We start from the raw sequence: 54,781 nt of genomic DNA on the forward strand, positions 1-54,781 counted from the left end.
TCGACGACTGCGCCGGCGACGGCTTCATCCAGTGGCACGCGTCGGTCTGCGTACCGGACGATCCCCGCGCGGTCGCCGAGCGCCTCGTCCAGTGCAGTGCCGAGCACGATCGCGACGTCTTCGACGCTGTGGTGATCGTCGATCTCGAGATCGCCGTTACAGGCAACCTCGAGGTCGAATAGGCCGTGTTTAGCGAGCGCCGTCAGCATGTGATCGAAGAAGCCGATTCCGGTCTCGACGTCGGCGTCGCCGCTGCCGTCTACCGCGAACGTACACTCAATCGTCGTCTCGCCCGTCTCGCGTGTGACGGTCGCCGCTCGGTCGGTCATATCCACTCGGTCGCACCAGCGACACAAGGAGATTGCGCTCGTCGCTCGGCCATCGCGCCCTGCCAGTTCGGAACAACACCGAGATGACCGACTTCGACGAAGCGCCCTTAGATGGAGTTATAAAAGGTCTAATTGGGTCTAAAAGAGTCGCAAAACATTCTGATTTTGAAGAGAGTCAAGTAAAACGGACCGAAACAGCGCCAATGTTCGAGCCATTATATGATGTACTGGCTGAATGTACTGCACAAGAAGAGGTGAACCGACCCATGTCGAACCACTCCCCGCTCTCCAACGACTCGATCGCCCCATCCAGTCGCGAGTCAGGCCAAGCGTCCGACCGCCATCCGCTCGTTCGCTCGCTCAAAGGCCCGGCACAGTTTCTCTCCTTCTGGATCGCAATTGCCCTCCCGTTCGTCCACCTGCCGCTGCTCGCACAGGGACTCGGCGACCCCACCGTCACGGCAACGTTTCTCGCACTGCTCGGGATCAACGTCCTCGCGCTGTATGCCGGCCACGGACACAACCAGGGGTGAGGCGTTGTCTCCGCTGGCCTCGCAGTTTCCAATTTGTCTTCGTGAGCGCTCGTTCCCTTCCACCGCCCACCCCGTCCGTACTGCGAGACAGCGAACAGTATATTTTGGTCCCGCCCACAGCTAGGGGCACTCGTGACGATTCGCGTCGACTGGCGCTCGAGCTGTAGTCTGACTGGCACGGTTCTGAAGTGGTTGGCCGTGCCGCTTGCAGTACCACTCGTCCTCGCGCTCTACGATAGCACTGATCCGACGCCGTTTCTGGCGGCGATCGTCGTCACGGCGGCGGTCGGGCTCGTCTTAGAGCAACTGCACGACGATCCCGAACTCGGTCAGCGCGAGTCGTTTCTGATGGTCGCGCTGACCTGGCTCGCGGTTGCAGTCGTCGGCGCGATACCGTTTTTCCTCGTTGGACTTACAAGCGGTGGCAACTCCGCGTTCGCCGGCCTGATCAACGGTCCGATCAACGCCCTCTTCGAGAGCACGAGCGGGTTGACGACGACCGGTGCGACCGTGATGAACGGCTGGGACTTCGACACCCAGCCCCGCTCGATCCTGCTGTGGCGACAGCTCATCCAGTGGCTCGGCGGGCTGGGAATCCTGATCGTCGCGATCGGGTTGCTCTCGCACCTGATGGTCGGTGGCGCCCAGTTGATGGAGACCGAGACCCAGACCCAGAACGTGCGCAAACTCAAACCACACATTGGCGACACGGCACGGCTCCTCTGGAGCCTGTACGTCGGTATCACCGTACTCGCGGCCGTGATCTTCTACGTGCTCCATCTACTGGGTGTCGCCCCCAACATGTCGCTGTTCAACGCCGTCTCCCACGCGCTGACGAGCGTCGCCACGGCCGGCTTCTCACCGGAAGCCGACAGCGTCGCCGCCTTCTCGCCGATCGTCCAGTGGGCGATCGTTCCCTTCATGATCGTCGGCTCGACCAACTTCGTGTTGTTGTACTACCTCACCCAGGGCGAGTTCGAACGCCCCCTCGAGTCGGAGGAACTGCGGTTTTACCTCGGAACGCTCGTCTTCTTTAGTGCCGTCGTCGTCGCCATCCTCGTGCTCGACCCCGACATCGAAAAAGGCCTCGAGCCGACGATCCGTCACGGCATCTTCAACGTCGCCTCGATCGTGACGACGACGGGCTATGCCTCGACCGATTTCAGCCTCTGGACGCCCGGTGCCCAACACACCCTCTTCCTGTGTATGTTCCTCGGTGGCATGGCCGGGAGCACCACCTGTTCGATCAAGTCCCTGCGCTGGCTGGTCGTCCTCAAAGCTTTCCGCCGAAATCTGTTCATTTCGGTCCATCCTCAGGCCGTCCGGCCGATCCGACTCGGCAACAGCGTCGTCGACGAAGACACCGTCAACGACATCTTCGCCTACGTCATGCTCGCCATCGTCATCTTCTTCGGACTCACCGTCTTCCTTGTCGTCGACGCCGCTCGAGCGGGCACGTTCGTAACCGAGTTCGAAGCTCTTGGCGCGGCCGCCTCGATCTTCCTGAATATCGGGCCCGCCTTCGGCATGGCCGGCCCGATGGACAACTACGCCGGCTTCCCCGCCAGTTCGCGAGCCGTCATGATTGTCATGATGTGGGTCGGTCGCATCGAAATCATTCCCGTACTCGTGTTGTTGACGCCGGCGTTCTGGCGCTCGTGACACCGGAGCGACCAGGAACCGCCCTGGGAGTGCTCCGGTACCGACGGACAGCAATCCGTCTCATACGGTTTACTGTACGTCATTCCCGGCGCACCCGCGACCCGGACGGCGGGTGCGCCGGAAAATCGTTACAGTAATCGGTATCAGTCTCGGAGTCGCGCCTCGAAGAACGGGCGTCCCTCGAGTCGTCCGCGATCGACGGTGCCCGCGTACTCGCGTGTCTGCAGTGTCACGGTTGCGCCGATCTCGAGGTCGTCGTACTCGCTCGCAAACTGGGCGAGCAGCCGGGGTCCGTCCTCGAGTTCGACGATGCCGAGGACGTTCGGCGAGGGGACCCCCGGAGCGGTTCGATGCTGGCGGGTGAACGCGTAGAGCGTGCCGACCCCTTCGCTCTCGAGCCACTCGATGTCGGTCGCGTGACAGTGCGGGCAGGCGCGACTCGGCGGGAAGAACGCCTCTCCGCAGTCCTCGCAGGACGGCAGCAGGAATCGGTCGTCCTCGAGCGCGTCCCAGAACGGATCGGAGGCGGCCTCCATCAGGCATCCCCTCCGAAGACGGTGGCGGTGACGCCGTCGATGTGACCGTGCTCGCTGGTCGTCAGGACAGTCCCAACGTCGTCGACGACGGGCGACTCGCCCCGAATCTGGCGAACCGCGGCGGCGTAGTTCAAAAGCGGCGTGACCATCGGTGGGTGGCCACGGCCGATACAACCGCCGGAGGGGCTGACCGGAATCGCCCCATCTGTGGCCGTCTGCCCGCGCGCACAGGCCGCTGCGCCCTCGCCGTGCTCGAACAGTCCGAGTTCCTCGGTGAGCATCGCTTCCGTGTGCGGGAAGGGGGTGTAGGGCTCGAGGACATCCAGCTCCGCGACCCCGAGGTCGGCATCGCCGAGCGCCCGCTCGGCAGCTCCCGCGATGGCCGGAAACGCGGCCAGCGAGCGGCCCCGAACTCCAAGCAGGTGACTCGAGGGATGGTGTGCACCGGTGCCGCCGACGCGAACGCCGTCGCCGGTCCCATCGTGATCGTCCGCGACATCGCCGCGCGTAATGACGATCGCGGCCGCACCGTCACAGGGCGCCGGACACTCATAGAGGCGTAACGGATCGGCGACCACTCGCGACTCGAGGACGTCGGTTTCGGTCACGGGGTCGTCGAACAGCGCGTCGGGATTGGCGGCGGCGTTTTCCCGGTTTTTGACGACGACGCTCGCGATGTCCTCGCGGTCGACGTCGTACTCGTAGCGGTAGCGCTGGAGGCTCATCGCGTAGACGCCCGGAATCGTCGGCCCGGCGGGCGACTGGAACTCCCGGTCGAAGATCGAGAGGATGTACTCGAGGTAGTCGTCGGTCTCGATAGTGGAGTTCCGTTCGACCGCGAGGACGACCGCGCGCTCGACCGAGCCGTCGCGGACGTCGCCGACGGCGTGCTGGAACGCGTGCCCGCCGGAGGTCCCGCCGGTGTAGGTCTCGACGCTCTCGGCGAGCTCGAGTCCGAACTGGTGCTCGAGCAGCGTCGTAAAAAATCCCTGATCGGTCCACGGGCGCGGCTTCGGCATGTAGAGTCCGTCGACGTCCGACAGCGTGCAGCCGGCGTCGTCGATCGCCTCGAGAAGGACCTCGCCGGCGAGATCTCGTTCCGGGACGTCGTAGGTCCCGTTAGGCAGCGTTGCGAGGCCTGTAACACGTGCGTCGGTCACGCTACCACCCCTCGTCGGGAATCGCCAGATCGGTCAGCCGGCTGGCGTCGGGAGAGTCGCAGTCGAATCCGGTTCATGGTATCTATCAGCATGGATCGAGCAGCAAAAGAGGCGAGCAAAACGGCTGTCGTTGCCGGGGCTGTCTCGGTCGTCGATGGCTCTTTCGGCCCGGCCGCTACTCGTGGTTTTCGGTGGCTCTTTCGGCCCAGCCGCTACTCGTGGTCGTCGGTGGCTCGTTACCCGCTGGCGGCCAGCTCGGCGTCGTCGCCACCCGTCTCGAGTTGCCGGACGGTCAGCACCGGAACCGGCGAGGTTCGAACGACGCGTTCGGCGACGCTTCCGAGCAGGAGGCGGTTCTCGCCGTGGCGACCGCGGGTGCCGGTCGCGATCAGGTCGCCGTCGACCTCGCGGACGTACTCACAGATTTCGACGGCGGGCCGACCGTCACGGACGGCGGTCGTAATCTCGGTGTCGGTTCGCTCTTCGACGGTCGCGAGCGCGGCGTCGGCTGTCGTCTCGAGGGCCGTCTCGAGCTCCGAGCGAAGCTGCTCCGGGGAGGCGTCGACCTCGCTCGCGTCGACGACCGAGAGCGCGTGTACCTCGGCATCGAAGCGCGCGGCGAGATCGAGTGCGACGTCGACGGCCCGTGAGACGCTGTCGGAGCCGTCGGTGGCAACGACGACGGTATCGAACATACGCGTCCGTTGCTGCCGTAGGCGCTTAAATACCCGCGATGCTATCGTTGTCGCTGTCGCTGTGGGGTGATCCAGCCGAGCTGTACAGAGGCTGGGTCGGTGGGTGGCTTTTTTATAGTGGGCGACAGAGTCCCGGGTATGGACGATAGCGAGCCGTTTGCTGTCGACACCGTGCTCGCGCCGGTCGACGGTAGCGACGAATCCGCGACCGCACTCGAGTACGCCGTCGCCGTCGCCGATCGGTACGACGCTTCGGTACACGCGTTGTTCGTGCTCGGTCGGGGCGTCGTACACGGCATGAATTCGGGTACGGTCGACGAGGACGCCGTCGCAACGAACACTCAGGAGTTCTTCACCGACGTCAGACGCATCGCCGCCGCGGAGGGCGTCGCGATGTCGACCTCGGTCGACGACGGCTTTTCCGAGATGCGAAAGACGCGCCATCCCGGCAACGTCGTGCTCGACACGGCAGACCTCATCGACGCCGACTTCATCGTCTTGCCGCGAGAACCGGTCACCGACAGCTCCACAGACGTCCTCGAGGCGGCGGCCGAATACGTCCTCGCGTACGCGAGTCAACCGGTCCTATCCGTGTAAGCGCGGTCCTCTCGTATAGACGCTCGTCGTGATCACTCGCCGAGGAAGATCGCCATCTCCTGCTCGAAGCTCTCGGTACCGGTCGCTTCGAAGCCGACCCGTTCGTAGAGGGCGATCGCCGGATTGTTCCAGCGCTCGACGGTTAGCCAGACGCGCTCGATGCCGACATCGATCGCGTGGCCCAGCAGTCCCTCGAGCAGTTCCGTGCCGATCCCGGCGCGTTGGTAGGCCTGGAGGACGAAGATCGCCAGTTCCCACTCGATGTCGCCCGGGTCGTCGATCGCGGCCGGATCGCCTGTGTCGGGGACGAGCATCGCGTGGCCGACCACGTCGCCGTCGTGGCGCGCGACCACGTTGACGGTATTTTCCGCGATAGCCTCGAGCCAGTCGCGAATGCGCTGTTCACCCGTCGGCGGAATCCCCTGGGCGCGGTCTTCCGGATCGAACTGGACGTACATCTCGACGACGTCCTCGAGCGACTCGTCGGCGAAGGAGTCGAGTGCGACGATGTCGATCTGTCGGCCGTCACGGTCCTCGAGGGTCGTCGTCGGCGACGGAAACGGTCCCGACGGCTCGTCGGGATACGGTCGCGTTCCGGACATCGTTATCGCACCAACTTGACGGTCGTCGGCGCGTTCAACAGGACGAACTCGGTGATCGGGCCGAGCTGAATCTTGCCCATCGGACTCAGGGTACCACCGCCGATAACCAGCTGATCGAACTCGCCTTGCTCGGCGTAGTTGACCAGCGAGCTGCCCGGATCGCCCTCGAGTGTGATAACGTCGGCGTCGACGTCGGCCGCTGTGAGCAACTCGGCGGCTTCCTCCTGCATCTCTTCTTGTGACCGCTTGGACTCGGGCTTCTCGAGGACGGCGACTGTCAGGTCGTCGCCGACGGCCTCGGTCCGATCGATGGTCTGGCGGAGCGTTTTGATCGATTCGTCGCTCCCGCCTAGGCCAACTAAGACGTTCATACGAATCCGTGTGTGCCGGTGGACGAAAATCGTTGCGCCGGATGACGGTGCTTGCCACCGGGGTTCGGCCCTGCTTTGGGCTCGAGAGTGTGTACCATACCCTGTGCGTGACGACGGCGTTAAGAACGTGTAGTGAGTACGATGACCGAATGAGTGATGCGGCGCTCGATGTCGTCGAGTTTTTGCTCACGACGAGGGTGTACTCCGACGACAGGACGTTAGACGAGAACGATCTGCCGCCGGCGGTCCGTCAGGTCTTCTGGACCAGCGGCTCCGACGGCGGTGAGAGCGATAGCGGCGGGGAGACGGGCCGACACGCCGGTATTAGTCGACCGCTTTCGGCGACAACTCGAACCGCGCGGGAGGCGACTGATGTCAGCCAGCCCTGGGAGGCCGTCGCCGAACTGATGTTCACCGAGCGCGACGAGTTCTCGGGGACGATCACGCTGGCCCAGGAAGACATGGCCTTCGAGTGGTACGCCGAACGCGCCGACGACGATCGCCTCTGCGAGAATCCGACGCTCGCGAAGTACTACGAGGATCACCCGGATGTCGACGTCACCCACGAGGCCGCCCGCGAACAGAACCGTCCCGTTCAGGCCGACCGCGTCTGGATCGACGGCCTCTTAGAGGAGTACTTCGACGAAGAGGAAGACGAGGAAATGCTCGACCTCGTCGAGGTCCGGGCACCCGAAGAAGTCGACATGTCGCTCGACGACCTCGTTCTGACCGACGACCAGGAGAACGAACTCGACAAGATCGCCAAGGCGATCGAACACCGGGACTACCTCGCGGATATCGGCCTGCGCGAGATCGGCAAACTGCTGTTCGTCGGGCCGCCGGGGACGGGCAAGACTTCGACGGCACAGGCGCTGGCCCAGGACATGGACCTGCCGTTCGTCGAGGTCAAGCTCTCGATGATCACGAGCCAGTACCTCGGCGAGACGGCCAAAAACGTCGACAAGACCTTCGAGGTCGCCAAGCGGCTCTCGCCGTGTATCCTCTTTATCGACGAGTTCGACTTCGTCGCGAAGACCCGCCGTAGCGACGAGCACGCCGCCCTGAAACGCGCGGTCAACACCCTGCTCAAGAGCATCGACAACATCTCGCTCATCGAGGACGACGTGCTCCTGATCGGCGCGACGAACCACCCGGATCAGCTCGACGACGCCGCCTGGCGGCGTTTCGACGAGATCATCAACTTCCCGAAACCCGACCGCGGGATGCGTGCAGACATCCTCGACGTCATCACCCGCACGATGGACATCGAGGAGTTCGACCCACAGCTCATCGCCGAGGTCACCGAGGGACTGACCGGCAGTGACCTCCGGATGGTGCTTCGCGAAGCCGTCCTCGAGGCCCTGACCGAGGACCGTACCACGCTGAATCAGGAGGACCTGTTAAACGCCGTCGAGGAGTTCGAAGAACGCGACACGCTGAAGAACATGGATATGATGGGCGGCGATCACGACGCGCTGGTCGCCGGCGGCGACCTCGATGCGGCCAGCGACGGTGGGCACGACCACGATCACGATCACGATCACGACCACGATCACTGACGGCTCTGGACCCACCGGCGGCCTGGATTCGCCCGCCGACGCAGGGGCCACAATCTTCTTTCGTCGATACTGCCAACGTCGATGTAGCGGCCGTCCGACAGCGAGTCGGTGGGGCCGCTGGGACGGATTTGGGAATGAATCGACGCAACGTACTCCGTGGGATGGCAAGCGTGGCCGGCGCGGTGTCGGTCGCCGGCTGTATGGACCAGGTCGACCTCGTCGAGGAGACCAGCGAGCAACTCGAGGAAGACGCCGAGGACGCGGTCGAAGATGTCACCGGTGACCTCGAGCGTCCACCGGGTGCCGACCTCGAGATAGACGACGGAACGATCACGGTCATGTCGCTGAATTCGAACACGGAGGGGATCAAGTGCGGACCGATCGAGGGCGACGATCCGCTCGCGGAGATCGAGGATCACGAGCTCGCGGCGACGGCGGCCGGCGAGACGATCGAGGACTGTGACGAAAGTACCATCGTCGCGGTCACGGAAAACGGGAATACGGAAGTTATCGAACAGTTGTAGCCGTCTCTCCTGGCTTTCGAGTGTGGCGCGATCACTCGAGGCTTCGAGCGTGTTGGTGGTTGGTCACTCGAGGACGCCACGAACGTAGACGTGTGCGAACACGAGCGTGGTGACGGCCGACGAGAGGAAGAACGTAGCGTTGCTCAGCCCGAAGGCGATGTCGCGCACCGTTTCGTTACCGATGATCGGGTAGGGTGCGGTCGCGATGCTGAGTTGTGAGACGACGACTCCGAACAGCAGACCGACCACGAGACCGATCAGCACGATCGTCGTCCGGCGACGGAAAGAGATGATCCCCCAGCTCACCCGGAGCGACGCAATGGGGCCGTAACCCCCGATAACGGCCGCCTCAGCCGCGAGAACGAATTTGACGAGCACGACGATCATGAGCACGAAAGTCGCCAGCAGTGCACTGATACCGAGGACGACGTACCACCCCGTGTCGACGATGAGAACGAACAGGGCGAGGGCGACGATCCCCATCATCAGTCCGATCGTCACGAGACCGCTCAGGGCGAAGATCGCGAACACGGCTGGCAGTCGCCTGAGCGTGTATTTCGCGACGGCTCCTCGAGTGTGGGTCTCGTTCGAGAGCGAGTCGGCCGCGAGCATCGCCGTATATCCGCGGGCGAACATGCCGCCGACGAAGATGACGGGTAACATAGCGAGTTCGACGGCCATCGGGGCGAGATGACCGACGAACTGGGCCCCAGCCAACAGCAAAAAGACGGCAACGACCGACGGATGCGTACGCAAAAAACCGACCGCCCACAGGAGGATATCGCCGAGACGACGCCTGGTTGTGCCCGTCGCGACGTTGCGACACTCCAGACAGGCACAGCCCTCCGTCTCTTCGCGGCGTTTGAACTGGTAGACCATTCACTTGAGATGCACGCACCGACGCACATAAGTGTAGCTATGACTATATGTTGGTCCGAGAATCAGGCGTCGGGAGCCATCCTCGAGAGTCGGTGACACTACGCGCTGCCGACATCCGAACCGACGTAGCGGACCACGGTCTCCCAGAGCGCGATCAGCACCGAGACCGGGCCGACCGCGACCGCGAGGTTCTTGAACGCCACTCTAAGCCCCGGCTGGTCGTCTTCGGTGCCCAGAAAGAGCACGGTCGGTTCCTCGGCGACCGTATACACGTCCATCTCGCGGCCCTTCTCCGAGTAACAGGTGTCCGCGACTTCGATGAGTCCGGTTTCGGTAAGGTTCTCGAGGTGGTAGCTGACGCTCTGGATCGACATCTCGAGGCGGTCGGCGAGTGCCGCTGCCGTCGAGGGTCGCTCGTTCAACTCTCGAAACACCGTCCGAGCGGTCTCCGAGGACAGCGTCGCGAGGACGTCGTCCGTTCGGTCGTCGTCGATACACAGCAGCGAGGGCTGGCCCGTCTGTTCGGTCGAGGCGTTCGTCGTCGTGGGAAGGAGTCGTGACATGGCTCGAGTGCGGAAGGATCTCGTTGTGGGCGGTTCACCGTCGTGATACGTAACTACTGTCGTGGCTCAAAATTGGTTTTGGGTTATCGACCGGTCGATCGACTGGCCGTCGATCGGTGGTGACCCGACGTTCACGAATCTCGTCAAAAATTTAATGGGTGTGGCGGTCCACGCTGACGCTAGACGCAGCGAAACGCCTCGCCGGCAACGCGAAACGACCACCGTGAACGCGGTGGCGAACTACCGACACGAACCGAGACCGATGCCCTCCACGCCACACGCAGCCGACTCCGGGACGCGAGACTGTTCCAGCTGCGGTACCGCCGTGGCCGTCGATGCCAACTTCTGTTCCCACTGCGGCACGCCGTTAGACGAGCCGTCGCTGCCCGCCTACTGTTCGACCTGCGGTGAGCCGTTCGACCACGACGACGAGTTCTGTACGCACTGTGGAACCGCTCGGACCGAGCCCGCCACGCGGTCGTCCCAGCCGTCTCGGTCCCCCTCCGACCGGCGCTCGAGCTCGTCGTCTCCCGGACCGTCGCCCCGCCCCGACCACACCGAGTCGTCGTCTCGAGGCGATTCCACCGAGTCGGCCAGGGCGGCGAACGGCGATGACGACTCGGCAGATCCTACGGGTGCAGCGTCCGACAGCGACGCGTACGAGGCCTTTCGTCGTCGCGTACAACGGCACCTCCACGACGGCTGGGAGATCGAACACGATTACGGCGATCGGGTGACCCTCGTCGATCGGGATATCGGATCGATCCCGGTTCACGTCCTCCTGTTGCTCTTTACGGGCGGACTCGGGAACCTCCTCTATGGCTGGTATCACTACTCGGAGTGTGCACGAACGCGTCACCTCTCGGTCGACGACCCTGCTCCCGAGCCGACCGCAGACACTGCAGCCGATCGCAGGCCCCCAACCGAGACGACACAAACCGACGACGGTGAGTTAGTGACGGCCTCGTCGTACGTGCTTGGGATCTTCATGGCGCTGATCGGTCTCATGCTTCTGGTCGCGGGCCTCAGTGCGGGGACGATTGTCCTCTCGTTGATCGGCCTCGCGCTCACGGCCAGCGGACTCTACATCGTGCCGGCGGTCCACCGTCGACTCGAGCGCAGACACGGCCTGACCGCGTTCGGCCGCCGTCGAACCGTCGATCATCGGGTCGTCCAGCCCCACGAGCAGTGTGCGGAGTCGTGTGTCGTCTGTGGCGGTCCCGTCGAGAGCGGGCTCGTCAGACGCCGGCGTGACGAGACCGTCCTCGCCGGCGTCCCCGTCAAAACGCACGCGATGGAGTACAACCACTACTGTCTCTCGTGTGCCCGGGCGGAACTCGTCGACTCCACCGACGACCTCGAGGCGGTCGCTACCGACGGTCCGACCGTCGGGGGTGAGGAGCATCTCGAGGCGGAACTCGACTCGCTGCTCGAGGACGATGACTCTACAAGCGAGCCTTCAGTAACCGAGACACCCGCGACTGAGCCGCCGGCGGACGACGCCCCGAACACCTCGGACGCCGCGACGGAGACGCGGTAGCGGCTGCCGAGTCCCGGTGGTGCCCTCGGTTCCGACCTCCGATCCCGACGGGAAACACCCTTTATGTAACGGGTCCCAATGAGGGGACGATGAGCGATGGATCGCAACGAACGACCGCCCCCGACGCGTTCGCGACGCAGGCTCAGGCGAGCCACGGTGAGTCGATCCGTCATCTCGTCGTCGCCGGCGACGCGGTCGGTGACGACCACTTCCGGACCGAGATGGACGTTTTGCTGGTGCTCGAGACGGACGACCCCGACTGCGAGCGCGAACTCGAACACCTCGCTCGGCAGGTCGGTCTCGATCACGGCGTCGTCGTCACCGTCAACGTACTGCCAGCCGATCGGTTCGACGCCGTCGACGACCATCCGTTCGTCGAGCAGGCGTTCGCGGACGGGACGGTGTATGTGTAGCGATTCGCTGCCGTTCGGTCGTGGGGCCAAACCGACCGCCGTCGGGGTGTGGCGCGAGCGATGACGATGCGTGTAACGCTGCTCGGCACTGGTGATACGACCGGGACGCCGACGGTCGGCTGTGACTGTGACACCTGCGAGGCGGCCCGCGAGCGCGATGTCGAGCGAACCCGATTTTCGATCCACGTCGCGAACGAACGCACTGACGAGTCGCTGTTGATAGATTTTAGTCCGGATTTTCGGTATCAGTTTCTCCGAGAAGGCGTCTCGTTGCCCGACGCAGCCATCGTCACGCACGTCCACTTCGACCACCTCGATGGCCTTGGCAACCTCTTTCGACTCACCGACTCGGTGTCGGTCTACGCGGCCGACGAAACCGATCCCGAGACCGGCCAGAGCGTCGCCGAGACGGTCGCGTCGGACTACCACTATCTCGATGCGATCGACGTGCAGCCGACGCCGCCGCTGGAGCCGGTTCGAATCTGTGGGTTCGACGTGACGCTGGTTCCGGTCGACCATCCGCCGCTGGTCTGTTACGGTGTCGTCGTCGAAGACCCCGAGACGGGGTCGAAGCTGTCGATCACCGGCGATACGAACTTCAGCGTTCCCGACCGCTCCCGGGAACTGCTGGCCGATCCCGACCTCTTGCTCGCCGACGGCATCGTCCCGGCACATCTGTGTGAGTACCATCCCATCGGCGGCCGTCACGAGGACGCCGACGGTACTCCTCGAACGTTCGGGACGAAACACATGACCCGCGAAGGAGCACTGTCGCTCGCGTCGGAACTGAACGCCGAGCGAACGCGGCTGGTCCACGTTGCCCACTACTATCCTGCAGACGAAGCCTTCGAGGACCCACTCGCGGTCGACGGCGAAGAGTACGTCATGTAACAGCAGAGACCACCCCGCTGTCGCGATATGGGTGTCACACAGACACCGCCACAGCCTCACCCGAACTGATCGAGCCCCGACTGCCGGCGGCGCTTGCCGCGTGGCTCGGCCACCCACGGCGTGTTTCGGTCGCGTTCGGCCTCGAGCGCCGCCTCGGGTGCCGAGGCCGACTCGTAGCCCGGACAGTCGGGACCGCACTCGCCGCTCTCGTCGACCAGCCGGTTCGCCCAGACGCAGTACGGCAGCGTCGCCGTGTCGCCTTTCGACTCGATAGCGTCGGGCTGACACGCCCCACAGGCCGGGAGCCCGTAGGTACGCCATCCCTTGCCGTAGGCGCGCTCGGCGAGTCGGCGTCGGGCTCGAGCCTTCGCGTCGGCACCGACGATCGCGACGTCGGTTCGCCCGGGTTCGTACGCGAGCGGCTCGACGCCCGGCTCGTCGACCGGTAGGGGCGTCGGCTCTCGAATTACCTCGACCTCGAGCGACGACGGATCGCCGTCGTTCAAGGCCGCATCCTCGCGGTGGACGCGCCAGACGCCGACCGCTTCGGGGATGCGATTCAGATGTGCGCGCGTGACGTAGCTCTCCGTCGCGAGCACGACCGCATCGACCACCCCGAGACTGACGTCCGTTCGCAACTGCGCCTCGAGGTCGCCCGGTCGACCGAGATCGGGTTTGTTCTCGATGGCGACGATGCGGTCGTACCAGTCGGGGTAGCGAGCGACCTGCCGGACGTACTCTCGACCGTTTCGCAGTTCGCGCTCGAAAAACCCGATCTCGAGGGCGCGCTCCGTCGCCCGGCGGGCCTGGTCGGGATGGCAGTCGAAGGTATCTTTCCAGTAGCGCGTTCGACCGGGACCCACGGCGGATTCGATCGCCACGTCCGGGATTGTCTCGCTCGTGATCGCGGTCCGATCGTCGAACTCGGGGCCGGGCTCGACACAGACGATATCGAGAATCCGGCCGCCCGGCTCGGCGACGCTCGCACCGAGTTGTCGGGCCAGAATATCGGCCCGCTCGGGATCGCTACTGGTCGCGTCGTCGCCGATCCGGGAGACACCTCTCTGGGCCTCGAGGTGGGCACACAGCTCGAGTTCGAACGCGAACTCGCTCACGACCGTCCAGTGGTTCGGGACGGGCAAAAGCGCCCGGATCGCTCCGACGAGGGCTCCCCGGGGGCGCCCCCGATTCCGTCGGCCGATCGCTACCAGAACAGTAGGTTTTTAAAGCGCACAGCGGAACCTATAGCCAAGATTACTCCCGTCTTATGGTAGATAAACAACAACCGGAGGTGAACATCGGGCTCGTCGGTCACGTCGACCACGGCAAGACGACGCTGGTGCAAGCGTTGAGCGGATCGTGGACGGACCAGCACTCAGAGGAGATGAAACGCGGTATCTCCATTCGGCTGGGCTATGCCGACGCGACGTTCCGTCACTGTCCCGACGTGGACGAACCCGAGTGTTATACGGTCGAGGAGGAGTGTCCGGACGGCTCGCGCAGTGAGCCGTTACGGACCGTCTCGTTCGTCGACGCGCCGGGTCACGAGACCCTGATGGCGACGATGCTGTCTGGTGCATCGCTGATGGACGGCGCTGTGTTGGTGATTAGCGCCAACGAGCCCGTCCCGCAGCCCCAGACCGAAGAGCACCTGATGGCACTCGATATCATCGGTATCGACAACATCGTCATCGCTCAGAACAAGGTCGACCTGGTCGATTCCGAACAGGCTCGAGAGAACTACGACGAGATCCAGGCGTTCGTCGAGGGGACCGTCGCCGAAGGCGCGCCCGTCGTCCCGATCTCGGCCGGTCAGGAGGTCAACATCGACCTGCTGATGAACGCGATCGAAGACGAGATCCCCACGCCGGATCGGGATCCCGACGCCGACGCCAGACTCCACGTCGCCCGCAGTTTCGACATCAACAAACCCGGAACGACCGCTGCGAACCTGACCGGCGGCGTCCTCGGTGGCAGTCTGATCCAGGGCGAACTCGCGGTCGACGATGATATCGAGATCCGGCCCGGGCGGGAGGTCGAGAAAGGCGGTCAGACGGAGTACGTCCCGATCCAGACGACCATTCGATCGCTGCAAGCCGGCGGTCAGGACGCCGACACGGTCACGCCGGGTGGACTGCTCGGCGTCGGGACCGGTCTCGATCCATCGTTGACGAAAGGCGACGCGCTGGCTGGCCGTATCGCCGGTCCGCCAGGCTCGCTGCCACCGACCTGGGAAGCGTTTACGATGGATGTCGATCTCTTAGAGCGCGTCGTCGGCACCGACGCCGGCGAAGTCGAGGAGATCAGTACGGGCGAGCCGCTGATGATGACCGTCGGCACGGCCACGACCGTCGGCGCGGTGACCAGCGCGCGAGAAGGCGAGTGCGAAGTCAACCTCAAGCGCCCGGTCGCAGCCGAACCCGGGGCGACGATCGCCATCAACCGCCGTATCGGCGCTCGCTGGCGACTGATCGGTCTCGGCACGCTCCAGGGATAGTTCGCGACGACAATGGCTACGCGAGTCGCCCTCGATACGAGTGCGTTGATGATGCCCGTCGAACTCGACGTGCGGCTGTTCGACGAACTCGAGCGGCTACTGGACGCGTTCAAGCCGATCACACCACAGTCGGTCCTCGAAGAGCTCAGACGGCTCGCGGAGAAAGGTGGCACGGAAGGAACGGCCGCGAACGTCGGCCACGATCTGGCAACCGAGCGGTGTCTCGTCGTCGATACCGAGGCATCCTACGCCGACGACGCGCTGGTCGAACTCGCTCGCGAAGGAACGGTCGAGTACGTCGTCACCAACGATCGACCGCTCGGCGAGCGGGTGCGCGAGGCGAACAGACCGGTAATTGCATTACGCGGGAGAAACAAGTTAGCGATCACTCAACCATAGATGTACAAACGGGTTAGATTGAAAGATACAGTGGAGGTACCGCCGGAGGAACTCGGCGACGTCTCGCCGACGCTCGTCAAGCGACTGCTTCAGGACAAACTCGAGGGGCGCATGGACGAGGAGGTCGGGAGCGTCGTCTCGGTCACCAACGTACGGGATATTGGCGAGGGGACGGTGTTGCCGAACCGGCCCGGCGTCTACTACGAAGCCGATTTCGACGCCGTCACGTTCGACCCACAGATGCAGGAGGTCGTCGACGGCACCGTCGTCGAGGTCGTCGAGTTCGGTGCGTTCGTCGGCATCGGTCCCGTCGACGGCTTGCTACACGTCTCCCAGATCTCCGACGAGTATCTGGCCTTCGACGCCGAGAACCAGCAACTCGCCTCGAACGAGTCCGATCGAACGCTCGGCGTCGACGATGCCGTCCGCGCACGAATCGTCACCAAGAGCATCGACGAGCGCAACCCCCGCGACTCGAAGATCGGGCTCACGGCCAAACAGCCGGGACTTGGCAAACACGGCTGGCTCACGGAAGAACACGAAAAACGCGAAGCCACGACAGGTGAATAACAATGGCATCCGACCGTCTCGTCTGCCGGGAGTGTCACCGCGTCAACGATCCGGACAACGAAACCTGCGACGCCTGTAATTCCTCGTCGCTGACCGAAGACTGGGCGGGATACGTCGTCATCGCCCACCCCGAGGATAGCCAGATCGCAACCGAGATGCAGGTCACCGAGCCCGGCGCGTACGCGCTGAAAGTCCGGTAACCGTGACCCGCGATCGTCCCACGCTACGTCCAGATGGCGGACAGCCGCGGAACTCGGAATCGGACACGACGACCGACTCCGACGACGAATCGGCGGCTACCGATCAGTTGCTCGTTTTACCGAAATCCCTCCGGAGCGAACTCAAAGAGCCGATGGGACCGATCGAAACCGACGCCGATCGGCTGCTCGAGACCGTCGACGGCTCGCTGATCGCCGTCGGCGATGTCGTCACCTACCACATTCTCGAGGCGGGCCGCGCGCCCGACGTTGCACTCGTCGACGAACGGACGAAACGGTCGGCCATCGAGGACGAGATTCGCGAAACCGTCGCCGCCGAGACCCATCTCGAGGCCGTCAACCCGCCCGCGGAGATCTCTGCAGACGTTATCAGGGCGCTGGTCGAAGCCATAGCGCGCGACGAGCCGACGACGATTCTCGTCGAGGGCGAGGAGGACCTCGTCGCCTTGCCGGCGATCGTCGCCGCACCCGAGGGTGCAAGCGTCGTCTACGGCCAGCCCGACGAGGGGATGGTCCACGTCCAGGTGACCGACGACCACCGCACCGAGATGCGTGCCCTCCTCGAGCGCTTCGAGGGCGACACCGAGCGCTTCTGGTCGCTGCTCGAGGGCGAGTAACGCTCGTTTCGGTACGCCGATTGATGGACGCTATTCCGGTCGAGACGGTCGTCGACGTCACGACGACGATTTTCGTCCTCTCGACGATGCTGGCGATGGGGCTCGAACTCTCCCTCGAGCAGCTGCTGGCGCCACTGAAGAGGCGACGGTTGCTGGCGAAATCGTTGCTGGTGAATCTGTTGGTCGTCCCGATGGTCGCGTACCTACTCGTCCGCGCCGTGACCGTCGAACCGGGGTACGCGGTCGGCATCCTCTTGCTCGCCGTCGCGCCTGGCGCCCCGTTCGGTCCGAAACTCGCCGAAATTTCCGACAGCGACATCGCCTTCGCGAGCGGGCTGATGGCCATCCTCGGTATCGTCTCCGTCGCGACGATACCACTTTCTCTCGCCGTGTTCCTGCCCGGCGAGGTCGCCGTCGATCCGGTCGCGATCGGACAGCTGGTCTTCGTGATTCAGCTCGTTCCGCTGGTCGCCGGTCTTGCGCTCGTTTCCCGGCTGCCGGGCGTCGCGGACCGACTGTTTCCGCCGGCCCAGCGACTCTCCGACGCCACGTTCGTCTTCCTGCTCGCGCTCCTGTCGATCGTCTATCTCGAGGACATGATCGCGCTCGTCGGCACGGGGACGCTGTTCGTCGCCAGCGTCGTCGTCGCCGTCTCGCTGCTCTGTGGGTACGTTCTGGGCGGACCGACTCGAACCACCAGGGAAGTGCTCGCGACGACGACTGCCGCTCGAAACGCCGCGATCGCACTGTTCATCGCGACGACGAGTTTTACTGACCCGAACGTGCTCACGGTGGTCCTCGCGTTTTCGTTCATCGGCGTGGTCGCGTCGGTCCTCCTCGCTGCAGTGTGGCGCCGACGTACTCTCTGCTGAACGAGGTCCTCGTAGCCACTGGGCGAACCGACGCGATTCGACGAAAACGGCTGCACGTCGCCGCCCCGCCCTGGTAGTTCACTGCGGGTGGTACCGCCCTGTGACGACGAGCCAGTCCCGCAGGAAATTTGCCAGGAACGGCAGGAGGACGATCGTCGCGAGCAGTCGGGTGGTGGACGGCCCAGCAACGGGAAGCAGTGCGATCCAGACAACACACAACACGAGCGCACCGAGCACACCGCGAACCCGATTCTCGTCGAGTTCGAGGACGGTGCGACCCCGAGCGTGCCACACGGCGACGGCGGCGACGAACGCGTACCGCGCCAGTCCGGCGACGAGAAAGAAACGCGGCGCAAGTCCGTTCGCGACGACGAGGACGGTCCCAACGAGGACAGTCAGCCCGTCGATTTCCGTGTCGAGTCGGCCGCCGAGTCGCGTCACCGAGTCGGTCCCTCGCGCAACCGGGCCGTCGACGGCGTCGAGAACGGCCACGAGCGCGAACAGTATTCCCGGTAGCCAGCCATCCAGCTGCCGGACGGAGCCAGCCGTTGGAACGCCACCGACGAGAAAGCCCCCCAGTATCGCCACTCCGCTCGCTCGAGCGATCGTGATCCAGGTGGCGCCGGATACCGACCGCTTGAGCGCCCCGGCTGGCGACTGGCTGCACACCCAGACGACGACCAGTAACGTGAGTGCGAACGTGATCGCCACCCCGACGAGAAACGCCGTTGACGGACCGCCGCTCCAGACGACCGCGAGCGCGACGACTCCGACCCCGACGAGGAGCGTGCTGCCGACGGCGAGGTGGGACAGGTACCGCCAGCGCGGCCGATTCTCGAAACCGGTGGTGTCGTCGGTCACTGGTGATCTGTGTCCGGTGCTCGGCGGCTCACTCGTCGTAGGTCAACAATACCTGCAGGGCCGACTCCGGCCCCGAATCGAGCAGTTCGTAGGCGTCTTCAGCATCTCGAAACGGGATGCGATGTGTAACGAGCGCCGCCGTCTCGAGGCGAGCGACCCACTCGAGTGCCGTCTCGAGTCGGCGATCGGTATCCCAGCGGCCACGCAGCGACGGATCGACGGTGCTGACCTGGCTGGAGACGAGTTCGATGCGGTCCCGGTGGAAGCGGCCGCCGAAATCGATCGGGGCTCGCTTGGTGCCGTACCAGGAGCCGACGACGATGCGGGCGTCGTAGCCAACGGCACCGATCGCGTCGTCGAGCGCCGATGGGTCGCCGGCGAGTTCGATCGCGAGGTCGGCGTCGCCGATGGCGTCGTCGGTCACGTCCGCATGCCCGTCGTTGGTTTCGGCGGCGAGTGCCGCTGGCGAGACAGCTCGATCCGCTCCGAATTCGCGAGCGATCTCCCGGCGGTGCTCGAGCGGTTCCACGACGACGAGCGACTCGAGCGGAAACGAGGCGAGCAATCGAAGCGTACAGAGACCAACGACGCCGGCGCCGAAGACGACGACGCGTTCACCGAGTCGCGGTTGGGCGTCGAGGACGAGATTCGTCGCGGTCTCGAGCGTCGGGAGCAACGCGGCATCGACGTCGGTGAGTGCCGGGGGCACTCGGACCAGCGACTCCGGTCGGGCACAGAATCGCGTTCGATGTGGGACGAACCCGAAGACGGTCTCGCCCCACCAGTGCTCGTCGACGTCGCTGCCGACCGCGCGGATCTCGCCGACAGCCGCATATCCGTACTCGACCGGAAACGAGAAGTCGCCCTCGATCGCCTCGAGCGTTTCGTCGGCCGCGAGATCCGACGGCAGCTGGTCGCGGTAGACGAGCAGTTCGGTACCGGCGCTGATCGCCGAGACGCGCGTCTCGACGAGCACCTCGTCGGCTGCAGGTTCCGACACGGTGATCGGCCGTCGCTCGACCGTCCGTGGCGCCGTAAACGCGAGGGCGGCGTCGTTCATACTCGCGGCTCGAGTCGCTGTACGACCGGCGCCATTACTAATTCGACGGCGATTCTCGCACGCAGAAACAGACGAGTCAAGAACGACGCGCGCTCTACCGCCGAGGCGCGTGGAACGGTACTAGTCGATCTCGGTCGGATCGACTTCCGGAAGCGTAATGAGGTTTTCGCGACCGATCCGCAACTTTTCGATCTCGTCGTCGTCGTCCATCTGAGAGAGCAGTTGCGAGACTTTAGCGTTCGACCAGCCGGTTTCGGTGACGATGTTGGCCTGTTTCATTCGGCCGCCGTTTTGTTTGAGCAGGCGGTGGACTCGTTCTTCGTCGCTTAGCAGTTCGGGATCGATATCGTCGTCGATCTCTTCGTCGAATTCGATTCGGGTTCCCGTCTGATCGGTCGCGCTGTCGTCGGGAGCTGGGTCGGCGCGTGACCCGCTCGCGTCGGTGGCCGCCTCGGGATCGGTTTCGGTGTTGGGTTGACTGTCGGTCGGACCGACCGCTTCCGGCAGCCGCGCTGTGAGTTGCTCGAAGTCGGACGTTCCCTGTAGGATTCGGTACCCAGCGTAGGCACCGACGGCGATCAAGAGCCCGAGGAAACCGGCGATCGGCCACCACGATGCAAACGTCGGCGTCGACGAGCCGGCGTCGACGAAGACGATCTCGAGGTCACCGGACTCGAACTGGTGGGGACCGTCCCAGCTGAGCTGTGTCGCGGTCTCGAGGGCGTAGTTCGGCGGCGATTCGATGACGAGGCGCTGATCGTCGTACAGCGTGGGCAGCCACATCTCCCCGGTATCGGGGTGTTCGAACGCATCACCCACGTGGATTCGCTGGTCGTCGACGGTCGCGAAGTTCGTCCAGGTAAACGAGTAGGAGATGACGCCGATCCGGACATCGTCTTCGTACTCGACGTCCTCGGCTGGCTCGACGATTTCGGGATCGTCCCAGCCGGCATTTTCGACTGCCATCTCTCGGTCGGTCGATTGGGACGCGAGGTCGACTATCGCCTCGAACGTCGCTCGATCGTACTCGACGTCGCGGTCGCCGGTGACGACATCGGTCGCGTACTCGTCAAACAGTGCTTCGTCCTCGTCGTCCGTGATGCGAAACCGTGTCTCGACGGACCAGTGTGCATCGCCAGTTTCGCTTACGTTGATCCGGATGATCTGCCCGGGGTCGGCGGGCTCGAGGGGCGAACCCGTCGCGGTGTCCGACGACTGGGTGGCGTGTGCGTCGACCGTGGAGGCGGACGCAGTCGACGTCGGCTGGTCGCTGATCTGTGGCTCCGGACCGGCGTCGGGCGGCGTCGCAGACACCATCCCAGCCACACCCAGCAGCGACGCCACGAGGAGGATTGTCAGGGCGAGCGTCACAGCGGTGGATACCCGCATACGTACCAACCGGTGGTTTCCCGGGGGAAAAAACACTTTCCATCCGAAAATAAAACGTTACCGACGGTGATGAAGCGTCTGCAGCGTCCTGATTCGCTCCTGCCATCGGATAGGTGCGACCATCTTTTATATCAGGACACTCTACTGAAGGGCGATGACCAACGCGACGCCTGCCCTCCTCGCGTTGCTGCTCGTCCTCTCGTTGCCCGCAACGACGCTGGTTGCGGCGGATGTTGGGGACGGGATGCATAGCGAGCCCGCCACCTCTCTGCAAGAGACGGATCACGCGACGCCGACCGACATCGAGAACACGACGAACCGTCTCGAGTTGCTTGATCCAGTCCAGAACGAGTACACCGAATCCAGTGTCGATTTCGGTGCGACGCTTGCGGGCGGCGACGACGAGCTTCGAATCGACCACGAACGGTACGTCGGAATTGATCGCGACTTTGCCGAGGCGGACGACGAGGAGCGAGCCGAGATACTCGATGAGGCCCACGCGGCACTCGGCGAACGGATCGAAACCCTCTACGAACGCGAGCAAACCGCCGTTCGCGAACACGCAAACGGCGAACGGACGGGCGACGAACTCCGTCGGACCCTGCTACGGAATTATCACGAGGCGACGGCCCTCCTGTCGGTGCTCGATTACCTCGAACTGAGAGCGAACGAAGTGCCTAACTACTCGCTATCCTCCGCGCAGGTGCGAGAAGACACGCGCTCGCTCGAGATTCATCGCTCTCCGATCCAATCACAGCTTGCAGGAACCAGTCAGAATATCGGCACCACCGACCGTTTCCAGTTTTTGATTCAGACGTCAGCGGACGGCTATCGCCTCTCGACGATCGATGGATCGAACTACGTCTCCGAAACGACTCGATTCGACAACTACGACCCCACCGCACCTGATCAGTTCAGTGAGCGATCGGCGCCCGAGTACGCAGGATCGTTGTACCCCTGGGCAGAGAGTGAAGGCTCGCTCGCCTATACGGAAGCCGGGCGGATCCACGACGTTGAATTCTCGGACAACCACTTTTCGGTCCGTATGTTCATCGACGGTGGGTCGGGTGCTGTCCACCGAGAGATCCAAGAACTATCGACGACTTCGCTCCCGATCGTACACGAAGAGACACACGAGGTCGACGGTCTCGAGCTCGAACGTCGTGAAACGCCGGCTAACGGCCCGGTCGAACTGACCGTCACCGACGGCTCGAGTGCGGTCGAATCAGTGACGATCGAGATCGGCGAGCACGTCGTCGGCGAGACCGACGAAGACGGCAGGCTTTGGTACGTGCCGCCGGATAGCAGCTACGAGTTGACCGTCACGCCGGCCGGCGAGGACGAGGGCTCGACGGTCGACGTCTCGAATCTGTAGCGTCGACTCATACGGTTTACTGTACGTCGTTTCCGGCGCACCCGCAGCCCGGGTTGCGGGTGCGCCGATAAATCGTTATAGTAATCCGTATCACGCCCGGTTCGAGGGCGGTTCCGTTCTCGTACCCGTCGTCGATCCGTTCCGGGTTGGCCGTGATTTTATATCCGAACCGGCGGCCAACCGTTCTGTGACCGACCCTCTGGGTAGCTATCCGGTTTGGCGACGGAATTGCCGATCGAGCCGCGGGATCAGTCCCATCGTCGGCGTACTTGTCCTGCTCGCGATCACGGTCTGTCTGGCGGCCGTCGTCGCTGCGGGCGCTGCGACGATGACGCTCGAGGCGGGCGGGCCGACCGCGGCGTTCGACCTGCAGGCCGACGGCGAGACGGGTGCGGTGGCGATCGAACACGTGGCCGGCGACTCGATCGATGTCACCGAACTGTCGGTGACCGTCGCGGTCGAGGGGACGGCGTTGCGGGACCAGCCGCCGGTGCCGTTCGTCGGCGCGGACGGCTTCGACGGGACACCGACGGGACCGTTCAACGAGGCGACCGAGCCGGTCTGGCACGCCGGCGAGCGCGCGGCCGTCACCGTCGCCGAGACCAACGAGCCGACCCCCGAGTCCGGCGAGACGGTGTCGGTCAGGCTGGTCGTCGACGGGCAGCAGGTCGCGGCCCTCGAGACGACGGCAACGTAAGGAGAACTGCCGTAGCGGGTCGTTCAGCGTGCGGATCGACGACGACCCTACTCGGGGGCGCGACCGATCGTCGTGATCGCAACGTCGGGATCGTAGGCTGGCCCCATGAAAGCGTGTTTGACGTCCTCGAAGCCGGCGCGCTTGAACATCGCGTCGGCCTCGTACTCGTCGTAGAAGAGCATGATCGAATCGGCCAGTTTCCCTGCGAGGAGGCTGTCCGGATAGTTCGGGCCGACGACGAGTACCTGCCCGCCGGGTTTCAGCACGCGACGGAACTCCCGGAGCGCGAGGATCGGATTCGGCCAGTACTCGATCGAGCCCGACGACCAGACGACGTCGAAGGTGTCGGTCGCGAAGGGAAGGCGTTCGGCGTCGCCGCGGTGGAAGTGAACCGGTGGCGCGTGTTTGCCGAACTTTTCGTAGGCCTGCTCGAGCTGGTGGCGGCTCTGGTCGAGGGCGTGGACTTCCTCGACGTGTTCGAGCAGCCCCTCGGTCGCAAAACCGGTGCCACAGCCGACATCGAGAACGGTCATCTTCTCGTCGAACTCGAGCAGCGAGAGGGCGTCGTCGCGCATCTCGTCGGTCCAAATAAAGGGATTGACCTGGTCGTAGACCTGCGACAGGTACTTGTAGAACAGCCGGGCTCGTGCCTTGTTCTCGAGAATTCCCATTGGATCGGCGTTTTCCCCCGAGGGAGATATGTCTACTGTTCTGTTCACTCGAAACGACCGGACGCTGCGAGACGAATCCGGCTGGCTGGAATCGCTCGCTTTCGCAACTACCATATACGCGCTCTTGTTACCCTTTGCTTGCTTCAAGTATGCCGAGGCCAGAGGTTCTCGAACGAATCAAGTCGGCTGAGCAAGATGCCGACGACATCGTCGCAGAGGCAGCAAATGACCGCGACGAGCGAATAGCCGAGGCCCGGGAACGAGCCGAGGAGATTCGCGCGGACGCGGAAGAGGAAGCGCGCGATCTCAGGGACCGTCGCCTCGAGGAGGCACGGGACGAGATCGATCAGGAGTGCGAGCGCGTCCTCGAGGAGGGTGAACAGGAGCGTGCGGAACTCGCCGAGCGCGCCCGGGACCGGGTCGACGACGTGACCGACCACGTCGTCTCCTTGTTCCAGGAGGACGTCCATGCTCAGACCTGAACGGATGAGCAAAATCTCGATGGCCGGCTCGAAGGGCGTCATGCCCGCGGCCATCGAGGCGATTCACGAACTGAATCTGGTGCATCTCTCGGACTACGACGGCTCTTGGGAGGGGTTCGACAACGGCAACCCGATCGAGGGTGCCGACGACGCCTCCGAGAAGTTGGTGACCGTCCGCGCACTCGAGAGCACGCTCGAGCTCTCCGACGACGAGATGGCACCGGGTCGTCTGGAGGAGGGCTGGGAGCAGCGCCTCGAAGAGATCCGCACGCGAATCAACGAACTCGACGACCAACGCAGCGAGGTCCGCGACCAGCTCCGACAGGTCGACGAGCGGATCGACCGCGTCGCGCCGTTTGCGGAGTTGGGAATCGACCTCGATTTGCTGTCGGGATACGAGTCGGTCGACGTCCTCGTCGGCGAGGGCGACCACGCCGACGTGACCGCCGCACTCGAGGACGCCGAGGGGATTCGGGCCTTCGAGACGTTTACCGGCGGTGACATCGTCGCGATCGTCGCGGCACCGACCGCAGATGTCGACGAGGCGCCGATCGACGACGCCCTCGTCGGCATCGAGTTTACCCGCCATCCCGTTCCCGAGACCGAACGCGGCCCACAGGCCTACGTCGGCGAACTCGAGGACGACAGACGGAAACTCGAGGCCGACATCGAGGAGATCGACGCCGAACTCGAGCGAATCAAACAGGAGGACGGCGGCTTTCTCCTGCGGGTCGAAGAGGAGCTAACGATCGAGGTCCAGCGCGCGGAAGCGCCGCTGCAGTTTGCGACGACCGAACGAGCGTTCGTCGCCGAAGGCTGGATCCCGTCGGCCCAGTACGACGACCTCGTCGCGACGCTCCAGGAGCGTGTCGGCGACAGCGTCGAACTCGAAGAGCTCGAGCGAGCGAGTTACGACCGCCACGGCAAGTCTCACACGGAAGACGTTCAGCAGGGCGAGCAGGCGGCCGACGAGCCCGACGCGAGCGAGGCCGACGACGGGAAACAGCAGAAGGCGGTCACCGACGGCGGTTCGACCGTCACGATGGACGACCAGCCGCCGACGGTCCAGAACAACCCGTCGGCAGCCAAACCGTTCGAGGCGCTGGTCAAGGCCGTCAACCGACCGAAGTACAACGAACTCGATCCGACGATCTTCATGTTCCTGACGTTTCCGTTGTTCTTCGGATTTATGATCAGTGACGTCGGCTACGGACTGCTGTACGTCCTGATCGGGTTCTACATGTACCAGAGCTTCGATAGTCCGGGTATCTCGAGTCTCGGCGGCGTCGCGATGTGGTGTGGTGGATTCACGATCCTCTTTGGCATCCTGTTTGGGGAGTTCTTCGGCATCCACGAACTCGGCTACATGCTGTTCGGCGAGGGTGGCGCGCCGATGGGAGACAAGGGGCTGGCTCCTGCGACGCTCGACTTCGCGTTAGCGTGGCTCATCATCAGCCTGCTGTTCGGTATCATCCACCTGAACATCGGTTACATCCTGGATTTCGTCGAGAACATCCAGCACGGCCACGGCCTCTGGGGGGCGATCACCCACAGCGGCTCGTGGATCCTGATGCTCAACGGCCTCTGGATCTGGGTCTTTACGCCACAGGCGTCGGGAGTCAAACCCGACTTCCTGTTTACTGCCTTCGACGGCGCCGCGTTCGACCTCGGATTCAGCGGCTTCCCGATGATGGGGCTGTTCACGTTCCCGAGTGGCATTCCCTTCCTCGGCGGCTTCGAGCTGACGGCACCGCTGCTGGTGCTCTTGCTCGGCGTCGTACTGCTCGCGATCGGCGACCCCGTCGAACTCGCCGAGTTCGCGATTCCGTTCGCCCACGGCGTCTCCTACGCCCGAATCGCCGCCGTCCTGCTCGCGAAGGGTGGGATGGCGTTCGTCGTCAACCTGCTGGTGTTCGGCGGTATCGAGACCGAAGCAGGAGATCGCCCCTTCCTGGCACCGTGGACCGGTTACGGCCACGGTGACGGGACGGTGATGTTCGAGGGACTCTTCCACATGGGCGACGGTGCGGTAGCGATCGGCGCCTTCATATTGGGCGTGCTCGTGTTGATATTCGGACACATCGTGGTCTTGTTACTTGGTATCACAAGTGCCGGATTACAGGGTATCAGGCTCGAGTACGTCGAGTTCTTTGGGAAGTTTTATGAAGGCGGTGGAAAGAACTACGAACCGTTCGGACACGATCGAAATCACAGCGAGGACTAACTAACAATGACACTTGGACCAGAACTTGCGGACGTTGTACTACAGAACGGAGCGACGCTCGAAAACTTCACCGACAGTGGCGCGGCGGCACTCGCCGTCGGTCTCGCCGCACTCGCAGCGGGGTATGCCGAGCGAGGTATCGGCGCCGCCGCCGTCGGCGCGATCGCCGAAGACGACGATATGTTCGTTCCAGGCCTCATCATGACCGTCCTTCCGGAGACGCTCGTGATTCTGGCACTGGTCGTCGTCTTCGTCGTCTAAACACTCCGCGCTTTCTCTCACAATGAGTTTGGACACCGTCGTCGAAGACATTCGAGATGAGGCCCACGCGCGTGCGGAGGACATCCGTGCCGAGGGCGAGGCTCGCGCCGAGGAGATCGAATCGGCAGCCGAGACAGACGCCGAGGAGATCCTCGAGTCGGCCGAGACCGAGGTCGATCGTGAGATCGAGCAGTTGCGCGAACAGCGACTCTCCAGTGCGAAACTGGAGGCGAAACAGAAACGCCTGGAGGCCCGCCGTGACGTCCTCGGCGAGGTTCGTGAGTCCGTGGAGGACGAACTCGTCGGACTCGAGGGCGACAGCCGTGAGGACCTCACCCGAGACTTGCTCGAGGCAGCGAGCGTCGAGTTCGAGGCCGGCGACGACGTTTCCGTCTACGGCCGGCCCGGTGACGAGGCGCTACTCGAGTCGATTCTCGCCGACTACGACGGCTATGAGTACGCCGGCGAGTACGACTGTCTTGGCGGCGTCGTCGTCGAGAGCGCCCAGTCTCGAGTTCGGGTCAACAACACGTTCGACTCGGTGCTCGAGGACGTGTGGGAAGACAATCTCCAGGCGATCAGCAACCGACTCTTCGAGCAATGAGCGTAGGCGCCTCGAATCCGGAATACGTGAACGCTCGCGTTCGGTCACGCCGAGCGTCGCTGTTTGCCGACGAGGATTACCGGAAGCTGATCCGGATGGGGCCGAGCGAGATCGCACGGTTCATGGAGGAAACGGAGTACGAACGCGAGATCAACGCACTCGGGGCCCGATTTTCAGGAGTCGACCTGATCGAGTACGCCCTGAACCGGAACCTCGCAAAGCACTTCGACGACCTACTGGACTGGTCCGAGGGGCGACTCTACGACCTCGTCTCTCGATATCTCCGGAAGTTCGACGTCTGGAATCTGAAGACGATCATCCGCGGAATCTACACCGAGACTGATTCCGAAGCGATCCAGACCGACCTCATCCGTGCGGGCGAACTCGAGGACGGAACGATCGACCGGCTCCTCGAGGTCGATACGATCGAAGACGCCGTCGAGGTCCTCTCGCGGACCATCTTCTACGAGCCGCTATCGGACGCCTTAGAGGAGTTCGAGGAGACCGGCGCGCTCGTTCCACTCGAGAACGCGCTGGACCGGGAGTTCTACGAGCACCTTCTGGAGGACATCTCCCGCGGCCCAGGCCACGAACCCCAGGAGGGACCCGAGGCGAAGTTCGTCGAGTTCCTGCAGGCCGAGATCGACTTCCGGAACGCCCGGAACGCCCTGCGACTCGCTCGCAGCGGTGCCGACCTCGATCCGGCGACCTACTACATCGAGGGCGGCGTGCTGTTCGATCGCGCCGACCTGAACCGACTGGTCGCGGACTACGACGAACTCGTCGATCACATCGAGGAGAACAAACGGTACGGCGACCGTCTGTCGGGGGCGCTCGGTCGGCTCCGTGACGCCGACAGTCTCATCCAGTTCGAGCACGCACTCGACGCTGCACTGCTCGAGTACTCCGATACGCTCTCGAGCATCTACCCGGCCTCGGTATCGGCCGTGCTGTCGTACATCCTCGCGAAAGAACGCGAGGTCGAGAACATCCGCGCGATCGCACGCGGTCGCGAGGTCGGTCTCGACGAAAGCGAGATCGAGGAGGAGCTGGTGATCCTATGAGCCAGGAAATCGCAGTCGTCGGCAGCCCGGAGTTTACGACCGGCTTTCGCCTCGCAGGCGTTCGCCGATTCGAGAACGTTCCGGACGACGACAAGAGCACAGAGTTAGACGACGCCGTCACGAACGTCTTGGACGACGAGGGGGTCGGCATCGTCGTCATGCACGACGACGATCTCGAGTACCTTTCGCGAAACGTTCGCCAGACCGTCGAAACGAGCGTCGAGCCGGTCGTCGTCACCATCGGCAGCGGTACCGGTGGCGGCGGCCTGCGCGACCAGATCAAGCGGGCGATCGGTATCGACCTGATGGACGAGGACGAACAATAAACTATGAGCCAGGCAGAACAAACCGAGACCGTCGACGAAGACGGTGTAATCGAAAGCGTGAGCGGTCCCGTCGTGACCGCCACGGACCTCGACGCCCGGATGAACGATGTCGTCTACGTCGGCGACGAAGGACTGATGGGCGAGGTCATCGAAATCGAAGGGAACCTGACCACGATTCAGGTCTACGAGGAAACCTCCGGCGTCGGCCCGGGCGAACCCGTCGAGAACACGGGCGAACCCCTAAGCGTCGACCTCGGACCGGGGATGATGGACTCCATCTACGACGGTGTCCAGCGCCCGCTCGACGTCTTAGAGGACAAGATGGGGACCGCATTCCTCGACCGGGGCGTCGACGCCCCCGGGATCGACTTAGAAAAGAAGTGGGAGTTCGAACCCGAAGTCGAGGAAGGCGACGCGGTCGAACCCGGCGATGTCGTCGGCGTCGTCGAGGAGACCGTCACCATCGACCACAAGGTGATGGTGCCGCCGGACTACGAAGGCGGCGAAGTCACGTCGGTCGAGAGCGGCGAGTTCACCGTCGAAGAGACGGTCGTCGAACTGGACAACGGCGAGGAGATCCAGATGCACCAGGAGTGGCCGGTGCGTCAGGCCCGCCCCGCCGGTGACAAGGAGACTCCAACCGAGCCACTCGTCACCGGACAGCGCGTCCAGGACGGCCTGTTCCCGCTCGCGAAGGGCGGGACGGCGGCGATCCCCGGCCCCTTCGGCTCGGGTAAGACCGTCACCCAGCAACAGCTCGCCAAGTGGTCCGACGCGGACATCGTCGTCTACATCGGCTGTGGCGAACGTGGCAACGAGATGACGGAGGTCATCGAGGACTTCCCGGAACTGCCGGACCCACAGACTGGGAACCCGCTGATGGCCCGAACCTGCCTCATCGCCAATACATCGAACATGCCCGTCGCGGCGCGTGAATCCTGTATCTACACGGGCATCACGATCGCCGAGTACTACCGCGACATGGGCTACGACGTTGCACTCATGGCCGACTCCACCTCCCGGTGGGCCGAAGCCATGCGTGAAATCTCGAGTCGACTCGAGGAGATGCCCGGCGAGGAGGGATACCCCGCGTATCTCGCCGCGTCGCTCTCGGAGTTCTACGAGCGTGCCGGCAAGTTCCAGCTGATCAACGGCGGCGAAGGTTCGATTTCGGTCGTCGGGGCGGTCTCGCCACCGGGCGGGGACTTCTCCGAGCCGGTCACCCAGAACACACTGCGTATCGTCAAAACGTTCTGGGCACTGGACGCCGATCTGGCCGAACGACGGCACTTCCCCTCGATCAACTGGAACGAGTCCTACTCGCTGTACAAGGACCAGCTCGATCCGTGGTGGGAGGAAAACGTCGAAAGCGACTGGTCCGAGGTCCGTCAGTGGGCCGTCGACGTGTTAGACGAGGAGGACGAACTCCAAGAGATCGTCCAGCTCGTTGGCAAGGACGCGCTGCCGGAAGACCAGCAGCTCACGCTCGAGGTGGCTCGCTACCTGCGTGAGGCGTGGCTCCAGCAGAACGCCCTGCACGATGTCGACACCTACTGCGAACCGGACAAGACCTACCGGATGCTGACGGCGATCAAGACGTTCAACGACGAGGCGTTCGACGCGCTGGACGCCGGCGTTCCGGTCGAGGAGATCACCGACATCGACGCCGCCCCGCGGCTCAACCGGATGGGCACCGCCGAGGAGTACGAGGCGTTCATCGACGAGATCGAAAGCGACCTCGAAGAGCAACTGCGAGCACTGTACTAACGATGAAAGAGTACCAGACTATCACGGAAGTCAGCGGCCCGCTGGTGTTCGCCGAGGTCGACGAACCCGTCGGCTACGACGAGATCGTCGAAATCGAGACGCCAGACGGAGAGACCCTGCGCGGACAGGTACTGGAATCGAGCGAGGGTATCGTCTCGATCCAGGTGTTCGAAGGCACGGGCGGTATCGACCGCAACGCCTCCGTTCGTTTCCTGGGCGAGACGATGAAGATGCCCGTCACCGAGGATCTGCTCGGACGGGTGTTAGACGGTTCGGGGAACCCGATCGACGGCGGCCCCGAAATCGTCCCCGACAAACGACAGGACATCGTCGGCGAGGCGATCAACCCCTACTCTCGGGAGTATCCCGAGGAGTTCATCCAGACCGGCGTCTCCGCCATCGACGGCATGAACACGCTGGTTCGGGGCCAGAAGCTGCCGATCTTCTCGGGCTCCGGACTGCCACACAACGAACTTGCACTCCAGATCGCCCGCCAGGCGACGGTTCCGGAAGAAGAAGCGACAGGCGACGACGACGAGGGCTCGGAGTTCGCCGTCATCTTCGGCGCGATGGGCATTACCGCCGAAGAGGCAAACGAGTTCATGGAGGACTTCGAGCGCACCGGCGCCTTGGAGCGGTCGGTCGTCTTCATGAACCTCGCGGACGACCCGGCGGTCGAACGTCAGGTCACGCCGCGACTCGTGCTCACGACCGCCGAGTATCTGGCCTTCGAGAAGGACTACCACGTGCTGGTCATCCTGACGGACATGACCAACTACTGTGAGGCGCTGCGAGAGATCGGTGCCGCACGCGAGGAGGTCCCCGGTCGGCGTGGCTACCCCGGCTACATGTACACCGACCTGGCCCAGCTCTACGAGCGCGCGGGCCGAATCGAGGGTCGCGAGGGATCGGTCACGCAGATTCCGATCCTGACGATGCCCGGCGACGACGACACCCATCCGATCCCGGATCTGACCGGCTACATTACGGAAGGCCAGATCGTGATGGATCGGGACTTGAACAGTCAGGGGATCGAACCGCCGATCAACGTCCTGCCGTCGCTGTCGCGACTGATGGACGACGGGATCGGCGAGGGCCTGACCCGCGAGGACCACGGCGATGTCTCCGACCAGATGTACGCCGCCTACGCGGAGGGTGAGGACCTGCGCGACCTCGTAAACATCGTCGGTCGCGAAGCCCTTTCCGAGCGGGACAACAAGTTCCTCGACTTCGCGGACCGCTTCGAACAGGAGTTCGTCCAGCAGGGCTACCAGACGAACCGCTCGATCGACGAGACGCTCGAGATCGGCTGGGACCTGCTCTCGATGCTGCCAAAGGAGGCACTCAACCGTATCGACGAGGACCTCATCGAGGAACACTACCGCGAAGACGCCGGCGAGGAAGCCGAAGCCGTCTCGGCCGACTGATCGGCGGCTTTTCGACGTATCGCTTCGATTTTTACGCGTGGCCGTACTCGAGCGGTCGCTGTCTTCCGTTCGGCCGGTGTGTTTTCCGTTCGTCACGCACTCGTCCGGGGCAGAAAGCGGCTACAATTACCGCAATAAACTTAATGGTCGTTAATAGAATGGTACGTGTATGCACAAACCACTGCTCGTGACGGAGTTTCTCGACCGAGCGCGCAAACATTACGGGGAGCACGAAGCCGTCGTCGCAACGTCAGGGGAGCGATATAGCTACGACGAACTCGGTGAGCGGGCCGATCGGTTCGCCGCGGCGTTGCAGGCTCGAGGTATCGAAAAGGGCGATCGTGTCGCCGTGTTGGATCCCAACACCCACTATCATCTCGAGGCAGCCTACGGGAGCATGCAGGTGGGGGCGGTCCACACGCCGCTGAACTATCGGTTGACGCCCGAGGACTTCGCCTACATTCTCGACGACGCCGAGGTCGACGCCATCTACGCGGATTACGACTACGCCGAGAAGATCGAGCCGATCCGTGACGAGGTGCCGACGGAGACGTTCATCACGAACGACGCCGACGCGGTGGCTGGAGCGTGGGAGGCGTTCGACGACGTGCTCGCCGAGGCCGGCACCGAGTACGATCGACCCGAGATGAGCGAGGACGAGATCGTGACGATCAACTATACCTCGGGGACCACGGGCGATCCGAAAGGCGTCTGTCGGACCCACCGCGCCGAGACGCTGCATGCCTACCTCATCTCGATTCACCAGGAAATCCGCGACGACGATACGTATCTCTGGACGCTCCCGATGTTCCACGTCAACGGCTGGGGTCACATCTACGCGATCACGGGCATGGGGGCCAAACACGTCTGCACTCGAGGTGTGGATGCGGGCGACATCTTCGAGACGGTCCGCGAGGAGGACGTCTCTTACCTCTGTGGCGCGCCGACGGTGTTGAACATGCTGATCGACTACTACGAAGAGCGCGCTGCGCCGGAGACGACGGGCGAGCCGGACGTTCGCATCGCGACGGCCGGTTCGGCGCCGCCGGAAGCAACCATCCGAACCGTCGAAGACGAGTTCGGCTGGTATCTCAAACACGTCTACGGCGCGACCGAGACGGGGCCCCTGATCACGACCTCCGACGCTCGCCGGACGTTCGACGACGACAGCCAGGACCGTTTCGCGATCAAGAAACGTCAGGGGCTGGGCTATCTCGGAACCGACATCCGCGTCGTCGACGAAGACGGCAACGATGTCCCCCAGGATGATGCCTCGATCGGCGAGATCGTCGTCCGGGGCAACCAGGTTATGGACAAGTACTGGAACAAACCCGAGGCGACCGAGGAAGCCTTCTCGGATCGACTCGAGGGCTACTACCACATGGGCGATCTGGCGACCGTCGACGAGAACGGGATGATCTCGATTCAGGACCGGAAGAAAGACATCATCATCTCCGGCGGCGAGAACATCTCGAGTATCGAACTCGAAGACACGCTGTTCGAGCACGAGGCGGTCTCGGACGTCGCGGTCATCCCGGCACCGAGCGAGGAGTGGGGCGAGACGCCGAAGGCCTTCGTCGTGCCCGACAACGGCGAGCCTGACGATCCGGGTGTCACGACCGACGAACTCGTCGACTTTACGCGGGACAACCTCGCGAGCTACAAAGCCGTCCAGCGTGTCGAGTTCGTCGCGCAACTGCCGACCACCGCAACTGGCAAGGTCCAGAAGTACGAGCTGCGCCAGGAAGAGTGGGACGAGGAAGATCGAATGGTCGGCCAGGGATAGCTTCGAGTGGCGGCACACGAACCGGCAGCCGTCGATAGTGGTGACCTTTTGTCATCTGTGGCGGTTTTGTATCGCCGTCGCTCCCAGTGTTTAACCGGCTCGGACGAGTGTGTACAGTTGATCAATGAAACGCCTGACTCGTCAGCAAACAGAGACGGAGGAGTCCGAGCGCGAGGCCGCCGATTCCGAGGGTGTTCGGACGTGCCCCGAGTGTGACTCGAGTACGCTCACCAGAAGTGCGGACGGCAGCGAAGTGAGCTGTGAGGAGTGTGGACTGATCCTCGAAGAGGAGACGATCGATCGCGGGCCCGAATGGCGGGCGTTCAACGCGACGGAGCGAGACAACAAGTCCCGCGTGGGTGCACCGACGACCCAGACGATGCACGACAAAGGGTTGACGACGACCATCGACTGGAAGGACAGGGACGCCTACGGTCGCTCACTCTCTTCGAAGAAGCGAACCCAGATGAATCGGCTGCGAAAGTGGCAAGAGCGCATTCGAACGAAGGACGCCGGCGAACGCAACCTCCAGTTTGCGCTCTCTGAAACCGACCGAATGGCGTCCGCGCTCGGCGTTCCACGGTCGGTCCGGGAGGTCGCAAGCGTCCTCTACCGGCGGACCCTCGAGGAGGATCTCATCCGCGGGCGTTCGATCGAAGGTGTCGCGACGAGCACACTGTATGCCGCCTGCCGGATGGAGGGCATCCCACGGTCGCTGGACGAGGTCGCTGCCGTCTCGCGAGTCGACCGCAAGGAGATCGGGCGCACGTATCGTTACATCGCCCAGGAACTCGGCCTCGAGATGCAGCCAGTCGATCCGAAGAAGTACGTGCCCCGATTTTGCTCGGAGCTCGAGCTATCCGAGGAGGTACAGAACAAGGCCAACGAGATCATCGATACGACTGCCGACCAGGGAATGCTGTCGGGCAAATCGCCGACCGGCTACGCCGCTGCAGCGATCTACGCAAGCGCGTTGCTCTGTAACGAAAAGAAAACCCAGAACGAAGTCGCGAGCGCCGCCCAAGTAACCGAAGTCACGATCCGGAACCGCTACCAGGAACAGATTTCGGCGATGGGAATACACGAGTGAGACGGTTTACTGTAAGTCGTTACCGCCGAAACCGCGACCCGTCTGCGGTTTCGCCGGTAAATCGTTACAGCAATCCGTATGAGACGGAATTTCTGTCCGGGGTAGCGGTCGCGATAGGCGGCCATTCCAAACGGTTTATGCCCGTCGGTTGATTACGCCGGAACATGGCGAAACAGCAGACCGAAGTTCGCGATCTCCAGGAAGGCAGCTACGTAATTATCGACGACGCAGCCTGTAAGATCGACGCCTACTCGACGGCGAAGCCGGGCAAACACGGCAGCGCCAAGGCACGCATCGAAGCCGAAGGTGTCTTCGACGGCAAGAAGCGGTCGCTCTCCCAGCCCGTCGACGCGAAGATCTGGGTCCCCATCATCGAGCGCAAAAACGGGCAGGTCGTCTCGGTCGACGGTAGCGACATGCAGGTTATGGATTTAGAGACGTACGAGACGATCACGATGCGTGTCCCAGACGACGCCGACCCATCGCCCGACGAAAACATCGAGTACCTCGAGATGGAAGACCAGCGAAAGATCGTCTAATGTTTCCCGGGGCGATCGACACACGAGGCGATCCATCCGACCGTGATGGCGCGAACTTCGTGGTCGTCGGTGCGCCCCTGGACGTATCGACGACCTTTCAGCCGGGTACCCGATTTGGGCCCCGGCGCATTCGGACGTTTGCGGAACCGTTCGACGATTACGACCGTCGGACCGACCAACAGTTCTCCGAACTCGGCATCTTCGATCACGGCGATGTCCGCGCCTGGGACGATGTCGAGGCCTACCTCGAGTTCCTCGAGGGGACGCTTCGCGATGTCGTCTGGGACGACGCCGTGCCGGTGACGCTGGGTGGCGAACACACCGTCTCGCTGGCGGGTGTCCGCGCTGTCGAACCCGATGTCGTCGTCTCGCTCGATGCCCACCTCGACCTTCGAGCGGAGTACGACGGGAATCCGCTCTCACACGCCTGTGTCATGCGACGGCTGCTCGAGTCCGTCGAGTCGGTCGAGGAACTGATCGTGATCGGCGCGCGCGCCGGTAGCGAAGCCGAGTGGGAGCGCGCCGAAATCGAGGACGTAACCGTCGTTGCGCCCGAAGACGCCGGATCGTGGTCGCTCCCGGACCGACTGACAGACCGTGATCTCTACCTGAGCGTCGACATCGACGTGGCCGATCCCGCCTACGCACCGGGAACGGGCACGACCGAGCCGTTCGGCCTCGAGCCCCGCGAGCTGCGCGATATCGTCCGCGAGCTCGCGCGGCAGGCGACCGGGTTCGACGTGGTCGAGGTCAACGACCGCGATGACGGCCAGGCGGCGTCGCTCGCCGGGAAACTGGTCCGGGAGTTCGTCTTCTCGAGGGCGGATCGGTAGCGCCGACTGCTCGAGTCACGTACCGCGGCTCGATCGGCGGCTGCTGGTGGGCGATCGATACCGCGTCCTTGCAACTGCACCGAATAGCTTGATTGCCAGATCGGCTGCCAGCATACTGATGATGGAGTGGGCCGTGTTCGCCGGTAGTCACGGCGATTGCCGGCACGCGAGGGGAGGTAACCGAGTGTGAGCGAGCTTCCGCCGCGGACATCGATCAAACGTTGGCTGGTCACGACCAATCACAAAGACATCGGTATTCTCTATCTCGGGACATCCTTGTTTTTCCTGGTGCTTGGTGGGGTACTCGCGCTGTTGTTCCGGGCACAGCTCTGGGCGCCCGGTGGCATCGGCTTGCTGGACGGGAGCGAGTAATTCCTGGGCATCAAGGCCTGGGAGTGGAACTACGAGTTTGCCCACGATATCTACTGGTTCACCGAGTTGCAGTACTCGATGTACTTCCTCATACTGTCGGACAGAAGTCAGTGACACGTCGGTCGCGAATTCGCGGCTGTCCTTACGGTGACGGCCGCAGTACTGCGACCGATCGTTGAATAGTTCTGTCCAACAGTATCACGACCGGCCTCCACGCGCTGCACGTCGTCTTCGGCCTTCTGATTGCCGGGTTCATGCTCTACCGGATCGCGAGCATCGACGCCTACCTCGAGGATCACCGCCCAGTCGAGTTCTTCGGGCTCTACTGGCACTTCGTCGATATCGTGTGGGTCTTTCTGTTCCCGTTATTCTACCTCGTGTAGCGGTAGGCACGTCGTGTCGGTTTATTCTCGTCTCGCCGGCGACACTCGCGTCGATGGGCCGAATACAAGGCCCTCGCAGGCCAACGCATCGACATGGAACTCACGACGATCGCCGACCGTCTCGACGAGGAACTGCGAACGGCCGACTACGCCGACCTCGACGCCAGCGCGAACGGGTTGCAGGTCGGCCCCGATAGCGGCGAGATCACGCACGTCGCATTCGCCGTCGACGGCGTCGCAGAGACGTTCGACCGAGCACTCGAGGCCGACGCCGATCTGCTGGTCGTCCACCACGGCCTCTCCTGGGGCGGGTTCGACCGCGTGACCGGTCGGACCTACGACCGCCTCGAGCCCCTGCTTGCGAACGACCTCGCGCTGTACGTCTCTCACCTGCCCCTGGACGGCCACCAGGAACGCGGGAATGCGGCCGGCGTCGCCGACGTACTCGACCTCGAGAATCGACGGCCGTTCGGCGCACTCGGGCCGGAGTACATCGGCCAGTGCGGCGCCGCCGCCGAGCCCCTCGATCCCGACACGCTACGCGAGCGACTCGAGGCAACTCTCGAGACGGGCGGGCAGCCGGTCCGACACCTCGAATTCGGTCCCGACGAGATCGAGACGGTTGCGATCGTCACGGGCAGCGGAACGGACTGGCTCGACGAGGCCGTCGACGCGGGTGCGGACGCGCTCGTGACGGGCGAAGGGAAAGGGAAGGTCTATCACGAGGCCAGGGAAGCGGGTATCCACGTCTATCTGGCGGGCCACTACGCGACCGAAGCCTTCGGCGTTCGCTCGCTCCAGTCGCTCGTCGAGGAGTGGGGTCTCGAGACGACGTATCTCGAGGTGCCGACCGGATTGTAAGCACGCTGTGGACCCGTCGACTCTATTGTGACTCGCCGTTGTCTTCGAAGAGCCCGTCAACGACGACGTCGATCAACGCACCGCGAATAACCTCGTACTCGGAGACGCCGTTGGTTTCGGAGTCGATATCTTTGCTCCGCGTGACAAACGCCAGCAAGCGCAACAGTCCATCGACGATCCGTGGGTCATCGTACTTGAACGCTGGATTATCTACCCACCCGTCGATGTAGCCGAGTCGTTCGTTACCGAACTCCTCGATGATCGCCCGCCGTTCGGCGTCCGAGAGCTGATTCTGTAACAACCGGAGCTCACCTTCGACGACGAGTCGACTGATCAGCGGGTTCGATTCGATCGCCTCGAATACCGTCTCGAGGGTCACTCTAACCTGTTCACGTGGAGAATCGATATCCTCGACCGCCGCTTCGAGTTCCGCGTTGAGTCGCTTGCGTTCCGCGATGAGAACGTCGACGTAGAGCTCTTCCTTCGAGTCGAAAAATTGATAGAACGTGCTCGTCCCGATACCCACATCGTCGGTGATGTCTTTGATACGCGTGCGTTCGAGCCCGTACTGTGCGAATAGCTCCCGGCCACACTCCAGCAGCGAGGCCCTGATTCGCTCGCGCTCCTCGTCACTAAACCCCTTCATTGCCGTGGTGGTGTCGCTGTTTGGCGGTGGCGATTACATATCTATTCATTCTATAGCTGTCACCGATGCTGATTGTCACGATCGAATCGTCCCCTGGGTGGCGTTTACATCGAGTACTGGCACGGGACAGTCCCTCAGTTCGATACCAGTATTTAGGAACTCATGAATCAAAGCATTTTTGATTCGTGTATTCTTCTGTTCGGGTATGGACTACAGTGTAGTCGGTTCCTCGAGTCGTCGATGGAGCCGCTGTCGCCGTCGTGATGCAGATAGCAGGACGAGTCGACGGCGGTGTGTGGTGGTCCGATGAATCGAGTCACCATCGCAGTGATCGCGCTTTCGGTCGTGTTGGTTGCCGCCGGCGGCGTCGTCGTCGCCGACGACGATACCGAGTTCGACGCGGCTGACGAGATGCCGGACGACGAGATACCCGAGCCGGAGCTCTCGGCCCAGCAAGCCCCACAACAGAATCAACCGCTGCTTCGTGGCTCGCCGAGTATCGACCTCCACGCGCCAAATCCCACGGTACAGTCGGGTGAGACAAACGAGGTCCAGATCCAGGTCTCGAACGACGGCTCGCTCAGCCTCGGGACCGCCGAGGCCCGCGAGGTCGTGACGACGGCCCGAAACGTTCGCCTCGAGCCCGACGACGATACCACGGATCTCTCGGTCAGAAGCGGCGAGACGGCGATCGGTGCCGTCTCGGAAACCCAGCCCGGTCAATCGACGCTCGTCGTCGACGTTCCCGACGACGCAGAGGCCGGCACCTACTCGGTCAACGTCGATGTCTCCTACTCCTATACGTACCAGCAATCGAGCAGCGGCGTCACCTACGATCGGACCGCATCGAGGACAAAAACGATCGACCTCGTCGTCGACGACGACGCTCGGTTCGAACTCGTCTCGGCGACGACCGACGCACAGGTCGGCGACTCCGGCACGCTCGAGGCGGTCGTCGAGAACACCGGCGACGAGACCGCACACGACGTCAGCGTCGCACTCGAGTCGCTCAGCGGCGGGTTGGTCTTCGGCGAGAGTGCCCAGGATACGGCCCGGATCGACGAACTCGAAGCTGGCGAGACGACGACGGTCACCTACGACGTGAGTGTCGCACCGGATACCACCCAGCGCCAGTATACGCTCGATGGCACCGTCCAGTTCAGAACCGAAGACGGGCTCCAGCGCGTCGACGACAGCCCGTCGGTCGGCGTCATCCCCCAGGCCGAACAGCAGTTCAGCCTCTCGGATATCGAATCGGACCTCTACGTCGGCGAGGACGGCGACCTCCACGGCACCGTCACGAACGTCGGGCCGAACCACGCCGAGAACGTCGTCGTCCGCTACACCGACGAGTCGCCGAACGTCGTCCCGATCGAAACCGCCGTCGCTGTCGGCACGCTCGAGGCCGGCGAATCCGAGACGTTCCGGCTGCCACTCGAGATCAGCGGCGAAGCCGAAGCCGTCGACCGGGCGATCGATCTGGCGGTCCAGTATCGCAACAGCGACTTCGAACAGCGTCTCTACGAGGATCTCGAGATTGTGACGAGTGTCTCAGCCCAGCGGGATCAGTTCCTCGTCGACGTTCAGGACCGCGAACTCGCCGCCGGCGAGGAAAAACACGTCGATGTCGAGATCACGAACAATCTCGATCAGACCGTCACCGACGTCGAAGCGCGCCTGTTCGCCAGCGATCCACTCGACAGCGACGACGACGAGGCGTTCATCCAGGAACTCGAGCCCGGCGAGTCGACGACGATGACGTTCGCGCTCGAGGCCGACCCGACCGCGACGGCGAAGACGTACCCGATCTCCTTTGACTTTCGTTACGACGACGAGCGCGGCACGAGCAAGCTGTCGGATACGACTCGAGTCGCGATCGATGTCACCGAAAGCGAGGGGGGGCTGCCGTTGACCCTGATCGGCGTGATCGTGCTCACGGGACTTGGAGCCGGTGCGTACGTCTACCAGCGGAGCTAACGATCTATGACTGATCTCGGCCCACGGATCGAGGCGGCGACGGCCCGGCTCAACGAGACGATCGTCTCGAAGCCAAAGACCGTCATCGTCGTCTTCTTGTTGCTCACCGCGGTCTTCGCGGGCGGCATGACCGCGATCACGACCGACGCCGAGGCGACCGACGCCTTCACCGACGGTCTCGAGGAACAGGAAGCCCTCGACGCGATCGACGAGGAGTTCGAAGGGCCGTTTACGACCGATCAGGAGAGTACCCAGCTCATCCACACGAGCTCGGACGTGTTGACCCGCGGGGAACTACTCGCCATGTTGACCGTTCTCGAGCGCGTCGACGACCGGCCGGACCTTCGCATGGAGTCGGCTAACGGGCCGGCGACGATCGTCGCACAGGCGCTCGACGAGAACGCACGGACGCCGGCACAGCAGCGCCAGGCGATCGAGGGCGCGACGAACGCCGAGATCAGGCAGGCGGTGCGTGCCGTCGCGGACGAGCCAGCGTTTTCGGCGATCGTCTCCGACGACTTCAGCGAGACCGAAGCGTCGGCCTCGGCGTCGATGACCGTCATCTCCCACGACGTCCCACAGGAGTTCGACGACGACGACCTGACCGACGTCCAGACGGCCATCGACTCGCTCGCCGACGAGGAATCGGCCGACATCCGCGCCTTCGGAACCGGTGTCGTCAATGAGGAGTTCGAGAACATCATCGGCGACTCGCTGGCGATCGTGATGCCCGTCGTCGTCGTCCTGTTGCTCGCGTTCCTCGTCGTCGCCTACCGCGACCCGATCGACCTCGCGCTTGGCCTCTTTGCCCTCTTGATGACGATCGTCTGGACGTTCGGCTTTCTGGGCTTTTCGGGAATTCCGTTCGACCAACAGCTGATCGCCGTCCCCGTCCTGTTGCTCGCGGTCGGGGTCGACTTCGGCATCCACATCATCAACCGCTACCGCGAGGAGACCGTCCAGGGATTCGCACCCCTCGAGGCCATGCGAACGGCGAACAATCAGCTCATGATCGCCTTTATCATCGTGACTGTGACGACGGTCTTTGGCTTCGGTGCGAACATCATCTCCGACCTCGGCCCCATCCGGAACATGGGGATCGTCTCGAGCGTCGGGATCATCTTTACGTTCCTGATCTTCGGGCTGTTCTTGCCCGCGGCGAAACTCGAGGTCGACCGGCTGCGTAATCGCTACGGCGTCCCCGAGTTCAACTCGACGCCGATCGCATCCGAAGAGTCCTCGCTGGGTCGCGTACTGTCGATCTCTGCGACCGTCGGACAGCGTGCACCCGCCGTCTTCGTCGTTATCCTGCTCGTCGTCGGTGGTGGGATGGGCGCGTACGGAGCGGGCGTCGACACCTCCTTCGACGACGAGGACTTCCTTCCACCCGAAGAGGAAGCCTGGTACGTCGAGTACATCCCCGAGCCGTTCGCGCCAGGGGATTACACGGTCACCGAGACGATCAACCTGCTCGAGGATCGCTTCGAGGCCAATCAAGACGAGTCGATCACGATATACGTCGAAGGACCGTTCGAACAGGATCACGCGCTCGAGGCCTTGGAGAGTCCGAACTCGGATCCGCCGGAGAGTTTGGCCGTCGGACCTGGCGGCGAAGCCGACGCCCAGAGCATCGTGACGGTGATTCAGTCCTACGCCCAAGAAGACGAGGAGTTTGCCGCATTGGTCGAGCGCAACGACCGAAGCGGAAACGGCGTGCCGGATCGCAATCTCGATCGCATCTACGACGAACTGTTCGCCTCGCCGGCCGGTCCGCAGGCCCAGCAGTACCTCACCGAGGACCGTCGGGGCGCACAGATCGAGTACTCGATCGACGCCGAGGCCTCCCAGGCCGAGGTCGCCGCCGACGGCGCCGAATTCGCCGAGGAGTTTCGCTACGACGCGACCGCCACCGGCATGCTCGTCATCTTCGATGCGATCACGGGGATCATCTTCGACTCGGCAATTCAGGGACTGATACTCGCGGTTGCCCTTACGGCGGTGTTTCTCGTGATCGCGTACGCCATCCTCGAGGGCAAGCCGTTACTCGGCATCGTCAACGTCTTCCCGATCGTCATCGCGGTGGCGTTTCTCATCGGGACGATGCGGGCACTCGGGATGCCGTTGAACGCGATGACGGCGACGATCCTCTCGATATCGATCGGGATCGGTATCGCCTACTCCGTTCACACCACGGCTCGATTCATCGACGAATACACCGACAGCGACGATACGCTGGACGCGCTGACGACGACGTTGTCGGGGACCGGCGGTGCACTCACCGGCAGCATGCTCACGACCTCGCTTGGAACCGGTGCGCTCGCACTCGCGATCACGCCCGTCCTCGGTGACTTTGGCCTGCTGATGGCGATGAGCGTCTTCTACTCCTTTGTCGGCGCCGTCGTCGCGATGCCGCCGGCGGTCTTCCTCTGGGCCCGGATCGACGACGCGGGCTCGATCCGTGCGTGGCTCTCGACGCGATAGGGTCGTGGGACCACCCACCGAGTGGCTCGTTGACACAGATCGGTCGGCTTTTTAGCCCCCATCTCGAGGTGTCGCTCGTGAGCGAGTACGACACCATCTCGGCCGAGGTCGACCACGAAGAGGAGATTCCGGAGGATCATCCCCGCTACCAGGACCTGCTCACGCGCCACCGGATCGAAAACGGCGTCGAGAAAGGGATCACCCACCTTCAGGGAATGCACGCCGAGGGCCGGGGCAGCGCCTTCGACTATCTGCTTGGCGAGGAGACGATTCCGAGCGCCGACGAGGCCGAACGCGCCGCCGCCGCCCACCTGTTGCTCGCGGACCACCCCGTCCTCTCGATCAACGGCAACGTCGCCGCGCTCGTCCCTGGCGAGATGGTTGAACTCGCCGACGCCGTCGACGCCGACCTCGAGATCAACCTCTTCAACCGAACGCCCGAACGCATGCAGGCTATCGCCGACCACCTGCGCGACCACGGCGCCACGGCGGTCAAAGGCCTCGAGGCCGACGCCCGCATCCCGAACCTCGATCACAAACGCGCGAAAGTCGACGCCGACGGGATCTACGAGGCAGATGTCGTCGTCGTCCCCCTCGAGGACGGCGACCGCGCCGAAGCCCTCGAGGAGATGGGCAAGACCGAAATCGTGATCGACCTCAACCCGCTCTCGCGCTCACCACAGGTCGCCGAGGTGCCGGTCGTCGACAACATCATCCGCGCCGTCCCGAATATCACTGAACACGCCCGCGACCTCGCAGACGCCGAGACGGACGAGCTTCAGTCGGTCGTCGAGCAATTCGATCGGGAGGAAGCGCTCGAGGCGGCCGAGAAACGGATTCGAGACGGACTCTAACACAGTAACCCGTCTCACTCGTTGCCATCGTACGGTTCGACCAGCGTCAGGAGATCTCGTTCGAGTTCACCGCCAACAAACTGAATCTGACCCGTTTCAGTCTCATAGTCGATTATCCGAGCTTCCTCCAGTTTTGGAAGGTGCGTATGACGAAGCGCGATCCGAACTCGTTGTCGGTGTTCGTCTGATTCCCGCTTGGCGTCTTCGTCTCGAACCCGGTCTGCAACGTGATCTACGAGTACATCGTATTCCAGTGTCTCCTCGAAGGAGGTGTTCAACGCGTTGAGGATGGCGCGTCGGTGTTCGTCCGCTACTGCCGACAGAATCGTATCAGACGAGATCGGTTTCTCACGCCCCGAAGAACCAGAATCGTTATTAATTGACTGGATATCACGCGTCCCCAGCTTTCGACTCTCATCCATACTCACCTAGCGTTGGCCCAACTGCCTGGCTCTGTTCCATGGTGCATAATGGAAACAGTCAGTCGACGTGGGCCGCTGACTCGGGCGTAAGAAGTGCGTACCTCCCGAACGTACCAATCGCACGACGCAGTCGCTCCGTCACTGCCTGATCGGAAATCCCGATCTCGTCAGCTACCTCTGCGGTCGTACAGCCTCGTGGTATGTCGTAGTATCCCATTCGGACGGCAAGCGTGAGTGCTTCTCGTTGGGGCTCACTCAAGCCGTACCACGGACCGGCCTCGGGGTCCGTTGGATTGTATATACGGGTCATCTTCAGGGAAATGTGGGCGTCCTCACAACAGTCCTGGCACTGACTCAATGCCTCGCGGTCTACAAATCGCATCTCGAAATTCCATCCTTCCGGTGATCCAGTCGCACTTAGTATTTGCCCCTCGTGTTCCAAGATACACTGAAAAAGGTGGTCCTGGCTCGCATCCCAGTCGAGTCTGAACAGCGTCCGGTCCTCGAACACGTCCACTTCCGTGACGCTGTTGACCGTTGGATAGCGTTCGACGGTCTCGAGAAAGCCGTTCTCGACCGGTTCGTAGACCCAGAAGAGCGGCACGGTAGCGTCCCCACTCGGGACGAGCGTTTCGAGTTCGATCGCCGACGCTTGCCCGAGACTGAGAATTTGTCCGAGTTCAAAATCATCGGCCGGGATGCGAATCTCCGTTATCACACTCATGCTCGCTTGTGCGACTAGATTGCCCGGCCGTACAAAAGGAGATGACATGGTGTACCATGGCCACCCAGCTACCAAACGGACTCCTCGCTCGCACCAGACAGTATCCCGGCCAGCAACGGTGCGTTAGCTCGTCCGGAAGCCATGATACACCACCCATGCTGGTTATCCGCCTGCTAGACGAACCATTACTCATGGCGACTGTGATGGAGTTTACGAGTCCTGTAGCGGAATTTCCGCTGGGGAGTGTGTTCGAGAACTTGCCGGGGGTGACGGTCGAACTCGAGCGACTCATCCCACACGAGACGCTGATCATCCCGTACTTCTGGGTCCGCGATGCGGAAACGGAGGACATCGAAGCTGCGTTCGACCAGCACGCCGGCGTGAGCAACATCCGAGTGGTCGATAGCGTCGAACACGAGTATCTCATGCGTGCCGAGTGGGAGCAAGCGTATTTCGGTATTTTGAGTGCGCTTGCCGAGGCCAACGTCGTCGTGCTCTCTGGAATTGGGACGAAAGAGGGGTGGAAATTCGAGGTACGCGGCGAGAGCCAGGCGGCAATCGCCGAGTTTCGAGAGCACTGCCAGGAAAACGACATTCCGATAGCGATCACCGCCGTCCACGCAATGCTTCCGATCCAGGGGGAGGGCTACGAGTTGACCGAGACCCAACGCGAGGCGCTGATAGTGGCCTACGAACGGGGCTACTTCGACACCCCACGCGAGGTGTCGCTCGAGGAGATCGCCGACGAGCTCGACATTACCCAGCAATCACTCTCGTCACGCCTTCGACGCGGCCATCGACGGCTCATTGGAGCGACGCTCGGTAGTTCGGTGTGATCGTTCGGATGGTTCCCTATATTAACCCTCTGTATAATCAGTGCCCGTATTGAACCGACTCAGATGCCTATAATCGGGCAAGATGGATGCAACGGTATCGAGCATATACGAAAGGGGTGCGAGAAGATGACTTCTGAGGAGACCTCGCTTACGTCGAAGGAGGAATTGAACGGGGCGCTGAAAGCCCTCCTTCGCAGGGCCTACGAGAGTGGTATCGATGTGGAAGGGGGATTCGAATGTCGGAATGGGGCCGAACACCCTGATTGGGACGTAATCGTCACGGAAGTCGAAAAGAACGACCATTCGGAGTGACCGACGACGAGGAGTAACCGGTCGTCGCAGATAACGGGTTCGTGGGAAACGCTTGATCGAACTGTCCGATCCATCTCCGGGCGTGGTTCTGGATACGGAACTCGCGCTACTCTACTGCTATCGAAACCCACGCTACCGTCGTGGCGAACTGGTGGCGTCGACATGCAGCGGCCACGATAGACCTGAAACAGCCGGTAGAAGGGTTACAACCCTCGACCGTGGACGTGACACGTAGATGAAAAAATCGCCCGGTTCCGACGATGGGGACGCCATCGCTCGACAGCAACTCGATAGCAGCCGAGACGCCCCAGCGACCCAGATCGTCGAGACGATCGCGACCCTCGAGGGGACGGATGCAGTTACCCTCCCGCCGGTGTACGACTGTATCGACGGGATCATCGCCGATATCCTCTCGTCACCGCCGTCCCCCGAGGCCGATGCGACGTTCGCGTTCACCTACCAGGGATATCGCATCCACGTCGACCAGGAGGGAACGGTCGTGATCCATCGGGGGTCGACAGCGCCGCCCTGACAACGAGGGCAGACAGCATCCGCCGGTAGCGTCTGGCCCAGACGGCACATCTCGAGGCCAACGATTATTTCCCCGGCCTTCGAACCGACGGGTAATGCCATCGCTCGAGCCACCGTGTCTGCGATCGGAACACGCCTCGAAGGGCGCGGCGAAGGGTGCGAAAGTCGGCGGCAAGGTCGGCGGCGTCGCCGGGCCGGCAGGAGGTGCTGTCGGGGCCGGCGTCGGCGCGGCCTCGGGTTACCTCGCGGGGACCGCACGCGATCGAGTCGGATCCGTACTGAAGCCGTTTTGATCGGTGCCCGTCGCCTGCAGTCGTCGCTCTCGATCTGCGAACTCGAGCGGCCAGCGTCGGCCAGCGCCATCGGTGTCACCCGCTTCGGTCGGTGATACCGCGTCGATAAATGCGTCGCACCCGTAGCCTCTGGCATGACTGTCGGCTCCGAGACCACGCTCTACAACGCCCCGCCGACGGATGTCTCGCAAAATCAGGGCGCCTTTCGAACGCACTTTAACTTCCCCGGACGCCTGGTTCCAGGCCACGACGACCACGGCTACGGCCCGCTGGCGACGGTCGTCGAGTCGTTGCTGGATCCGGACACGCTGATCGCGATGCACCCGCATCGAAACGACGAGATCGTCTCCTGGGTCCCGGCTGGGGTAATGCGTCACGACGATCGCGAGGGCAACGAACTGGTCACCGACCGCGAGCACCTGCTGGTGATGAACGCGGGCAGGGGCTTCTGGCACGAGGAACGGACGCTCGCGGACGATCCACCGCTGCGGATGCTTCAGATCTTCGTCCGTCCGCACAGTCTCGACCTCGAGCCCCGGATTCAACACGGTCCGATTGCGGACCCCGTCGACGACGAGTGGCGACACGTCTTCGGCCCCGACGGATCCGACGCGCCCTTTACCGTCCGCAACGCGGTCGACTGTTTCGACGCGCGTCTCGAGGCCGACTCGAGCGTCGACCTCCCCGATATCGACGGCCGGGACACGTATTTCTACGTCTTCGAGGGGGCACTCGAGGCCGAGGGAACCCGCTTCGACGAGCGCGAGAGCGGACTCGCCGTCGGCGACGGTATGGTAACGGTCACCGCCCGCGAAGCGACGATCGCCGTCGCGTTCTGTATCGACCCCGACGCGCCGGTTACGCGCCAGGGAACGATCGGACGGTAGTTCGCGATCGGTTGGGACTCCGCGCGGATCGCCGTCGCTCCACGTGGGATGTAGGTATGTGGGTGGGTAGGACACTGTCAGGCGGCCATCGGTGGGAAGTCATAAATCCGTCCGCTGATTCGGGTAAGCCAACGATGGATACCTACGACCTGATCACGCGCAACGCCGCAGAGGTCGTCACCGACGAGGAGGTTCGCGAACTCGCCGCCGATCCAGCGGGCAAGCGCGCCTACGTCGGCTACGAACCCTCCGGCGTGCTCCACCTCGGGCACCTGCTGACGGCCAACAAGCTGATCGACTTACAGGAAGCCGGCATGGAGATCGTCGTCCTGCTCGCGGATGTCCACGCTTACCTCAACGGGAAGGGGACCTTCGAGGAGATCCGCGACACCGCCGAGCAGATGCAAGCCCAGTTCGTCGCCTACGGCCTCGAGGCGGACCAGACCGAGTTCGTCTACGGCTCGGCGTTCCAGCTCGAAGATGACTACACGCTGGATCTCCACGAACTCGAGCTCTCGACGACGATGAACCGCGCCCAGCGTGCGATGGCCGAGATCGCCGGCGACGAGACGGCGAAAGTCAGCCATCTCGTCTACCCGCTGATGCAGAGTCTGGACATCGAGTACCTCGATCTCGATCTGGCCGTCGGCGGCTTAGACCAGCGCAAGGTCCACATGCTCCACCGGGAGGAGCTCCCGGATCTGGGCTACGAGGCCCGACCGTGTCTTCATACGCCGATCGTCGCGGACCTCACCAGCGGCGAGGGGAAGATGTCCTCGAGCGAGGGCGTCACGATCTCGATGGAGGATTCGACCGAGCAACTCGAGGAAAAGGTCAACTCGGCCTTTTGCCCACCGACGCGCGAGCCGGAGGGCGACCTCGAGAACCCGGTCCTCGAACTGTTCGAGTACCACGTTTTCCCGCGGTTCGACGAGGTCGTCGTCGAGCGTCCGGAGAAGTACGGCGGCGACCTGAGCTACGAGAGCTACGAGACGCTGGCTGCAGACCTCGAGTCCGGCGAGCTCCACCCCGCGGACGCGAAGGGGACGCTCGCCACCTATCTCGACGAGCTGATCGCGCCCGGGCGCAAGAAGCTGCGCGAAATTCGTGGATAACGCCGGCGACTCGACGGTCTCGGGTCGTCTCGGTGTGCTCGAGATCGTCGAGTCGACGGCCGCTTTTCTCGATGGCGTCGGCGTCGTCGAACGACCGCTGCTCGTGGCCATCGCCGTGACGGATCGAAACCTATTATAGGTCGGTCGTCGTTTCGATTGATCAACATGTTCGTTGTCGGACGGAGTCCGTCATGACGCTCTGGCCAGCACTCGTCGACGTCGGCACGCTCATCGAGGAGACGACCGGGTTCGGCGGCTACCTGCTGGTGTTCGTGTTCGCGATGATACCGGCGATCGAACCGTTCGTCGTGATCCCGGTCGCGATCGGGCTCGGGCTCGATCCGATCCTCACGGGGATCGCCGCGTTCGCCGGCAGCGTGACGGCGGTCGTCGCGATCGTCCTCGCTCACCAGCGCGTGGCCGCGTGGTGGCAACGGAGAACCGGATCGGAGCCGGCCGACTCGAGCGACCGGTACGGTCGAGCGCAGCGAGTCTGGAAGCGCTACGGACTGCCCGGGCTCGCCGTCGCGGGGCCGATTCTCGCGGGGATCCACCTCACCGCGCTCCTGGCGACGGTCGCCGGAACGAACGACCGCGTGACGGTCGCGTGGCTCACCGCCGGACTCGCGCTCTGGACGGTCGGCCTCGTCGCCGCGACCGTCGGTGGCCTCTCGCTTCTCGGCGTGCCGTAGGTCGTCCGATCGAAAATACCGGTTAGAATTCGACCGCACCGATTGCCGTTTCCTCTCCGCAGCGAGGACACTCGAAGGACGTCCTGTAATCGTCGCACGGTTCGTGTACCTCCCGACCGCACGTCTCACAGCGCGTGAGCTCCGACGCCTCGATTTCGCGTTGACAGGTCGTACAGCGTCGCCCCAGTTTCATGGTTGGTTGTAGCGTATCACACGCCCTAGTCGTTGCTCCGTGAACGATCATCAAAAGCGTACGCATTGGCCAGTGAACCGAACGGTCACGGGCGGCTGCAGCGATACGCGACGACTCGTCTCGCGACGGACCCTGCCGATTCAAGTGCCAGCACGCCCCTCTCGAGGACATGAACGAGACGCGACGCGCCATCCTCGAGGCCCTCGCCGACGGCCCGGTCTCGGGTCCCGACCTCGCCGCAGAACTCGACGTCTCTCGTGCGGCGATCTGGAAACACGTCGACGAACTCCGCGACTCGGGGTTCGAGATCGAGAGCGGCCCGACGGGTTACGAACTCACCGAGATCACAGCCTACACCGGATCGACGGTCGAGTACGGCCTCGAGGTACCGTTCTCGATCGAGTACCACGACTCGATCGGGAGCACCAACGAGCGCGCACGCGAGTTGGCAACCGACGGCGCGACCGATGTCGCCGTCCTCGCGGACGAACAGACTGGCGGGCACGGCCGCCTGGAGCGCCCTTGGAGCGCACCCTCGGGCGGGATCTGGGTGAGCATCGTCTGTCGGCCGTCGATCGCCCCCGCTCGAGCGCCGTTGTACACGCTCGCGGGGGCGGTGGCGACGACCCGGGTCGCTCGCGAGGCCGGCGTCGACGCCCACATCAAGTGGCCGAACGACGTCGTGGTTCCCGTCGGCGAGGCGGGCGACTACCGAAAGCTCACGGGCATTCTGACCGAGATGGAAGGCGAAACCGATCGCGTCGACTGGATTATCCCCGGGATCGGCGTCAACGCAAACATCGACGCCGACGCGTTGCCGCCCGAGGCGACCTCGATCCGCGAGGAAGCCGGCGACGTCGACCGGCGACGGTTCGTCCAACGGCTGCTCGAGGCGTTCGATGCGCTGCGGACGGATCTCGAGGCTATCGTCCCCGCCTGGCGCGAGCACGCACTGACGCTCGGCCAGCGCGTGCGGGTCGAACGCCCCGCCGGCGAGATCGTCGGCGACGCCGTCGAGGTTACTCCCACGGGTGCTCTCGTGGTCGAAACCGAGGACGGACGCGAGACCGTCTCTGCCGGCGACTGTGAACACCTTCGACCGGTGTGAGACGCTCTCTCGGATTCGGTATCGGTGAGTGCTCGACCGGGGCAGCGCTCACCGGTAACACGTTACACCGACCGGTCTGGGTGTGGCCCATCGCGTACAGCGGATCGATACCATGAACTATCCGGCGGGTGGCTAGTCGGGTATGCCGATCGAAGACCGCGAAAACGCCTCGCTAATCACGCACGCGTTAGCCAAGGATACGCTCTCGAGGCTACGTGATGTCGAAACGGAACAGGTGAGTTTTCGCAAGGGACTCGTCAAACTCGGCCGCATCTGTGGCTACGAGATTATCGACGGGCGGATGGAAACCGAGTACGTCGAGATCGAGACGCCCCTCGAGCCGACGATGGGCGAGCGGGTTCGCGGACTCGACGACGTCGTTATCATCAACGTCCTGCGCGCGGCGACGCCGTTCGTCGAGGGCCTGTTGAAGGCGTTCCCGCGTGCGCGCCAGGGTGTAATCAGCGCGAGCCGGGACGAAGAAGCCGGCCGCGACGGCGACGGCTCGTTCCCGATCACCGTCGATTACGTGAAACTGCCCGAGATCACCGAAGACGATACGGTGATCGTCGCCGATCCGATGCTCGCGACGGGGAGTACGATGTGTACGGTCCTCGAGCACGTCACCGAGAATTCGGTGGAGCCGGAGAACCTGATCGTCCTCTCGGCGGTCTCGGCACCCGACGGCCTGTTGCGCGTCGGACGGGACGTCCCGGAGGCGGACCTCCTCACCGTCTCGATCGACGACAAACTCGACGACGACGGCTTCATCGTCCCCGGGCTGGGCGACGCCGGCGATCGGGCGTTTCGTACGACCTGATACGGTCTGTTGTGTCGATGTCCCGGCGAACCCACGAGCCGACCGTGGTTTCACTGTACTGAGAACTGATACGTATGCGCGCCGTCACGGGTGTCGCATGCGGTTTCTCGCGCCCGCTCGAGTACGCGTGTCGTCACTCGCCAGTAATGCTGGCGATCGGATCCTCACCTTGCCATCGCGCGTAGCCGTAGGCGGCGACCAGCAGGATCGCTCCGAGCACGAGGAAGGCGGTCGTTCTGGCGAGGGCGTCGAGATCCTGCGTGTCGAACAGGAACACCTTCGCGGTTACGAGCGCGAGGACGGCGACGCCTTGCAGTCGGAGTCCGCGAACGTCGGCGGTCAGCCCGGCGCCGACGAGGGCGAGACCAAACACCGCCCAGGCGACGGAGATGCCGGCGCCTGACAGCTCGAGTCCAAGCAAGACGACTGCGAGCCCGGTGGCGGCGACGGCGTACGGGCCGGCGACCGGGATCGCTCGATCGATCGCCGGGACGGTCCGCCCCTCGCGTCGGAACCACAAGGCGAGCCCGTAGAAGACGCCGATTGCCAGCGCGAACGCGGCGGCTCGACCCGTCGCGCTCGCTAGCGGTGCCGCGAGGTTGACGGCCGGGAGCTCGCTCGCGTCGACGACCAGGAGTTTGGTCGTGATCCCGACGGCGACGAAGTGACTGCCGGTCTGGATCGCGTCAGCGTTGCGGAGTGTTGCGACGGCCACGCCCCCACAGACGATCGCGACCAGCCCGACCGTCGCCCAGAACGTCCCGAACGCGAGCACCGCGGCGACACCCAACAGGACGACCGCGAACGAACCGGCCGCCTCGTCACGTCGAACCGGCCGACGGGCTGTCGTCGCGTAGACGCCGACCAGGGCGAGTGCGACGGCCCCGACCGCGACACCCTCGACGGGCAGGTCCGCGAGCCAGTCTCGGAGGGCCCCCTCGAGTAACGTGGCGGCGAGGCCGGCGTTGCAGACGGTCAGCGATCCGAGCCAGAGCCGAGACCAGCGGCTGCTGTGTTCGACCGCGTCGCTGCTGATGTCCCGATCACTCGAGCGGCGGACGTACCCGCCGGCGAGGTAGAGACCGAACGCGACGGCGGTGACGGCGGCGAGCAGCGATGGAGTGGGCTCGTCGATGATCCACCACGCGAAGAGGAGGACGTATGTCGGGCCGACGCTGGCGACGACGGCGCGGTGCCACGGTCGGATCGTCGCGATGGCGACGAGGCCGGCCGAAAGGAAGAGGACGTACGCAGGCGTCAGCAGCGAGGTCCCGGCCTCGAGCGAGAGAAACGCCGTCACGTAGCCGAAGGAAAACGCCGCGCTGGCGACGAGGGGCGCCCGATCGTGGACCGACACGAGCGCGGTGGCGGCGACCAGCACCGTCAATCCCGCCAGCGTGGCCCACAGCGGCGTTCCGATGGCCTCCCGGTAACTCTCGAAGCCGTAGGCCGCGTAGATGCTGAAGTACGCGATCGCCAGCCCCGCACCGGCTGCGATGCGGCCCCAGCGGACGTACCCTTGTCGCTCGGCGACGAACCGACCGCTGCCAAGCAGCGCGAGTCCGCCGGCGGTGCCAACGGCGACGCGCCCGAGGTGGCCGAGCAGGCCGGCCTCGATAGCCAGCTGGATGAAGAGTACGACGCCGACGACCAGCGCCAGCCCGCCGACCAGTCCGAGCCACTTGATGCCGAGCGTGCGTTCCCAGTCGCGCTCGAGGACGCTCGAGTGCTCCCCACTCCCCGTCGCATCGTCGGCGACCGTCCCCTCACTCGGGTTGGTGCCATCGGCGTCCGTCTCGGTCTCGGCTGACTGATCGGTTTCGTCGATGTCTCTCTCGAGCGACTCGTTCGATTTGGTGGCTGTCGTCTCGTCACCGCGCTCGATCGTCGCTTCCAGGTCGGCGACGCGACGCCGGAGGGTGTCGACCTCCGTCCGGAGCCGCTGTACCTCCGCCGAGAGGTCGTCGTCGCTCATACTGACCAATCATGTCGAATCGTGAAAAATCTATTGTGCTGACACGTATTGGTCCCCAGCAACGCGTTCGCCGGACAGCGCTGGATGACCGCGGTCGCGAAGAGATCGCTCCCGGCGACGAACGCGAGCGTGCCGATAGTCCGGTCACGGTTGCGGTAACCATATGTGGTCGGTAGTATGCGTGAATGGCAAACTACTGCATCAATGTGGATGATTATACTATTATTCGACCAGCACGTTTATATTCTCAAGGTGACAACTGTGGTTAGATGGTTAATTCTACCCCACCGGACGGTTTCGACCATCTGTACAGCGATGTCGTCCGGGAGACGATGGACGGCTCCGTGTACGGGTCGTGGCGCTCGATTCGGGACGCCGACGCCGTCTCGTTGAGCTTTGGATTCCCTTACCCGGGCTCGTTTCCGAATCAAGAGCTGCTTTCGGCAGCGGAGGAGCTGTTTGAAGCCGAAGCCGACTGTGCGCTCCAGTATAGCGGCGGCGAATACGCGGCCGGCCTCCCCAAAATAATTGCCGACCAAGCGCGGGACCGAGGTATCGACTGTGCGACCTCGGAGATACACCTCACGAACGGCGCAACGAACGCGATCGATACGGTGTGTCAGACGTTTCTCGACTCCGGTGACACGGTGTTCGTCGAGTCCCCCACGTTCATGGGCGCGCTACGTCTGTTCCGCAATTACGATGTCGATATCAGCGGCTTCGATGTAGACGAAGACGGCATCGTCGTCGACGCGGTCGCCGATGAACTCGCAAAACGACAGGCAGCCGGCGAGACGCTTCCAACACTTCTGTACA

General features: G+C 63.5%; 60 protein-coding genes and 2 pseudogenes (2 of these 62 running past the window's edge). 44 read left to right on the forward strand and 18 right to left on the reverse strand.

Going from position 1 to position 54,781, the window contains the following annotated elements:
* Nucleotides 1-329: the 5' portion of an imidazoleglycerol-phosphate dehydratase HisB gene (hisB, locus tag D8Y22_RS08460; RefSeq protein ID WP_141464274.1), read on the reverse strand. The gene continues 265 nt to the left of window position 1, outside the view; only the first 329 of its 594 coding nucleotides appear in the window; it begins with the start codon at nt 327-329; the stop codon falls past the left edge of the window.
* 266 nt (nt 330-595) lie between these two features.
* Between hisB and D8Y22_RS08465 the strand changes: the two genes are divergently transcribed.
* Nucleotides 596-862 carry a hypothetical protein gene (locus tag D8Y22_RS08465; RefSeq protein ID WP_141464275.1) on the forward strand — a complete coding sequence of 89 codons (267 nt, stop codon included), beginning with the start codon at nt 596-598 and terminating at the stop codon, nt 860-862.
* 132 nt (nt 863-994) lie between these two features.
* On the forward strand, nt 995-2,524 hold the full coding sequence (locus D8Y22_RS08470; protein ID WP_141464276.1) for a TrkH family potassium uptake protein: 1,530 nt from the start codon (nt 995-997) through the stop codon (nt 2,522-2,524).
* Nucleotides 2,525-2,667: 143 nt separating this feature from the next.
* On the opposite strand, the gene D8Y22_RS08475 is transcribed toward D8Y22_RS08470, so the two are convergent.
* The 3 genes from D8Y22_RS08475 to D8Y22_RS08485 form a co-directional block, all read right to left on the reverse strand.
* A complete protein-coding gene (locus D8Y22_RS08475) occupies nt 2,668-3,060 on the reverse strand; it encodes a Zn-ribbon domain-containing OB-fold protein (RefSeq protein WP_246084382.1) in 393 nt (130 codons plus the stop codon).
* The gene (locus tag D8Y22_RS08480) at nt 3,060-4,220 is read right to left on the reverse strand and encodes a thiolase family protein (RefSeq protein WP_141464277.1); all 1,161 of its coding nucleotides are present in this window, start codon (nt 4,218-4,220) and stop codon (nt 3,060-3,062) included. Before D8Y22_RS08480 ends, D8Y22_RS08475 begins: the two co-directional genes overlap by 1 nt.
* Nucleotides 4,221-4,456: 236 nt before the next feature.
* Nucleotides 4,457-4,915 (reverse strand): universal stress protein, encoded by a 459-nt coding sequence (locus tag D8Y22_RS08485; protein ID WP_141464278.1) that lies wholly within the window; start codon nt 4,913-4,915, stop codon nt 4,457-4,459.
* Between the two features lie 138 nt (nt 4,916-5,053).
* On the opposite strand from D8Y22_RS08485, the gene D8Y22_RS08490 reads away from it, so the two are divergent.
* Nucleotides 5,054-5,512, forward strand: a complete 459-nt coding sequence (locus D8Y22_RS08490; RefSeq protein WP_141464279.1) for a universal stress protein — start codon at nt 5,054-5,056, stop codon at nt 5,510-5,512.
* Between the two features lie 32 nt (nt 5,513-5,544).
* Here the strand turns inward: D8Y22_RS08490 and D8Y22_RS08495 are convergent, their stop codons facing one another.
* Both D8Y22_RS08495 and D8Y22_RS08500 read right to left on the reverse strand, forming a co-directional pair.
* Nucleotides 5,545-6,114 carry a GNAT family N-acetyltransferase gene (locus D8Y22_RS08495; RefSeq protein WP_141464280.1) on the reverse strand — a complete coding sequence of 190 codons (570 nt, stop codon included), beginning with the start codon at nt 6,112-6,114 and terminating at the stop codon, nt 5,545-5,547.
* A 2-nt stretch (nt 6,115-6,116) separates the two neighbouring features.
* Entirely contained in the window at nt 6,117-6,485 is a 369-nt protein-coding gene (locus D8Y22_RS08500) for a universal stress protein (protein ID WP_141464281.1), read from the reverse strand.
* Between the two features lie 149 nt (nt 6,486-6,634).
* On the opposite strand from D8Y22_RS08500, the gene D8Y22_RS08505 reads away from it, so the two are divergent.
* Nucleotides 6,635-8,044, forward strand: a complete 1,410-nt coding sequence (locus tag D8Y22_RS08505; protein WP_141464282.1) for an ATP-binding protein — start codon at nt 6,635-6,637, stop codon at nt 8,042-8,044.
* A gap of 134 nt (nt 8,045-8,178) precedes the next feature.
* Nucleotides 8,179-8,568 (forward strand): twin-arginine translocation signal domain-containing protein, encoded by a 390-nt coding sequence (locus D8Y22_RS08510; RefSeq protein ID WP_141464283.1) that lies wholly within the window; start codon nt 8,179-8,181, stop codon nt 8,566-8,568.
* A gap of 63 nt (nt 8,569-8,631) precedes the next feature.
* Here D8Y22_RS08510 and D8Y22_RS08515 read toward each other — a convergent pair whose 3' ends face one another.
* Nucleotides 8,632-9,447, reverse strand: a complete 816-nt coding sequence (locus D8Y22_RS08515; RefSeq protein ID WP_141464284.1) for a hypothetical protein — start codon at nt 9,445-9,447, stop codon at nt 8,632-8,634.
* A 98-nt stretch (nt 9,448-9,545) separates the two neighbouring features.
* Nucleotides 9,546-10,010, reverse strand: coding sequence for an ArsR/SmtB family transcription factor (locus D8Y22_RS08520; protein WP_141464285.1), 465 nt, complete (start codon nt 10,008-10,010; stop codon nt 9,546-9,548).
* Nucleotides 10,011-10,272: 262 nt separating this feature from the next.
* Here D8Y22_RS08520 and D8Y22_RS08525 point away from each other — a divergent pair, with 262 nt between their 5' ends.
* The 3 genes from D8Y22_RS08525 (at nt 10,273) to D8Y22_RS08535 (ending at nt 12,854) form a co-directional block, all read left to right on the forward strand.
* On the forward strand, nt 10,273-11,550 hold the full coding sequence (locus tag D8Y22_RS08525; RefSeq protein ID WP_141464286.1) for a zinc ribbon domain-containing protein: 1,278 nt from the start codon (nt 10,273-10,275) through the stop codon (nt 11,548-11,550).
* An 89-nt stretch (nt 11,551-11,639) separates the two neighbouring features.
* Nucleotides 11,640-11,963: a hypothetical protein gene (locus tag D8Y22_RS08530; RefSeq protein WP_141464287.1), complete on the forward strand. Its 324-nt coding sequence runs from the start codon at nt 11,640-11,642 to the stop codon at nt 11,961-11,963.
* A gap of 66 nt (nt 11,964-12,029) precedes the next feature.
* Nucleotides 12,030-12,854, forward strand: coding sequence for an MBL fold metallo-hydrolase (locus D8Y22_RS08535; protein WP_141464497.1), 825 nt, complete (start codon nt 12,030-12,032; stop codon nt 12,852-12,854).
* Between the two features lie 56 nt (nt 12,855-12,910).
* Here D8Y22_RS08535 and D8Y22_RS08540 read toward each other — a convergent pair whose 3' ends face one another.
* Nucleotides 12,911-13,969 (reverse strand): DUF5787 family protein, encoded by a 1,059-nt coding sequence (locus tag D8Y22_RS08540; protein ID WP_141464288.1) that lies wholly within the window; start codon nt 13,967-13,969, stop codon nt 12,911-12,913.
* A 152-nt stretch (nt 13,970-14,121) separates the two neighbouring features.
* Between D8Y22_RS08540 and D8Y22_RS08545 the strand changes: the two genes are divergently transcribed.
* The 6 genes from D8Y22_RS08545 (at nt 14,122) to D8Y22_RS08570 (ending at nt 18,027) form a co-directional block, all read left to right on the forward strand.
* Nucleotides 14,122-15,351 (forward strand): translation initiation factor IF-2 subunit gamma, encoded by a 1,230-nt coding sequence (locus D8Y22_RS08545; protein WP_141464289.1) that lies wholly within the window; start codon nt 14,122-14,124, stop codon nt 15,349-15,351.
* 12 nt (nt 15,352-15,363) lie between these two features.
* Complete coding sequence (locus D8Y22_RS08550; RefSeq protein WP_141464290.1) at nt 15,364-15,750, forward strand: PIN domain-containing protein; 387 nt, start codon at nt 15,364-15,366, stop codon at nt 15,748-15,750.
* Nucleotides 15,751-16,320, forward strand: a complete 570-nt coding sequence (locus tag D8Y22_RS08555; protein WP_141464291.1) for a DNA-directed RNA polymerase — start codon at nt 15,751-15,753, stop codon at nt 16,318-16,320.
* A gap of 2 nt (nt 16,321-16,322) precedes the next feature.
* The gene (gene spt4 / locus D8Y22_RS08560; protein WP_141464292.1) at nt 16,323-16,520 is read left to right on the forward strand and encodes a transcription elongation factor subunit Spt4; all 198 of its coding nucleotides are present in this window, start codon (nt 16,323-16,325) and stop codon (nt 16,518-16,520) included.
* 107 nt (nt 16,521-16,627) lie between these two features.
* A complete protein-coding gene (locus D8Y22_RS08565; protein ID WP_246084391.1) occupies nt 16,628-17,155 on the forward strand; it encodes a GTP-dependent dephospho-CoA kinase family protein in 528 nt (175 codons plus the stop codon).
* 23 nt (nt 17,156-17,178) lie between these two features.
* The gene (locus D8Y22_RS08570) at nt 17,179-18,027 is read left to right on the forward strand and encodes a bile acid:sodium symporter family protein (RefSeq protein ID WP_141464293.1); all 849 of its coding nucleotides are present in this window, start codon (nt 17,179-17,181) and stop codon (nt 18,025-18,027) included.
* A 78-nt stretch (nt 18,028-18,105) separates the two neighbouring features.
* On the opposite strand, the gene D8Y22_RS08575 is transcribed toward D8Y22_RS08570, so the two are convergent.
* The 3 genes from D8Y22_RS08575 to D8Y22_RS08585 all read right to left on the reverse strand — a co-directional run bounded on the left by D8Y22_RS08575 (nt 18,106) and on the right by D8Y22_RS08585 (nt 21,337).
* Entirely contained in the window at nt 18,106-18,888 is a 783-nt protein-coding gene (locus D8Y22_RS08575; RefSeq protein ID WP_141464294.1) for a CDP-alcohol phosphatidyltransferase family protein, read from the reverse strand.
* A gap of 28 nt (nt 18,889-18,916) precedes the next feature.
* The gene (locus tag D8Y22_RS08580; RefSeq protein WP_141464295.1) at nt 18,917-19,948 is read right to left on the reverse strand and encodes a zinc-dependent alcohol dehydrogenase; all 1,032 of its coding nucleotides are present in this window, start codon (nt 19,946-19,948) and stop codon (nt 18,917-18,919) included.
* Between the two features lie 120 nt (nt 19,949-20,068).
* Nucleotides 20,069-21,337 carry a helix-turn-helix transcriptional regulator gene (locus D8Y22_RS08585; protein ID WP_141464296.1) on the reverse strand — a complete coding sequence of 423 codons (1,269 nt, stop codon included), beginning with the start codon at nt 21,335-21,337 and terminating at the stop codon, nt 20,069-20,071.
* Between the two features lie 154 nt (nt 21,338-21,491).
* Between D8Y22_RS08585 and D8Y22_RS08590 the strand changes: the two genes are divergently transcribed.
* Complete coding sequence (locus tag D8Y22_RS08590; protein ID WP_141464297.1) at nt 21,492-22,712, forward strand: DUF7096 domain-containing protein; 1,221 nt, start codon at nt 21,492-21,494, stop codon at nt 22,710-22,712.
* Between the two features lie 187 nt (nt 22,713-22,899).
* A complete protein-coding gene (locus tag D8Y22_RS08595) occupies nt 22,900-23,409 on the forward strand; it encodes a type IV pilin (RefSeq protein WP_246084383.1) in 510 nt (169 codons plus the stop codon).
* Between the two features lie 47 nt (nt 23,410-23,456).
* Here D8Y22_RS08595 and D8Y22_RS08600 read toward each other — a convergent pair whose 3' ends face one another.
* Complete coding sequence (locus D8Y22_RS08600) at nt 23,457-24,080, reverse strand: methyltransferase domain-containing protein (protein WP_141464298.1); 624 nt, start codon at nt 24,078-24,080, stop codon at nt 23,457-23,459.
* A gap of 149 nt (nt 24,081-24,229) precedes the next feature.
* On the opposite strand from D8Y22_RS08600, the gene ahaH reads away from it, so the two are divergent.
* The 15 genes and pseudogenes from ahaH to D8Y22_RS08675 all read left to right on the forward strand — a co-directional run bounded on the left by ahaH (nt 24,230) and on the right by D8Y22_RS08675 (nt 38,099).
* Nucleotides 24,230-24,562 (forward strand): ATP synthase archaeal subunit H, encoded by a 333-nt coding sequence (gene ahaH, locus D8Y22_RS08605; RefSeq protein WP_141464299.1) that lies wholly within the window; start codon nt 24,230-24,232, stop codon nt 24,560-24,562.
* A complete protein-coding gene (locus D8Y22_RS08610) occupies nt 24,549-26,786 on the forward strand; it encodes a V-type ATP synthase subunit I (RefSeq protein ID WP_141464300.1) in 2,238 nt (745 codons plus the stop codon). Before ahaH ends, D8Y22_RS08610 begins: the two co-directional genes overlap by 14 nt.
* A gap of 6 nt (nt 26,787-26,792) precedes the next feature.
* Nucleotides 26,793-27,047 carry a hypothetical protein gene (locus D8Y22_RS08615; protein WP_141464301.1) on the forward strand — a complete coding sequence of 85 codons (255 nt, stop codon included), beginning with the start codon at nt 26,793-26,795 and terminating at the stop codon, nt 27,045-27,047.
* A 22-nt stretch (nt 27,048-27,069) separates the two neighbouring features.
* Complete coding sequence (locus D8Y22_RS08620) at nt 27,070-27,651, forward strand: V-type ATP synthase subunit E (RefSeq protein WP_141464302.1); 582 nt, start codon at nt 27,070-27,072, stop codon at nt 27,649-27,651.
* Nucleotides 27,648-28,715, forward strand: coding sequence for a V-type ATP synthase subunit C (locus D8Y22_RS08625; protein ID WP_141464303.1), 1,068 nt, complete (start codon nt 27,648-27,650; stop codon nt 28,713-28,715). Before D8Y22_RS08620 ends, D8Y22_RS08625 begins: the two co-directional genes overlap by 4 nt.
* A complete protein-coding gene (locus tag D8Y22_RS08630) occupies nt 28,712-29,041 on the forward strand; it encodes a V-type ATP synthase subunit F (RefSeq protein WP_141464304.1) in 330 nt (109 codons plus the stop codon). The genes D8Y22_RS08625 and D8Y22_RS08630 overlap by 4 nt, the downstream gene beginning before the upstream one ends.
* Before the next feature lie 3 nt (nt 29,042-29,044).
* Entirely contained in the window at nt 29,045-30,808 is a 1,764-nt protein-coding gene (locus D8Y22_RS08635) for an ATP synthase subunit A (protein ID WP_141464305.1), read from the forward strand.
* A gap of 2 nt (nt 30,809-30,810) precedes the next feature.
* Nucleotides 30,811-32,235, forward strand: coding sequence for an ATP synthase subunit B (locus D8Y22_RS08640; RefSeq protein ID WP_141464306.1), 1,425 nt, complete (start codon nt 30,811-30,813; stop codon nt 32,233-32,235).
* Nucleotides 32,236-32,404: 169 nt separating this feature from the next.
* Nucleotides 32,405-34,021: a long-chain-fatty-acid--CoA ligase gene (locus tag D8Y22_RS08645; protein WP_141464307.1), complete on the forward strand. Its 1,617-nt coding sequence runs from the start codon at nt 32,405-32,407 to the stop codon at nt 34,019-34,021.
* Nucleotides 34,022-34,145: 124 nt separating this feature from the next.
* The gene (locus D8Y22_RS08650) at nt 34,146-35,111 is read left to right on the forward strand and encodes a transcription initiation factor IIB (RefSeq protein WP_141464308.1); all 966 of its coding nucleotides are present in this window, start codon (nt 34,146-34,148) and stop codon (nt 35,109-35,111) included.
* A gap of 164 nt (nt 35,112-35,275) precedes the next feature.
* A complete protein-coding gene (locus D8Y22_RS08655; protein WP_141464309.1) occupies nt 35,276-35,650 on the forward strand; it encodes a translation initiation factor IF-5A in 375 nt (124 codons plus the stop codon).
* Nucleotides 35,650-36,483: an agmatinase gene (speB, locus tag D8Y22_RS08660; protein ID WP_141464310.1), complete on the forward strand. Its 834-nt coding sequence runs from the start codon at nt 35,650-35,652 to the stop codon at nt 36,481-36,483. Before D8Y22_RS08655 ends, speB begins: the two co-directional genes overlap by 1 nt.
* Before the next feature lie 186 nt (nt 36,484-36,669).
* Nucleotides 36,670-36,855, forward strand: a complete 186-nt coding sequence (locus D8Y22_RS08665; RefSeq protein WP_394348199.1) for a hypothetical protein — start codon at nt 36,670-36,672, stop codon at nt 36,853-36,855.
* A gap of 197 nt (nt 36,856-37,052) precedes the next feature.
* Nucleotides 37,053-37,238, forward strand: a pseudogene (locus D8Y22_RS08670) (cytochrome c oxidase subunit 3); the annotation flags it as partial.
* A 93-nt stretch (nt 37,239-37,331) separates the two neighbouring features.
* Nucleotides 37,332-38,099, forward strand: coding sequence for a Nif3-like dinuclear metal center hexameric protein (locus tag D8Y22_RS08675; RefSeq protein ID WP_141464311.1), 768 nt, complete (start codon nt 37,332-37,334; stop codon nt 38,097-38,099).
* Between the two features lie 22 nt (nt 38,100-38,121).
* On the opposite strand, the gene D8Y22_RS08680 is transcribed toward D8Y22_RS08675, so the two are convergent.
* A complete protein-coding gene (locus tag D8Y22_RS08680; protein ID WP_141464312.1) occupies nt 38,122-38,745 on the reverse strand; it encodes a TetR/AcrR family transcriptional regulator in 624 nt (207 codons plus the stop codon).
* 306 nt (nt 38,746-39,051) lie between these two features.
* On the opposite strand from D8Y22_RS08680, the gene D8Y22_RS08685 reads away from it, so the two are divergent.
* From D8Y22_RS08685 to D8Y22_RS08695, 3 genes are all read left to right on the forward strand, one after another.
* Nucleotides 39,052-40,722, forward strand: coding sequence for a COG1361 S-layer family protein (locus D8Y22_RS08685; RefSeq protein WP_174811807.1), 1,671 nt, complete (start codon nt 39,052-39,054; stop codon nt 40,720-40,722).
* Nucleotides 40,723-40,728: 6 nt separating this feature from the next.
* A complete protein-coding gene (locus tag D8Y22_RS08690) occupies nt 40,729-43,203 on the forward strand; it encodes an efflux RND transporter permease subunit (protein ID WP_141464313.1) in 2,475 nt (824 codons plus the stop codon).
* Between the two features lie 77 nt (nt 43,204-43,280).
* Nucleotides 43,281-44,057 (forward strand): 4-phosphopantoate--beta-alanine ligase, encoded by a 777-nt coding sequence (locus D8Y22_RS08695; protein ID WP_141464314.1) that lies wholly within the window; start codon nt 43,281-43,283, stop codon nt 44,055-44,057.
* A 14-nt stretch (nt 44,058-44,071) separates the two neighbouring features.
* On the opposite strand, the gene D8Y22_RS23495 is transcribed toward D8Y22_RS08695, so the two are convergent.
* Both D8Y22_RS23495 and D8Y22_RS08705 read right to left on the reverse strand, forming a co-directional pair.
* A complete protein-coding gene (locus tag D8Y22_RS23495) occupies nt 44,072-44,479 on the reverse strand; it encodes a DUF7344 domain-containing protein (protein ID WP_449421051.1) in 408 nt (135 codons plus the stop codon).
* 58 nt (nt 44,480-44,537) lie between these two features.
* Nucleotides 44,538-45,203 (reverse strand): helix-turn-helix domain-containing protein, encoded by a 666-nt coding sequence (locus tag D8Y22_RS08705; RefSeq protein WP_141464315.1) that lies wholly within the window; start codon nt 45,201-45,203, stop codon nt 44,538-44,540.
* Between the two features lie 191 nt (nt 45,204-45,394).
* Here D8Y22_RS08705 and D8Y22_RS08710 point away from each other — a divergent pair, with 191 nt between their 5' ends.
* The 9 genes from D8Y22_RS08710 to upp all read left to right on the forward strand — a co-directional run bounded on the left by D8Y22_RS08710 (nt 45,395) and on the right by upp (nt 51,990).
* Nucleotides 45,395-46,039 (forward strand): helix-turn-helix domain-containing protein, encoded by a 645-nt coding sequence (locus D8Y22_RS08710; protein ID WP_141464316.1) that lies wholly within the window; start codon nt 45,395-45,397, stop codon nt 46,037-46,039.
* A 126-nt stretch (nt 46,040-46,165) separates the two neighbouring features.
* Complete coding sequence (locus D8Y22_RS08715; RefSeq protein ID WP_141464317.1) at nt 46,166-46,351, forward strand: hypothetical protein; 186 nt, start codon at nt 46,166-46,168, stop codon at nt 46,349-46,351.
* A 235-nt stretch (nt 46,352-46,586) separates the two neighbouring features.
* Entirely contained in the window at nt 46,587-46,883 is a 297-nt protein-coding gene (locus D8Y22_RS08720; RefSeq protein WP_141464318.1) for a HalOD1 output domain-containing protein, read from the forward strand.
* A 94-nt stretch (nt 46,884-46,977) separates the two neighbouring features.
* Nucleotides 46,978-47,175: a hypothetical protein gene (locus D8Y22_RS08725; protein ID WP_141464319.1), complete on the forward strand. Its 198-nt coding sequence runs from the start codon at nt 46,978-46,980 to the stop codon at nt 47,173-47,175.
* 134 nt (nt 47,176-47,309) lie between these two features.
* Entirely contained in the window at nt 47,310-48,062 is a 753-nt protein-coding gene (locus D8Y22_RS08730; RefSeq protein ID WP_141464320.1) for a pirin family protein, read from the forward strand.
* A gap of 134 nt (nt 48,063-48,196) precedes the next feature.
* Nucleotides 48,197-49,177, forward strand: a complete 981-nt coding sequence (locus tag D8Y22_RS08735) for a tyrosine--tRNA ligase (protein WP_141464321.1) — start codon at nt 48,197-48,199, stop codon at nt 49,175-49,177.
* Between the two features lie 191 nt (nt 49,178-49,368).
* Entirely contained in the window at nt 49,369-49,869 is a 501-nt protein-coding gene (locus D8Y22_RS08740; protein WP_141464322.1) for a small multi-drug export protein, read from the forward strand.
* 362 nt (nt 49,870-50,231) lie between these two features.
* Nucleotides 50,232-51,170: a biotin--[acetyl-CoA-carboxylase] ligase gene (locus tag D8Y22_RS08745; protein WP_141464323.1), complete on the forward strand. Its 939-nt coding sequence runs from the start codon at nt 50,232-50,234 to the stop codon at nt 51,168-51,170.
* A 142-nt stretch (nt 51,171-51,312) separates the two neighbouring features.
* On the forward strand, nt 51,313-51,990 hold the full coding sequence (gene upp / locus D8Y22_RS08750; protein WP_141464324.1) for a uracil phosphoribosyltransferase: 678 nt from the start codon (nt 51,313-51,315) through the stop codon (nt 51,988-51,990).
* 133 nt (nt 51,991-52,123) lie between these two features.
* Here the strand turns inward: upp and D8Y22_RS08755 are convergent, their stop codons facing one another.
* Together D8Y22_RS08755 and D8Y22_RS08760 are read right to left on the reverse strand one after the other, a co-directional pair.
* A complete protein-coding gene (locus D8Y22_RS08755; RefSeq protein ID WP_141464325.1) occupies nt 52,124-53,965 on the reverse strand; it encodes a DUF2339 domain-containing protein in 1,842 nt (613 codons plus the stop codon).
* Nucleotides 53,962-54,126 (reverse strand): annotated as a pseudogene (locus D8Y22_RS08760) (YgaP family membrane protein); the annotation flags it as partial. The gene D8Y22_RS08755 and the pseudogene D8Y22_RS08760, both read right to left, overlap by 4 nt.
* Before the next feature lie 108 nt (nt 54,127-54,234).
* Here D8Y22_RS08760 and D8Y22_RS08765 point away from each other — a divergent pair.
* Nucleotides 54,235-54,781: the 5' end (the start) of an aminotransferase-like domain-containing protein gene (locus D8Y22_RS08765; RefSeq protein ID WP_141464326.1), read on the forward strand. The gene runs 689 nt beyond the window's last position; only the first 547 of its 1,236 coding nucleotides appear in the window; its start codon is at nt 54,235-54,237; its stop codon lies off the right edge, out of view.

Source organism: Salinadaptatus halalkaliphilus (assembly GCF_006543045.1).
GTDB lineage: Archaea > Halobacteriota > Halobacteria > Halobacteriales > Natrialbaceae > Salinadaptatus > Salinadaptatus halalkaliphilus.

What these genes read in the sequence shown, in the direction of transcription:
- D8Y22_RS08465 (WP_141464275.1), top strand. Translation starts at nt 596, where the DNA reads ATGTCGAACCACTCCCCGCTCTCCAACGACTCGATCGCCCCATCCAGT.
- D8Y22_RS08475 (WP_246084382.1), bottom strand. Translation starts at nt 3,060, where the DNA reads ATGGAGGCCGCCTCCGATCCGTTCTGGGACGCGCTCGAGGACGACCGA.
- D8Y22_RS08485 (WP_141464278.1), bottom strand. Translation starts at nt 4,915, where the DNA reads ATGTTCGATACCGTCGTCGTTGCCACCGACGGCTCCGACAGCGTCTCA.
- D8Y22_RS08490 (WP_141464279.1), top strand. Translation starts at nt 5,054, where the DNA reads ATGGACGATAGCGAGCCGTTTGCTGTCGACACCGTGCTCGCGCCGGTC.
- D8Y22_RS08495 (WP_141464280.1), bottom strand. Translation starts at nt 6,114, where the DNA reads ATGTCCGGAACGCGACCGTATCCCGACGAGCCGTCGGGACCGTTTCCG.
- D8Y22_RS08500 (WP_141464281.1), bottom strand. Translation starts at nt 6,485, where the DNA reads ATGAACGTCTTAGTTGGCCTAGGCGGGAGCGACGAATCGATCAAAACG.
- D8Y22_RS08505 (WP_141464282.1), top strand. Translation starts at nt 6,635, where the DNA reads ATGAGTGATGCGGCGCTCGATGTCGTCGAGTTTTTGCTCACGACGAGG.
- D8Y22_RS08510 (WP_141464283.1), top strand. Translation starts at nt 8,179, where the DNA reads ATGAATCGACGCAACGTACTCCGTGGGATGGCAAGCGTGGCCGGCGCG.
- D8Y22_RS08515 (WP_141464284.1), bottom strand. Translation starts at nt 9,447, where the DNA reads ATGGTCTACCAGTTCAAACGCCGCGAAGAGACGGAGGGCTGTGCCTGT.
- D8Y22_RS08520 (WP_141464285.1), bottom strand. Translation starts at nt 10,010, where the DNA reads ATGTCACGACTCCTTCCCACGACGACGAACGCCTCGACCGAACAGACG.
- D8Y22_RS08525 (WP_141464286.1), top strand. Translation starts at nt 10,273, where the DNA reads ATGCCCTCCACGCCACACGCAGCCGACTCCGGGACGCGAGACTGTTCC.
- D8Y22_RS08530 (WP_141464287.1), top strand. Translation starts at nt 11,640, where the DNA reads ATGAGCGATGGATCGCAACGAACGACCGCCCCCGACGCGTTCGCGACG.
- D8Y22_RS08535 (WP_141464497.1), top strand. Translation starts at nt 12,030, where the DNA reads ATGCGTGTAACGCTGCTCGGCACTGGTGATACGACCGGGACGCCGACG.
- D8Y22_RS08545 (WP_141464289.1), top strand. Translation starts at nt 14,122, where the DNA reads ATGGTAGATAAACAACAACCGGAGGTGAACATCGGGCTCGTCGGTCAC.
- D8Y22_RS08550 (WP_141464290.1), top strand. Translation starts at nt 15,364, where the DNA reads ATGGCTACGCGAGTCGCCCTCGATACGAGTGCGTTGATGATGCCCGTC.
- D8Y22_RS08555 (WP_141464291.1), top strand. Translation starts at nt 15,751, where the DNA reads ATGTACAAACGGGTTAGATTGAAAGATACAGTGGAGGTACCGCCGGAG.
- spt4 (WP_141464292.1), top strand. Translation starts at nt 16,323, where the DNA reads ATGGCATCCGACCGTCTCGTCTGCCGGGAGTGTCACCGCGTCAACGAT.
- D8Y22_RS08570 (WP_141464293.1), top strand. Translation starts at nt 17,179, where the DNA reads ATGGACGCTATTCCGGTCGAGACGGTCGTCGACGTCACGACGACGATT.
- D8Y22_RS08580 (WP_141464295.1), bottom strand. Translation starts at nt 19,948, where the DNA reads ATGAACGACGCCGCCCTCGCGTTTACGGCGCCACGGACGGTCGAGCGA.
- D8Y22_RS08585 (WP_141464296.1), bottom strand. Translation starts at nt 21,337, where the DNA reads ATGCGGGTATCCACCGCTGTGACGCTCGCCCTGACAATCCTCCTCGTG.
- D8Y22_RS08590 (WP_141464297.1), top strand. Translation starts at nt 21,492, where the DNA reads ATGACCAACGCGACGCCTGCCCTCCTCGCGTTGCTGCTCGTCCTCTCG.
- D8Y22_RS08600 (WP_141464298.1), bottom strand. Translation starts at nt 24,080, where the DNA reads ATGGGAATTCTCGAGAACAAGGCACGAGCCCGGCTGTTCTACAAGTAC.
- ahaH (WP_141464299.1), top strand. Translation starts at nt 24,230, where the DNA reads ATGCCGAGGCCAGAGGTTCTCGAACGAATCAAGTCGGCTGAGCAAGAT.
- D8Y22_RS08610 (WP_141464300.1), top strand. Translation starts at nt 24,549, where the DNA reads ATGCTCAGACCTGAACGGATGAGCAAAATCTCGATGGCCGGCTCGAAG.
- D8Y22_RS08615 (WP_141464301.1), top strand. Translation starts at nt 26,793, where the DNA reads ATGACACTTGGACCAGAACTTGCGGACGTTGTACTACAGAACGGAGCG.
- D8Y22_RS08620 (WP_141464302.1), top strand. Translation starts at nt 27,070, where the DNA reads ATGAGTTTGGACACCGTCGTCGAAGACATTCGAGATGAGGCCCACGCG.
- D8Y22_RS08625 (WP_141464303.1), top strand. Translation starts at nt 27,648, where the DNA reads ATGAGCGTAGGCGCCTCGAATCCGGAATACGTGAACGCTCGCGTTCGG.
- D8Y22_RS08630 (WP_141464304.1), top strand. Translation starts at nt 28,712, where the DNA reads ATGAGCCAGGAAATCGCAGTCGTCGGCAGCCCGGAGTTTACGACCGGC.
- D8Y22_RS08635 (WP_141464305.1), top strand. Translation starts at nt 29,045, where the DNA reads ATGAGCCAGGCAGAACAAACCGAGACCGTCGACGAAGACGGTGTAATC.
- D8Y22_RS08640 (WP_141464306.1), top strand. Translation starts at nt 30,811, where the DNA reads ATGAAAGAGTACCAGACTATCACGGAAGTCAGCGGCCCGCTGGTGTTC.
- D8Y22_RS08645 (WP_141464307.1), top strand. Translation starts at nt 32,405, where the DNA reads ATGCACAAACCACTGCTCGTGACGGAGTTTCTCGACCGAGCGCGCAAA.
- D8Y22_RS08650 (WP_141464308.1), top strand. Translation starts at nt 34,146, where the DNA reads ATGAAACGCCTGACTCGTCAGCAAACAGAGACGGAGGAGTCCGAGCGC.
- D8Y22_RS08655 (WP_141464309.1), top strand. Translation starts at nt 35,276, where the DNA reads ATGGCGAAACAGCAGACCGAAGTTCGCGATCTCCAGGAAGGCAGCTAC.
- speB (WP_141464310.1), top strand. Translation starts at nt 35,650, where the DNA reads ATGTTTCCCGGGGCGATCGACACACGAGGCGATCCATCCGACCGTGAT.
- D8Y22_RS08675 (WP_141464311.1), top strand. Translation starts at nt 37,332, where the DNA reads ATGGAACTCACGACGATCGCCGACCGTCTCGACGAGGAACTGCGAACG.
- D8Y22_RS08680 (WP_141464312.1), bottom strand. Translation starts at nt 38,745, where the DNA reads ATGAAGGGGTTTAGTGACGAGGAGCGCGAGCGAATCAGGGCCTCGCTG.
- D8Y22_RS08685 (WP_174811807.1), top strand. Translation starts at nt 39,052, where the DNA reads ATGAATCGAGTCACCATCGCAGTGATCGCGCTTTCGGTCGTGTTGGTT.
- D8Y22_RS08690 (WP_141464313.1), top strand. Translation starts at nt 40,729, where the DNA reads ATGACTGATCTCGGCCCACGGATCGAGGCGGCGACGGCCCGGCTCAAC.
- D8Y22_RS23495 (WP_449421051.1), bottom strand. Translation starts at nt 44,479, where the DNA reads ATGGATGAGAGTCGAAAGCTGGGGACGCGTGATATCCAGTCAATTAAT.
- D8Y22_RS08705 (WP_141464315.1), bottom strand. Translation starts at nt 45,203, where the DNA reads ATGAGTGTGATAACGGAGATTCGCATCCCGGCCGATGATTTTGAACTC.
- D8Y22_RS08710 (WP_141464316.1), top strand. Translation starts at nt 45,395, where the DNA reads ATGGCGACTGTGATGGAGTTTACGAGTCCTGTAGCGGAATTTCCGCTG.
- D8Y22_RS08715 (WP_141464317.1), top strand. Translation starts at nt 46,166, where the DNA reads ATGACTTCTGAGGAGACCTCGCTTACGTCGAAGGAGGAATTGAACGGG.
- D8Y22_RS08720 (WP_141464318.1), top strand. Translation starts at nt 46,587, where the DNA reads ATGAAAAAATCGCCCGGTTCCGACGATGGGGACGCCATCGCTCGACAG.
- D8Y22_RS08725 (WP_141464319.1), top strand. Translation starts at nt 46,978, where the DNA reads ATGCCATCGCTCGAGCCACCGTGTCTGCGATCGGAACACGCCTCGAAG.
- D8Y22_RS08730 (WP_141464320.1), top strand. Translation starts at nt 47,310, where the DNA reads ATGACTGTCGGCTCCGAGACCACGCTCTACAACGCCCCGCCGACGGAT.
- D8Y22_RS08735 (WP_141464321.1), top strand. Translation starts at nt 48,197, where the DNA reads ATGGATACCTACGACCTGATCACGCGCAACGCCGCAGAGGTCGTCACC.
- D8Y22_RS08740 (WP_141464322.1), top strand. Translation starts at nt 49,369, where the DNA reads ATGACGCTCTGGCCAGCACTCGTCGACGTCGGCACGCTCATCGAGGAG.
- D8Y22_RS08745 (WP_141464323.1), top strand. Translation starts at nt 50,232, where the DNA reads ATGAACGAGACGCGACGCGCCATCCTCGAGGCCCTCGCCGACGGCCCG.
- upp (WP_141464324.1), top strand. Translation starts at nt 51,313, where the DNA reads ATGCCGATCGAAGACCGCGAAAACGCCTCGCTAATCACGCACGCGTTA.
- D8Y22_RS08755 (WP_141464325.1), bottom strand. Translation starts at nt 53,965, where the DNA reads ATGAGCGACGACGACCTCTCGGCGGAGGTACAGCGGCTCCGGACGGAG.